A 56,859-nucleotide genomic window follows, 5' to 3' on the forward strand; every position below is an offset into this window, starting at 1 on the left:
GCGGGTGATCTAGACACTCCCTCGACTACCAGAAGCCCTCTTCCGTCTCCAGAGCCGACACGCGACCCCACCCAAACCGTCTGCTAACAGGCTCTTACTGGCGACGAGGGGCGAGCCGTCGGCGAACGTCAGGTTGGCCAGTGCGGCGGGGCCGTGGCAGACGGCGGCGACGACCCCCTCGCCGTCCTTATAGATCGTCCGGGCGAGCTCGGCAGGGACGGCGTATTCAACAGTTCCTCTCCAAGGACGCATCAGTGTGCATGAGAACGATTGAGTGCTCTATCCGGCGGCGCTGGCCAGCCGCACACAATTGCAACGTCACCCGCTAACACACCGGATCTGAGTGATTACTTTAAGTTGACGCCGTGATTGGGGTGTCGCTAATCTTCGAACGTGCGTTCAGCCTCGCGTCCCGTTCCGAACCCGGCCGATGGTCCTGGCCGAGTGTTTGCCGCGCCGTTCGTAGTAACGGGGGCATCGGGTGTTGCGATCCGTGATCGCCTCAAGGGTCTGACCGTCCGCGATGAGATGGTGTTGCGGGTAGTGGGCGCGCATCTGGGGGCGTTGGCCTCAGGTGATTTGAAGGCCCGATGTGCCGACGGCCTGGACCACGACAGCGACCGGTGGGCGATGCGTAAGCGCGGATTAACCACCGCATCGTCGTCGCGGTGGGCCGGGTCGATCACGAAGGCCAGTCATGATCAGTGGGCGCTAGCGCGTCGTAACCAGCTTGCCCATATCCACTCCCTCGAGGCCGGCATCGCTACGCTTTCGCATCGGCTGTGCCTGCCCGTTGGGCAACCCGGATCCAAGCGCGCACCGGGTGGATATCGCTCGGCGGAGGAGTGGCACGCCAAATCCCGCCGCCTGGCCTCGTTGCAGGCTCGGCATGCGGCGGTGGTGGCGGACTGGCAGGCGGGGCGGATCCGCATCGTGCGCGGCGGCAAGCGGCTGGCCAACACCCGTCACTACTTGGAGGAGGCCGGACTGACCAAGGAGCAGTGGCGGGCGAAATGGGAGGCGGCGCGCTGGTTCTTGGCCGCTGACGGGGAGAGCGGGAAGCGGTTCGGGAATGAGACAATCCGCATCACTCCCGACGGGCAGGTCGCCATCAAACTGCCCACACCTCTGGCGGATCTGGCGAACGCCCCTCACGGTAGGTACATCCTGACCGCCCGAGTGACCTTTGCACACCGGGGCACCGAATGGGCCGACCGGATCGCTGCGGATCGGGCAGTGGCCTACCGCATCCATCACGATGCGCACCGCAACCGGTGGTACATCACTGCGTCCTGGCAACGCCCACCGGTCACAACGGTTCCGTTGCAGGCCGCCTTGGCGCACGGTGTGGTCGGGGTGGACACCAACAACGATCACCTCGCCGCCTGGCAATTGGACATCCACGGCAACCCGATCGGCGCGCCCCGCCGGTTCTTCTTCGACCTGTCCGGGTCAGCCGATCACCGCGACGCCCAGATCCGCCACGCGATCACCAGACTGCTGCACTGGGCCAAGGACTGCGACGTCAGGGCGATTGCGATCGAGGACCTGAACTTCGAGCAAGAAAAGACCCGGGAGAAACACGGTCGCCGCAAGCGTTTCCGCAACCTGATCTCCCGGTTCCCCATCGCCCGACTGAAGGCCCGGCTGGTGGCGATGGCCAGCGGCCACGGTGTGGCGATCGTGGCCGTGGACCCGGCCTACACCTCCAAGTGGGGCGCCCAGCACTGGCAGAAACCCATGACCACCCCCAACCGCACGATCTCCCGACACGATGCCGCCGGCATCGCGATCGGACGACGCGCCCTGGGACACCCGATCCGGCGACGGACGACACCGCCCCCTGCTCACCAGAGCGATGGACAGGGGCATCGGACCGTCCAGGCCTCATCGGGTCTCCCAGGGCGTGAGGGACCCTGCCCCCGGTTCCCGGACCACGCACTCGATGCGTGCCCCCGGGCCATGCGGCGAACGCAGGCGACCAGCACGCCCACCACCGTTCGGGGCGCCAGTGAACAGGAACCCACTCCTGCACACTGAAAAGGAACGGTTGTCGGGGAAGTCCCACCGCCAGGAATTCCTCCTCCGCCAGGTCGGATGGGTCGAGACCCGTCCTTCTGCGGCTCGCTGCCGACCACGCTGACGCGGTCCACCTCCTAGCTCCTCGCCACCATGACGGGCCCGTGCATTAGGCGGTGAGCGCCGTTCGAGCTCGATTGCTGCTCCAGAGACGCCTGCGGGGCGTGCTGGCCGCGGTGGCGGCGGGCGCCGGGATCACCGTCCTGCCGCACTACCTGCGCGCGACGGAACTGGCCACCGGTGTCCTGAGGCCGCTGCTGGAGCCGGAGCTGCCCCCGATCAACACGCTGTTCCTCGCCACCCGTGACGGACCCGCGCACCAGGCGGTGAGCGCCGTACGATCCCGGTTGCTGCTCCAAGGACGCCTGTGGTGATCGCGCCCGCGGGCAGTGGCCTTGATCAGGCGGCCCGGCGGGCGCGCCAGACCAGGTAGCCGGCGGTGACCAGCGGGCCGATGACCGCGAGGGTCAGCAGCGGAACGCCCAGCCAGCCGGAAATGGCGGTCCCCGTGCACTGGCCGCCGTGGCGGTGCCCGCTCGGGTCGTCCACGTACACGCACTCCCGGGTCGGGGCGAAGGCGACGAGCGCGGTGGGCGCGGCCAGCCCGCCTGGCCAGACGAGCAGGCCGGCCAGCTTGTCGCGGGCCGACCAGCGCGACGAGCCGACGAGCATCACCGCCCCGATCAGCCAGCCGACCACCGGGAGCAGCACTCCTCCGACGAGGAGCAGGAACACCGTTACCGCCTCATAGCGCCGCATGCCACCAAGGATGGCGGTGCCGGGCGATTCCGACGTGTCAGGACACGCGGTGGGCGCCGGGTGAGGGAATGGCCTCGAGGAAGCGCGGCGCCTCCCAGGAACGGTCGGCGTAGGCGGTGGTCACGGCCTCGCGGACCTGCTCGTCGCGGTCCGTGGGCACCAGGGCGATCACCGAGCCGCCGAAGCCGCCGCCGACCATCCGGGCGCCCCGCGCCCCGGCGCGTACGGCCTCCTCGACCGCCACGTCGGCCTCCGGCCAGGAGATCTCGAACTGGTCGCGCAGCGACAGGTGCGAGGCGGTCAGCAGCGCGCCGACCTCCGCGACGGCACCGGCCCGCAGCAGGCCGACCACGGCCTGGACGCGGTGGTTGTCGGTCACGACGTGCTGGGTACGGCGGCGCAGGACCGGGTCGTCGAGCACCTGGAGCGCGGCGGCGAGGTCCTCGACGTCGCGCAGCGCCGGGACGCCGAGCAGCTCAGCGGCCTTCTCGCAGGCGGCGCGGCGGCTGGCGTACCCGCCGTCGACCAGCTCGTGCTCGGCGCGGGTGTCGATGACCAGGAGCGAGAGGCCGGTCAGGTCGAGCGGCACCTGCGAAGACAGGCCGCTGCGGCAGTCGAGCAGCAGGGCGTGCCCCTCGGTGCACAGCAGGGAGGCCGACTGGTCCATGATCCCGCAGGGCATCCCGACGAAGTCGTTCTCGGCCCGCTGGGCGATGCGGGCCAGCTCCGGCCGGGCCACCTCGATCCCGTACAGGTCGCACAGGGCGAGCCCGACCGCGCATTCGAGCGCGGCGGACGACGACAGGCCGGCCCCCTGCGGCAGGTCGGAGTCGATCAGCACGGACGCGCCGCCCACCTCATGCCCGGCCGCGCGCAGCGCCCAGGCCACCCCGGCGGCGTACGCGGCCCAGCCGGTCACCTCACCGGGACGCGGATCCGAGACGCGTACGGCGTCCGGTGACTGCACGGAACGGAGTTCGAGGACGCCGTCGTCGCGGCGGGCCGCCGTGGCCGTGACGCCCTGGGCGAGGGCGAAGGGCAGGACGAAGCCGTCGTTGTAGTCGGTGTGTTCACCGATGAGGTTGACGCGGCCCGGAGCGCGCCAGACCCCTTCGGGGTCGCGCCCGTAGAACTCGCGGAAGTCCATGATCACCGTGCCTATCGTGGGGGCAGCGATCCTACCGGCAGCCCATCGGGAAACAGGTTTTCGGTCGCCCGTTCGAGAGCGATGCGGATGGCGCCGGTCGCGACCGCCTCGTCGCCCAGAGCGGACACTCTGACCTCGGGCGGAGGCGGGTACAGCGCGGCCAGGCGCTCGCGCAGCCCCCCGGCGATCAGGTCGCCGGCGCGCGACAGCCCGCCGCCCACGACGACGACGGCGGGATCGACGGCGAGGAGCAGCGCCGCCGTGCCGGTCGCCAGGTCGTCGGTGAACCCGTCGACGGCGGCCGTGGCGCGCGCGTCGCCGGACCGGGCAGCCGCGAAGACGGCGGCCAGATCGCCGTTGCCGGGGCAGGCGGCCAGCAGGCGGTCGGGGGCCTCCTCCCAGCGGAGTGCCCGCAGCAGCCCGAGCTCCCCGGCGCCGCCCCGGTGCCCGCGGTGGAGCCGCCCGCCGATGAGGACGCCTGCGGCGACCCGGTTGCCGGCGAGGACGCAGACGGCGTCCTGGACGTCCCGGGCCGCCCCGCGCCAGTGCTCGGCGATGGTGGCGAGGTTCGCGTCGTTCTCGACGACCACCGGCACGGCCTCGACGACCACCGGCACGGCGCCGCGACGGGCGACCAGGGCGTCGGTCACCGGAACGGCGCTGCCATCGGCGATCGGGGCATCGGCCGCAGCGTGACGGACGGCGATCGAGGCGTCGGTCACCGCGTTTCCACCGGCGATCGGGGCTTCGGTCAGGAGCGCGCGCCCGAGGTCGAAGCCGGTCCAGTCGGGCAGCACGGTGCACAGGGTGACCGCGCCGTCGTGGACGACGCCGGGCGTCCCGACGCCGATCGCGCGCAGGCGGCTCGGAACCACCCCGCTGTCTTCGAGGCAGCGGGTGAGGGTGGTCCGGGCCACCGCGAGGCGCTCGGCGCGGCCGAGGTCCGGATCGACCGTGGCGCGGCGGACCTCGCGGACCTCGCCCTCCAGGTCCGCGAGGATCACCAGGATCTTGTGGACGCCGATGTCGATGCCGGCGACGAACCCCTCGTCGGCGCCGAAGCGGAAGCGCCGCGCGGGCCGCCCGGTGCCGCCGGGCTCGGGTGGCAGCTCGCGGACGATGCGGTCGCGGACGAAGTCCTCGACGACGTCCTCGACCGTCGGGCGTGACAGCCCGGTGACCGCGCTGACCTCGGTGAGCGTGCGCGGGCCCTGGGCGTAGAGGGCCGCGAGCACGTCCGTGGAGTTCAGCCGGCGCAGCCGGGACGGATCGCCGCCTCGTCTCACCTGGACCCCCCTTGACATTCGCGCTCCGCAGCATAGATCCTCGCACTTACTAAAGAAAGTTCCTTTAATAAGTTGGAAGGAGACGCATGCCGGTCACCCTGGCCCTCGTCGGAGCGGGCATGCGCGGGTCGGACTACGGCCGCCGCGCGGTCCGTGACGGCCGCGCGCGCGTCGTGGCCGTGGCCGAGCCCGTCGCCGAGCGCCGGGAGCAGGCAGCCGCCGAGCACGGGCTCGGTCCCGACCAGGTCTTCACCGACTGGCGGGAGCTGGCGGCGCTGCCGCGCCAGGCCGACGGGGTCATCGTCGCCACGCGGGACGTCGAGCACGTCGAACCCGCCGTCGCCTTCGCCGAGCGCGGCTACCACCTGCTGCTCGAGAAGCCGATGGCGCCCACCGAGGCCGGGTCGGAGGCGATCGCGGAGGCCGCCGAGCGCGCCGGGGTCATGCTGGCCGTCTGCCACGTCATGCGCTACTCCGCCTACACCCGCGCGCTGAAGGGGCTGATCGACGCGGGCCGGATCGGCACCGTCGTCAGCGTGCAGCACCTCGAGCCGATCGGCTGGTGGCACTTCGCCCACTCGTACGTGCGCGGCAACTGGCGGCGGGAGGACGAGTCCTCCCCGATGCTGCTGGCCAAGTGCTGCCACGACATCGACTGGCTGGCCCACATCATCGGCCGGCCGGCCCGGCGCGTGTCCTCCTTCGGCGGGCTCATCCACTTCCGCCCGGAGAACCGCCCCGAGGGCGCGGCGGACCGGTGCCTCGACTGCGCGGTCGAGGCCTCCTGCCCGTACTCCGCGTCCCGCACCTACCTCGGCTTCGTCGGCGACCCCGACCGCGTGCACTGGCCGCTCAGCGCGCTGACCTTCGACCCGTCGCCCGAGGGGGTCCGCGAGGCCCTGCGGCACGGGCCGTACGGCAGGTGCGTCTACTCCTGCGACAACGACGTCGCCGACCAGCAGGTCGTCACGATCGAGTACGAGGGCGGAGTGACCGCGTCGTTCACCGCGACCGCCTTCACGCCCATGGCGTTCCGCAAGACCCGGATCTTCGGCTCCCGCGGCTCCATCGAGGGCGACGGCGTCCGGCTCACCGTCGAGGACTTCGTCTCCGGGACGAGCGAGGTCATCGAGACCGACGAGGGGGAGGAGGTCTCGCTCGCCGGAGACCACGGCGGGGCGGACCAGGCCCTCACCGACGCGTTCGTCGCCGCGCTGGCCGGCGGTGACCCGTCGCCGCTGCTCTCCGACGCCCGTACGTCCCTCGCGAGCCACCGGCTGGTGTGGGCCGCCGAGCGGGCCCGGCGCACCGGCACCGTCGTCTCCCTCGCCGATGACGGGAGCCCCGCCGGCCCCCGTTCCACCCCCATCGCACCAGCGGAGTCACCATGAAGCACCGTTTCCCGCGTCGCGGCCTCATCGGCGCCGTCCTGGCCCTCGGGCTGTGCGCCTGCGGATCCTCCGGCACCTCCCACGACTCGGCCGGTCGCGGGCCGATCACCTGGGCCAGTTTCAAGGATCCGACCGGCACCCTCCGGAAGATCGTCGACAGCTGGAACTCCTCACACCCCGACACCAAGGTGACCCTGGTCGACCTGCCCGAAGCGGCCGACGCCCAGCGCCAGCAGCTCGTCCAGAACGCCCAGATCAAGTCCACCGCGTACGACGTCGTCACGCTCGACGCCGTCTGGACCGCCGAGTTCGCCGCGAACCGGTGGGTGGACCCGATCACCGGGCTGGACACCGGGGGCTTCCTCGGCCCTTCGCTGCGCACCGGCCAGTACCGCGGGAGGTTGTACGCCGCGCCGTGGCTCACCGGCGCGGGACTGCTCTACTACCGGACGGACCTGCTGAAGAAGGCCGGGATCGCCAAGCCCCCCACGACCTGGCAGGAGCTCACCGACGACTGCGCCAAGGTGCGCAAGACCGCCGACGTCGGCTGCTACGCCGGCCAGTACGACAAGTACGAGGGCCTGACCGTCAACGTCACCGAGGCGATCGGCAGCGCGGGCGGCCACGTCCTGGACGCCTCCGGGAAGCCGGCCCTGAACACCCCCGAGGCCCTCGCCGGGCTGCGATTCCTCACCGACGGGTTCAAGAACGGCCTGATCCCCAAGGCCGCCCTCACCTACCAGGAGGAGAACGGCCGGCGCGCCTTCGAAGCCGGCGAGCTGCTGTTCCACCGCAACTGGGCGTACGTTCACTCCCTCGCGAGCAAGACCGACGGCTCCAGCAAGGTCGCGGGGAAGTTCGACGTCGCGCCGCTGCCCGGGCGCACCGGCCCGGGCGTCTCCACCCTCGGCGGTAACAACGTGGCGATCTCCGCCTTCTCCAAGCACAAGAAGACCGCGCTCGACTTCATCCGGTACGTCACGGGCCAGGAGGTCGAGAAGACCTTCGGGCTCGGCAGCGCGTACCCGATGTCCCGCGCCGCGCTGTACTCCGACCCGGCCATGGTCAAGGCGCAGCCGTACCTGCCCACGCTGGCCACGTCGATCCAGAACGCCCAACCCCGGGCCGAGGCCGTCCGCTACGGCGACGTCACCGCGGCCATCCAGGAAGCGGCCTACGCGGCCCTGCGGGGACAGCAGAGCCCCGAACAGGCACTCTCTGGCCTGCAGACCAAACTCGGACCCCTCACCGCGAACTGAGGCCGCTCAGGGACGGACCCGGCGGCGGCCGGCGCACCGCCGCCAGTCCTCCCGCGGCCAGTCCTCCCGCGGCCAGTCCTCCCGCGGCCAGTCCTCCCGCGGCCAGTCCGCCCGCCGCCCGTCATCCCAGCGTTCCGACCACCGCTCTCACCGCCGCGCGAACGCCCAGGCGTCCGAGACCATCGCCCGCAGATCGCGCTCGGGCTTCCAGCCGAGCCGGTCGGAGATCTTGACGGAGGAGGCGATCAGCACGGCCGGGTCGCCGGGCCGCCGAGGGCTCTCCACCGCCGGGATCTCGTGCCCGGTCACCTCGCGGCACACGTCGATGACCTCGCGGACCGAGTAACCCGAGCCGCTGCCCAGGTTGAAGATCTCGTGCGTTCCCGGCGCGCAGGCGTCGAGGGCCAGCAGGTGGGCCTCGGCGAGGTCGACGATGTGGATGTAGTCGCGGACGCAGGTGCCGTCCGGCGTGGGGTAGTCGGTGCCGAAGACGGAGACCGACTCGCGCTCGCCGAGCGGCACCTTCAACACGTTGGGAATGATGTGGGTCTCGACGGTGTGCCGCTCGCCGTAGCGGCCGTAGGCGCCCGCGACGTTGAAGTAGCGCAGGCTCACCCCGCCGAGGCCGTACATCCGGGCGTACTCCGCGAGCGTCGTGTCGATGGCGAGCTTCGAGGCGCCGTACGGATTGGTCGGACGGGTCGGGTCGGTCTCCAGGATCGGCGTGCGCTCGGGCTCGCCGTAGGTCGCGGCGGTGGAGGAGAACACGATGCGCGGCGTCCCGTGCGTCCGCATCGCGTCCAGCAGGGCCAGCGACTCGCCGAGGTTCTTGTCCCAGTACAGGCCGGGCTTCTCCACGGACTCGCCGACCAGGGACTTGGCCGCGAAGTGCAGCACGCCGTCGAACCCTTCGGAGAGGGTCTCGTGCGCCGCCTCCCGCAGCGTGCCTCGAACCAGCCGCGCGCCGTCCGCGACGGCGTCGGCGTGCCCGGTCGACAGGTCGTCCAGGACGACCACCTCGTGCCCGGCCTCCAGCAGCCTGGCCGAGACCACGCTGCCGATATAGCCGGCGCCCCCCGTGACGAGAAGTTTCATCGGACCTCCAGCGAGAATGAACCTGTACGCTTTCAGCTCTAATCTTTCCGAACAACCCGACTGGACATGGACGACCCACATAGTCTTAGGCGTTTCTCATGAGGGAAACGCTGGTGAGCGCCGCGATCGTCCTCGCGCTCATTCTCGTCGAGGCCCTTTTCGTAGCCTCCGAGATCGCCCTCGTCTCGCTGCGCGACAGCCAGGTCCGCCGGATCGCCGACCAAGGCCGGCGCGGCCAGGCGGTGGCGAGACTCGTCGGCGATCCCAACCGCTTCCTCGCCGTGGTGCAGATCGGCGTCACGCTCACGGCCCTGCTGTCGTCCGCGTACGGCGCGATCACGCTCTCCGAGACCGCCAAGGAGGCCCTGATCCGGCAGGGCATGTCCGACGGGATCGCCGGGTTCATCGGCGTCGTCGGCGTCACCCTGATCATCTCCTACGTCACGCTGGTCATCGGGGAGCTGGCGCCCAAGCGGCTCGGCCTGCAGCGGGCCGAGGGCACCGCGCAGATGGTGGCGCCGTTCCTCGACCGGATGGCGAAGGCGTCGCGGCCGGTGATCTGGCTGCTGTCGAAGTCGACCAACGTCATCGTCCGCGTGCTCGGCGGCGACCCGGACACCTCCCGCGAGGCGATCACCGCCGAGGAGATCCGCGCGCTCGTGGCCGGCACCACCGAGATCGCCCCGGACGAGCGGAACCTCATCGAGGAGGTGTTCGCCGCCGGCGAGCGTCAGCTGCGCGAGGTGCTGGTGCCGCGCACCGAGGTGGAGTTCCTCGACGCGGCGACGCCGCTGGCCAAGGCCGCGCGCACGACCACGGGCAGCCCGCACTCCCGGTACCCCGTCTACCGCGACTCCCACGACGACGTGATCGGGTTCGTGCACGTCCGGGACCTGCTCGATCCGCAACTCTCCGGACGCTCCACGCCGGTGGGCGAGCTGGTCCGGCCGGTCCTGTACCTGCCGGCGAGCAAGCGGGTGCTGGCCGCGCTGTCGGAGATGCGGCGCGAGGGCCACCATCTGGCGATCGTCGTCGACGAGTACGGTGGGACGGCGGGGATCGTCACCCTCGAAGATCTCGTCGAGGAGCTCATCGGCGACATTCGCGACGAGTACGACGTGGAGGACGACCACGCCCGCCGGCTGCACGGCGGAGCGCTCGAGATCGACGGCCTGCTCAACCTCGACGCGTTCGCCGACGAGACCGGCCTGGAGCTGCCCGAGGGGCCGTACGAGACGGTCGCGGGCTATCTCATGGCCGTGCTCGGGCACCTGCCGCAGGTCGGTGAGAACGTCGAGGTGGACGGGCATCGCCTCACCGTCACGGAGGTGGACGGCCGGCGCGTGTCGCGCGTCCGCCTCACCCCGCCGCCCGCCGCCCCGGCGGACGCCGACGAATCCTGAGAGAATCCACCTATGCCCATCGAGCCCAGCACGTCCCCGGCGCGCCCGCGGGTCCTGTCCGGCATCCAGCCGACGGCCGACTCGTTCCACCTCGGCAACTATCTCGGCGCGCTCCGTCAGTGGGTCGCCCTGCAGGACACCCACGATGCGTTCTACTGCATCGTCGACCTGCACGCCATCACGGTGGAGCACGACCCGGAGACGCTGCGGCGGCGCACGCGGGTGGCCGCGGCGCAGCTCTTCGCGATCGGGCTGGACCCCGAGCGCAGCACGATCTTCGTGCAGAGCCAGGTGCCCGAGCACGCGGAGCTGCAGTGGGTGCTGGCCTGCCTCACCGGGTTCGGCGAGGCCAGCCGGATGACGCAGTTCAAGGACAAGTCGGCCAAGCAGGGCGCCGCCGCGGCGTCCGTCGGGCTGTTCACGTACCCGATCCTGCAGGCCGCCGACATCCTGCTCTACCAGGCCGACCAGGTGCCGGTGGGGGAGGACCAGCGGCAGCATCTCGAGCTGACCCGGACCCTCGCGCAGCGGTTCAACCACCGCTTCGGCGAGACCTTCGTCGCCCCCGAGGCGTACATCCCGAAGGCCACCGCGAAGATCACCGACCTGCAGGAGCCGACGGCGAAGATGAGCAAGTCCTCGTCCTCGCCGCAGGGCATCGTCGACCTGCTGGACGAGCCGGGCCCGCTGCGCAAGAAGATCATGCGGGCGGTCACCGACACCGGCACGGAGATCAAGGCCGACGAGGTGAACAAGCCCGGCGTCACCAACCTCCTGCGGATCCACTCCGCGCTGTCCGGCACCTCCATCGAGGACCTCGAGCGCCACTTCGAAGGCCAGGGGTACGGCGCGCTGAAGAAGGAACTCGCCCAGATCGTCCTCGACACGTTCGAGCCGATCCGGGAGCGCACCGGCAAGCTGCTGGCCGACGAGGCGCAGCTCGACCGGATGCTCGCCGTCGGCGCCGACCGCGCCCGCGAGGTGGCCCAGGCGACGATGGAGACCGTGCGCGACCGGGTGGGGTTCCTGGGCCGTGCCTGACGCCGAGGAACGCACGATCGGAGTGGCCGTCGCCATCCCCGAGCCGTACGGTCCGGAGCTGCAGCGCCGCCGCGCGTCGTTCGGCGACCCGCTGGCCGCGTCCATCCCCACTCACATCACGCTGGTGCCGCCGACGCGGGTGCCGGCCGCGGAGCTCGATGACATCGGGCGGCACCTGCGCGCTGCGGCCGAGGGCGAGCACCTCTTCGACATCCACCTGCGGGGCACCGGCACCTTCCGGCCCGTGTCCCCGGTGGTGTTCGTGGCGCTCGCGGAGGGCATCGCCGACTGCGAACGCCTCGAGCGCAAGGTCCGCCGCGGCCCGCTCGCCGTCGAGCGCGCCTTCCCGTACCACCCGCACGTGACCGTCGCCCACCATCTCGCCGACGACGTGCTGGACCGGGCGTTCAAGGAGCTGGCCTACTACGAGGCCAGGTTCCCGGTGTGCGCCTTCTCGCTGTACGAGCACGGGGCGGACGGCGTGTGGCGGCCCCGGCGGCAGTTCCCGTTCGGCGGCCGTACGGACGCCATATGAACGTTCACCCTCGGTGAATCTTCTCCCGTTACGCGGGTAGTGCCCCACCATGGCGCCGCTGATCGGTGGGATGCATCGAGGGGTCACATCGGTACAGGAGCGCGGCAAGGCGTTCCTGCGCGGGTTGCGGGCCCGCTGGAAGTGGTTCGACCATCTGGGCCGGGCGTACGAGCGGTATCAGGGCTGCCGTGGCAACCGGCTGGCCGCCGCCCTCACCTTTTACGGGTTCCTGTCGTTCTTCCCGCTGGTCGCGCTGGCCTTCGCCGTCATGGGGTACGTCGTCGCGGTCAGCCCCGGAGCGCGCGAGTACGTCACCAAGGCGATCTACGAAATCCTGCCCGGCATCGCCGACCGGCTGCCCGTGCATCAGATCGCCGACGCCAAGGCGGGCGCGAGCGTGTTCGCGCTGATCGGCCTGTCCTGGAGCGGCCTGGGCTGGATCGGCGTCTGGCGTGAGTTCCTGCGCACGATGTGGACGGGCAGCCCGGAGGACGACATCAACCCCGTCCGCAAGAAGCTCGCGGACCTGGGCGTTCTGCTCGTTCTGGGCCTGACCCTGCTCGCCTCCGTCGCGCTCTCCGGGCTGGCGACCTCGGCGACCCACGCCGCCCTCCACTGGTCGGGGCTGAATCGGGTGGCCGGGGCCGGCACGCTCCTCCGGCTGGTCGCGATCGGCGTCGCCATCGCCGCGAACACCTTCGTCTTCCTCGTCCTGTTCGAACGCCTGTCGGGCACCCGAGCACCCTGGCGGCAGCTCCTGCGCGGCTGTCTCTTCGGCGCCGTGGGCTTCGAGGCGCTGAAACTGATCGGCACCTACCTCGTCGGGCACGTCATGCGGAACCCGCTGTACGCGTCGTTCGCCGTGATCGTCGGCCTGCTGATCTGGATCAACGTCGTGTCGCGGTTCATCCTGTTCACCGCGGCATGGACGGCGACGCGCCGGGTGGTGATGAAGGCGGACGAGCCGGAGACCGCCGAGGGCGTGCCCGGTGGGTCTTGTTCGTAGCGAGCGGCGTCCAGAGGGTGCCCTGGAGCCTGACGGCGCGTTGATCGGCTGGGCGCACGGCCCCGCGGATCAACGCGCCGTCTCGTCGTCCCGGGTGTCGGCGTCGGGCGAGTCGTCGTCCACCGCCCGCGACGGCGCGGTGTCCGGACCCTCCGAAGGCTCGAACGGCCCCCGCGGCCGTACGCCCTCCTCCGCGCCGTCGCCGGCCACGGCCCGTACCGCCGACGCGCCGTCCCAGGCGGTCCGCTCGGCGTCCGCGGCCTCGTGGTCCGCGTCGAGTACCGTCCGCTCGGCCTCGCCGGCGGCCGGGTCCTCCTCGCGTTCGGCGTCCCCGGGGCTGCCCTCTTCGTCACGTACGGCGCGCTCGCCGTCCGCGGGCTGCACCGGGTTCGGAGCCGTCTGCCGGGCGGCCGGGCTCTCTCCGTCGGAGGACGGCGGGGTGCCCGCGACCTTGACGTCGCCCGGGTGCGGAACCCCGGGGTCGGTTTCGGCGTCCCCATCGGTGTCCGGTGCGTCCGAGGCCGTCTCCGGACTGAAGGTGCGGACATGGCCGCCGGAGGGCAGCGGCGGCGGTGCCCCCGCACTGACGAGCGCCGCGCGCCGGCGACGGCGCACGCCGATCGTCAGGCCGATGACGATCGCCAGGAGGGCGGTGCCGCCACCCCCGGCGAGACCGAACTTCCGCCAGTCGGGGCCGTCGGCGGGGGAGACGCGGACGATATGCGGTCTCTTCGCCGCGGCCGGGAGGGTCTTCTTCGGCTGCGGCGGCGGGATCGGATCCACGAGCGTCCCGACGGAGCCGGCCTTCGCGCGCTCGTCGAAGCCCCAGTCCAGCAGGGATCGCGCGTCACCCCAGAAGTCGGACTGGGCGTGTATCAGCGAGATGATGATCGTGTGGCCGTTGCGAGTGGCCGCGCCGACGAAGCTGCCCAGCGCGTGGCTGGTCCAGCCGTTCTTGCCGCCGATCATGCCCTTGTAGCGGTTGCCGACGAGCAGGTGGTCGTGCGTGCCGATCTGGTAGCCGCCGGTCTTCCTGCCCTTCTCCCGCTCCTTCTTGTCGGGGGGAGCCGGCCAGTCGTAGAGCGTCGCGCCGACGTATTTGCGGAAGTCGGGCAGGGTCAGGCCCTGCTTCATGATCAGTGCGAGGTCGTACGCGGAGCTGTGCTGCTGCGCGACCGTGAGCGGCGGGTCGTCGTCGAGGCCGCTGGGGGTCCGGGCGACGGTGTCCAGCGCCTGGATCCGGTGGGCCTCGGCGTTCATCTGGTCGATGGACGGCTTCAGGCCGCCGTTCGCCTCGGCCAGCGCCATGGCCGCATCGTTCCCGGACTGCATGAGCAGCCCGTGGAACAGGTCGCTCACGGTGTAGGTCCACTTGGTGTCCATGCCGACCGCCGAACCGGACGCGTTGACGGCGGTCTGCGACGGCTTCATCTTCTTGGCCGGGTCCAGGCGCGGGATCAGCGTGATCGCGGTCAGCGTCTTCAGCGCACTGGCGGGCCGGTAGTGGCCGTGCGGGTCCTTCGCCGCCAGGATCCGTCCCGTCTCCAGGTCCGCGATGACGTACGCCGAGGCCTGGATGTGCGGCGGGGCGGACACTCCGGAGGACCGGTCCCAGAGGTAGCCGTGACCGCTCAACCCGGGGCCGCCGACGACCGTGTCGGCCTGGGCCGGCGTGGCGTACAGCGGCGCGATACCCACGCAAAGGGTGAGGATGGCGATCAACGTTCTTCGCATGGCGGCCCAACGGTAGACGACGGGTACGTGCACCGACACAGGGGGTGTACCCCCAATAATGACGGCCGATGAAGCCGTCTCGGTTCGCCTCCGTTTTTATGATCGGCCTTGCCGCATTCATGATCGTCGAGTGGCCGACGCTTGCCGAGAACTTGGGCGGCCCGGCCCGGTCCATCGCGTTTCACGTCATCCGCGCCTTCCGACCTGCGTGAACATCGTCCCGGGGCTCGTGCTCGGGACCATCGGCCGGCGTGATGGGCGGCCGGTCGCGGTGTGAAGTAAGCCACCATGTAACCGAACGGCGATCGGTCGTACGATCGCACAAGGGCGAGGTGGAGCCGCGCAGCCTGTCCCGCTGAGAGTGTTCCGGCAGGTCGGCGGCCGAATGGGAAGGTGATGACGGCATGCGTTCCGAGTCGGGGCTGCCGATCGAACCCGTCTATGGACCCGAGGCGCTGGAGGGGTTCGACTCCGCGGCGCAACTGGGCGAGCCGGGCGCGTTCCCCTTCACCCGCGGGGTGTACCCGACGATGTACACCCAGCGGCCGTGGACGATGCGGCAGTACGCCGGGTTCGGTACCGCCGCGGAGTCGAACCAGCGCTACCACCAGCTGATCGAGGCGGGCACCGCGGGCCTGTCGGTGGCCTTCGACCTGCCCACGCAGATGGGCTACGACTCCGACGCGGAGATCGCCCGCAGCGAGGTCGGCAAGGTCGGCGTCGCGATCGACTCGATCGAGGACATGCGCGTGCTGTTCGACGGCATCCCGCTCGGCGAGGTGTCGACGTCCATGACGATCAACGCGCCCGCGGCCGTGCTCCTGCTGCTCTACCAGCTCGTGGCCGAGGAGCAGGGGGTCCCCGCCGACCGGCTCACCGGCACGATCCAGAACGACATCCTCAAGGAGTACATCGCGCGGGGCACCTACATCTTCCCGCCGAAGCCGAGCCTGCGCCTGGTCGCCGACACGTTCCGGTACTGCAAGGACGAGATTCCCAAGTGGAACACGATCTCGATCTCCGGCTACCACATGGCCGAGGCCGGGGCGACGCCCGTGCAGGAGATCGCGTTCACGCTCGCCAACGCCAAGGAGTACGTCCGGGCGGCCGTCGAGTCGGGGCTGGACGTCGACGCGTTCGCGCCGCGCCTGTCGTTCTTCTTCGTGGCCCGCACCACGCTGCTGGAGGAGGTCGCGAAGTTCCGCGCGGCCCGCCGGATCTGGGCGCACATCATGCGGGAGGAGTTCGGGGCCAAGAACCCCAAGTCCCAGATGCTGCGGTTCCACACCCAGACCGCGGGCGTCCAGCTCACCGCCCAGCAGCCGGAGGTCAACCTCGTCCGCGTCGCGATCCAGGCGCTCGGCGCGGTCCTCGGCGGCACGCAGTCGCTGCACACCAACTCCTACGACGAGGCGATCGCGCTGCCCACGGAGAAGGCCGCCCGCCTCGCCCTGCGCACCCAGCAGGTGATCGCGCACGAGTCCGACCTGACGCGGACCGTCGACCCGTTCGCCGGGTCGTACGCCGTCGAGTCGATGACCGATGAGATCGAGGAGGCCGCCCGCGCGCTCATCGACCAGGTCGAGGAGCTGGGCGGGGCGGTGAACGCCATCGAGAAGAGCTTCCAGAAGGCCGAGATCGAGCGGTCGGCGTACCGCACTGCGCTGGAGATCGACGGTGGCGAGCGCGTCGTGGTCGGCGTGAACCGCTTCCGGACCGACGGCGAGGAGCCGTACGAGCCGCTGCGCGTGGACCCGACCATCGGGGAGGCCCAGGCCGAGCGGCTGGCCCGGCTGCGCGCCGAACGCGACAACGACGAGGTCCGACGGCGCCTCGACGACCTGCGCCACCTCGCGGAGAAGGAGGGCGCGCAGGCCGCGTCCGGCGACGTCTCCGCCGGCGACGGCAACCTGCTGTACCCGCTGAAGGAGGCGCTGCGGGTCCGCGCCACCGTCGGGGAGGTCTGCGACGCGCTGCGCGACGTGTGGGGGACGTACGTCCCCGCCGACGCGTACTGAGTTCCCCGCCGACGCCTAGGAGCGTCCCCATCGGCGCCCGCCGCGAGCCCCGCTGACGGGCGATGATCCCCCGGGAGCGACGAATGCCTGAGATGAACCACGAGTGGCGGGCGAACATCGACGCCTACGAGCAGACGGCCCGTTCGATGACCGCCTTGGGCGATGAGCTCGACACCACGGACTGGGAACGCGCGACCGAGTGCCCCGGCTGGTCGGTCAAGGACCAGTACGCCCATATCCTGGGGGTAGAGCGCTGGCTGCTCGGGGAGGCTCCGGACGACGAGCCGCGGACGGTGGCCAACACCGCCCTCGACGTGGAGCTCTGCCGCTCCTGGCCGCCGGAGAAGACCCTCGGCGAGCTGCGCGGTGTGATCGACCGGCGGGTGGTGGCGCTGCGCTCCGGTGCCGTCGACCTGACGCAGATGGTGACCACGCCGTTCGGCGCGACGATGACGTACGGCGACTTCATGCGGTTCCGGGCGCTCGACGTGTGGATGCACGAGCAGGACGTCCGCCGCGCCGCCGGGCGGCGTGGCAACCTCGACGGTCCCGCCGCCGAGGCGGTCGCCCGAATCCTCGCCGGCTCCCTGCCGGCCACCGTCGCCAAGCGGGCGGGGGCCGCGCCGGGCCAGATCGTGGTGTTCGAGATGCCCGCGCGTCGCTGGTGCGTCGAGGTCGGCGCGGACGGCCGGGCCCGCTTCGCCGAGGAGTCGCCCGAGCCGACCGTGCGGCTCCGCATGGAGTGGGAGACGTTCGTGCGGCTCGGCGGCGGCCGGGTGGACCCGTCCGAGGCCGACGTACGGGTCATCGGCGACCGGGATCTCGGCGGCCGAGTGCTTGCCGGAATGTCCGTGATGCCCTAGGGGCAGATGAGGCTGATGATCAAGATGGTCATTAGTGAGGATTGCTCATAGCCGGAACGGATGGCGGTGGCCGCTCGGTGGGTGCCCCAGAAGAGTCAATCGCGCATCGCGGGGCAAAGGCGTCCCGAGCCGGCATCCCGCTGGCGGGCATGATGGTCACCGGATCGAGGCGATTTCGGTGGTCACTCGAGGCGGCCGACGTGCTGGCCGAATTACGCCACACGGACGGCATTAACCTGCAAGGATTGAGGGACGACGGAGGTTGGCCGTGGCCATCGAGTTCAACGCCTCTCGGGGTGCGACTTTGGGCGTCGAGTGGGAGCTTCAGCTCATCGACGACCAGACCCGGTGCCTTCGTCAGGATGCCGGACAGGTGCTGGGGGCGCTGCCCGGGCTCAGTGAGGCCGAGCGCAATCCCAAGATCCGCCATGAGCTCATGGAGTCGACCGTGGAGATCGTCACCGACGTGTGCCACACGGTCTCCGAGGCACGCGCCGACCTCGCCGCCACGATCGCCGAGCTGCGCTCCGTCGCTGAGCCGCGCGGCATCGAGCTGGCCTGCACCGGAACGCATCCGATCAGCGACTGGCGCGACGCGGAGATGGCGCCGATCCAGCGCTACGCCGAGCTCGTCGAGCAGTACCAGTGGCTGGCCCGGCGCATCCAGACGTATGGCGTGCACGTCCACGTCGGGATCCGGTCCGTCGACAAGGCCATCCCGATCGTTAATGCCCTGTCCGCCTATCTCCCGCACTTCCTCGCGCTGACCGCGTCGAGCCCCTTCTGGTGCGGCGACGACACGGGACTGGCCTCGAGCCGGGCCGTCGTCTTCGGGGCGCTGCCCACCGCCGGCCCGCCGCACCTGCTGGCGGACTGGGCGGAGTTCGAGGCGTACATGGACACGCTGCTACGCGCCAAGGCGATCAGGAGCATCAAAGAGGTCTGGTGGGACATCCGGCCGCATCCGGATTTCGGCACGATCGAGATCCGGATGTTCGACGGCATTCCGACGCTCCGCGAGGTCGGAATGGCCACGGCGCTGTGCCAGTGCCTCGTCGAACTCTTCGATCACCAGCTCGATCGCGGATACACTTTGCCCAGCCCAGCCGCCTGGGTCGTACGCGACAACAAATGGCGAACGACCCGGTACGGCCTGGACGCCATCGTGATCACCGACGATCACGGGACGACCGCTCCGCTCCGCGACGAGCTCTATGAGCTGGTCCGGGAGCTGGAGCCGATAGCGGACCGACTCGGCTGCGCCGAAGATCTGAAGGTGCTCTCCGACGTCCTCGACCATGGCGCCTCCTATGAGCGGCAGCGCGCCATCGTCGCCGATGGCGGTGGCCTGGAGGACGTCGTTACCGCGGCTCTCACGGAGTTCCGGGAGGACCGGTTCGTCAATCCACGGGAGGTGACACATGCGGGGGCCTGAACTCCCCGGTAATGAGCCATCAGGAGGAGGGCTGAGACCGCAACTCGACTCCTTTCTGGCCGAGCACGAGAGCGATCTCATCGCCTTCCGCCGGGACTTGCACATGCACCCGGAGCTCGGTTTCGCCGAGCACCGTACGACGGCGAGCCTTGCCGAGGCGCTGACCGCGGCGGGGCTGCGGCCCAAGCGGCTCCCCAAGGGCACTGGCCTGATCTGCGACGTCGGCAACGGCGACGGGCCGGTCGTCGGCCTGCGCGCCGACATCGACGCGCTTCCCCTGTCCGACGAGAAGGACGTCCCCTACCGCTCGACGGTGCCCGGCGTCTGCCACGCCTGCGGCCATGACGTGCACACCACGATCCTGCTCGGGGTGGGGCAGTTCTTCGCCCGGCAGGCCGCGGCCGGTCTCGTGCCCGGACGGGTCCGGCTGATCTTCCAGCCGGCCGAGGAGACGCCGGGCGGCGCCCTGGACGTCCTGGCCGCCGGCGGCATCGCCGGAGTCGACCGCATCTTCGCCCTCCATTGCGATCCGCGTCTGGAGGTCGGCCGCCTGGGCCTGCGGGTCGGCCCCATCACCGCGGCCTGCGACAAGGTGAACGTCCGGGTCGCCGGGCCGGGCGGCCACACCGCGCGCCCCCACCTCACCGCCGACCTGGTGTACGCCCTGGCCAAGATCGTCACTGAGCTGCCGGCGGCCCTGTCGCGGCGCGTCGACCCGCGTTCCAGCCTCAGCCTCGTGTGGGGCCGGGTGTCGGCCGGGTCGGTCGCCAACGCCATCCCCGACGACGGCATCGCCCAGGGCACCGTGCGCTGCCTCGACGAGGAGGCGTGGCACTCCGCGCCCGAGTTGATGAAGACCCTGCTCGACTCGGTGGCCAGCGCGTACGACGTGAAGGCCGAGTTGGACTATGTGCGCGGCGTTCCCCCGACGGTCAACGAGAAGACGAGCGTCGACATGTTCCGCACCGCCGTCGGCAGCGTCCTGGGTGAGGACGGCGCCACGGGCACCCCGCAGAGTCTCGGCGGTGAGGACTTCGGCTGGTTCCTCGAGTCGATCCCCGGCGCACTCGCGCGCCTCGGTGTCGCGGCGCCCGGCATGGCCGGTGCGTACGACCTGCATCGCGGCACCTTTGACGTGGACGAGCGGAGCATCGGCATCGGCGTACGGATCATGGTCGCCACGGCACTGACCGCCCTCTGGGAGAGCCGCGCCGACGCCACCGAGCCGATCGGTGAACCCGCCGCGTAACGATCACTTGTCCTGACGCGGGCGGCCACGACCCCCGGCCGCCCCCGTACGTTCCCCTCTGACGGCCTGACCAGTGACGATGCGCTCTCGCCTTGATAACGGACGCGTTGCGACACGGTTGCTTTGGTTCGTTCCGCCCCTGGCTCCGACTATGGTCCGAGAGATTCGTGCCAAGAAGCACATTTCGGTCGGGGTCAAATTGGAGGAACCACCTTGCGCCGTGCAGTGAAGATGACCGCCGTGGTCGCGAGCGCGGTGCTTGCACTGAGCGCCGCCGGCTGCGGTGGCAAGAAGGCCAGCACCGGGGGTGGCGGCGGCGACGGCAAGAAGTCCCTCAAGGTCGGTCTCGCGTACGACGTGGGCGGCCGGGGTGACAAGTCGTTCAACGACGCCGCGTACGCCGGCCTGCAGAAGGTCCAGAGCGACCTGAAGCTCGACGTCAAGGACATCGAGGCCAAAGAGGGCGAGAGCGACAACGACAAGATCCAGCGCCTGCAGCTGCTGGCTCAGTCGGGCTACAACCCCGTGATCGCGGTCGGCTTCGTGTACGCGCCGGCGCTCGCCAAGGTCGCGCCGAAGTTCCCGAACACCAAGTTCGCGATCATCGACGACGACTCGGTCCAGCAGGCGAACGTCGCCGACCTGCTGTTCGCCGAGCAGGAGGGCTCCTACCTCGTCGGCGCGGCGGCGGCCAAGAAGTCCAAGACCGGCAACATCGGCTTCGTCGGCGGCGTCGCGACCCCGCTGATCAAGAAGTTCGAGGCCGGGTACGTCGCGGGCGCCAAGAAGATCAACCCGAACGTCAAGATCCAGATCAAGTACATCTCCCAGCCGCCGGACTTCGGTGGCTTCAAGGACCCTGCCAAGGGCAAGACGATCGCCCAGGGCATGTACGACCAGGGCGCGGACGTGGTCTACGCGGCGGCCGGCCTGTCCGGCACCGGTTCGCTGCAGGCGGCCACCTCCGCGAAGAAGTGGTTCATCGGCGTCGACTCCGACCAGTACCAGACGGCGTCCGCCGACGAGAAGCCGTACGTGCTGACCTCGATGCTCAAGCGCGTGGACACCGCGGTGTTCAACTTCGTCAAGGACGTCGGCGACGGCAAGTTCGCCAAGGGCGACCAGCGGTTCAGCCTCAAGAACGACGGCATCGACTACTCCAAGTCGAACCCGACGGCGCTGGGCGACCTGCCGGCGACCCTCGACGACCTGAAGCAGCAGATCGTCTCCGGAAAGATCACACCGCCCGAGAAGTGACGGCGGTAAGGGCTCGGGCCCGGGTGGACGGCCGCTTCGGTCTCCCTCCCGGGCCCACTGGTGCGGGAGCAGGGCATGTCCACGACTGAGCCGGCGGTCGAGCTGCACGGCATCACGAAGCGCTTCCCCGGCGTCGTGGCGAACCACGACATCGACATCACGGTCGCGGCGGGCACCGTCCACGCGATCGTCGGGGAGAACGGCGCGGGCAAGTCGACCCTGATGAAGATCCTCTACGGCATGCAACGGCCGGACGAGGGGACGATCAAGGTCAACGGCGCGTTGGCGGATCTTCATTCGCCCGCCGACGCCATCGCGCGCGGCATCGGCATGGTGCACCAGCACTTCATGCTCGCCGACAATCTCACCGTCCTGGAGAACGTCGTCCTCGGCGCGGAGAAGCTCCACGGCATCGGTGGCGGCGCGCGCAAGCGGATCAAGGAGATCTCCGACCAGTACGGCCTCGGCGTCGCACCGGATGGCCTGGTCGAGGACCTCGGCGTCGGCGCTCGCCAGCGCGTCGAGATCCTCAAGGTCCTCTACCGAGGCGCGAAGATCCTCATCCTCGACGAGCCGACCGCGGTCCTCGTGCCGCAGGAGGTCGACGAGCTCTTCGCCAACCTCGAAGAGCTCAAGCGCGAGGGCCTGACCGTCATCTTCATCTCGCACAAGCTCGACGAGGTCCTCAAGGTCGCCGACGCGATCACGGTGATCCGCCGGGGCACGACCGTCGCCTCCGCCGATCCCAAGGAGGTCTCCGCCCGGCAGCTGGCCGAGCTCATGGTCGGCAGCGAGCTGCCGGTCCCCGAGCTGCGGGAGTCCACGGTGACCGACGTGCCGGTGCTGACCCTCGATGGCGTCACGGTCCGCAACGCGAGCGGTCGCGCCGTCGTCGACGACGTCTCCCTGACCATCCACGAGGGCGAGATCCTCGGCATCGCCGGCGTCGAGGGCAACGGCCAGGCCGAGCTCGTCGAGGCGATCATGGGCATGCTGCCGGTCGAGTACGGCGTGATCCGGCTCGGTGGTGAGGACCTGGTCGGCCGGTCGACCCGGCACCGCCGGGAGCTGGGCATCGGGTTCATCCCCGAGGACCGGCACCGGCACGGCCTGCTGCTGGAGTCCCCGCTGTGGGAGAACCGCATCCTCGGCCACCAGACCCGGTCGCCCAACGTGAAGGGCCTCCTCATCGACCGCGCCGGCGCCCGCCGGGACACCGAGCGGATCGTCGAGGACTACGACGTGCGGACCCCCGGCATCGACGTCACCGCGGCGTCCCTGTCCGGCGGCAACCAGCAGAAGCTCATCGTCGGCCGGGAGATGTCCGGTGAGCCGAAGCTGCTCATCGCCGCGCACCCGACCCGCGGCGTCGACGTCGGCGCGCAGTCCGCGATCTGGGACCACCTGCGGCACGCCCGCGCCGAGGGCCTGGCGGTGCTGCTCATCTCCGCCGACCTCGACGAGCTGATCGGCATGTCGGACACCCTGCGGGTGATCCTGCGCGGCCGGCTCGTCGGCGAGGCCGACCCGGCCACCATCACCCCGGACGCACTCGGCTCCCTCATGACCGGCGCCGGAGAGGGGAGCGCGGCATGATCTCCAATCTGCTCGCGAAGTCGTACGCGCGGACGGCGGTCGCGGCGCTCATCGCGCTCGTCTTCGCGATCGTCGTGACCTCGATCGTGCTGCAGGCGAGCGGGTTCAACCCGCCGTCGACGTTCCAGGCGATGTTCTCGTTCGGCAAGCAGCCCGACAGCGTCGTCAACACCGTGAACCGCGCGGCGACGTACTACCTGTCCGCGCTCGCGGTGGCGATCGGGTTCCGGATGAACCTGTTCAACATCGGCGTCGACGGCCAGTACCGCCTCGCGGCGATGGTCGCCGCTGCGGCGGGCGGCGCGTGGGCGCTGCCGGCCGGTCTCCACCAGCTCGTGATCATCCTCGTCGCGGCCGTCGTCGGCGGCGCGTGGGCGGCCATCGCCGCGATCCTCAAGGTGACGCGCGGCGTCAGCGAGGTCATCTCGACCATCATGCTGAACTTCATCGGCACTGGGGTGATCGCCTTCCTGCTCAGCCCCGACCGGCTCGCCGTGAAGGTCGCCGGCAGCAACAACATCGGCACCAAGCCCATCGCGTCGTCCGGGCGGGTGCCGGGGATCTCCTACCCGGGCAGCGACCTGAAGATCTACGGCCTGGTCTTCCTGGCGGTGCTGGCCGGCCTCGCCTTCTGGTTCATGATCAACAGGACGCGCTTCGGCTTCGACCTGCGGGCCACCGGCCTGTCCCAGAGCGCCGCGGTCGCCAGCGGCGTCGACGCCAAGCGCATGGTGATCTACGCGATGGTCCTGTCCGGCGCGGTGGCCGGCCTGGTCGGCATGCCGCAGCTGCTCGGCGGGTCGTACTCCTACTCGCTGGACTTCCCGACCGGGATCGGTTTCACCGGCATCGGCATCGCCCTGCTCGGCCGGAACAACCCCGTCGGCATCGCGTTCGCGTCGCTGCTGTGGGCGTTCCTCGACCAGTCGTCGCAGATCCTCGAGTTCAACGACATCCCGAAGGAGATCGTCGCCATCACCCAGGCGGCCGTGCTGCTGTCGGTGGTCGTGGTGTACGAAATCGTCAACCGGGTGGGCCGGCGCATGGATCAGCGGCGCGTCGCCGCGGAGCTCGGCGAGGTGGCAGCGTGAAGGAGATCTCATGATCGACCAGGAGGTCCGTACGCCGACCCCGCGGACCGGCGGGGTGCGCGCGGCGCGCGGCCGGCGGGCGCTGGCCATCGGGCTCGGCGTCTTCGCCGCCCTCATCGCCCTGCGGCTGATCACCGGCGAGACCGACATCACCTCCAGCGGCACCATGAGCGCGACGCTGGCGCTCGCCGTGCCGATCGGGATGGCCGCGATGGGCGGCCTGTGGTCCGAACGCTCCGGCGTGGTCAACATCGGCCTCGAGGGCATGATGGTGTTCGGCACCTGGGGCGCGGCGTTCGGGGCGTACTTCAGCGGCAACCCGTGGCTCGGCCTGCTCGGCGGGATCGTCGCCGGAGCGGTCGGCGGCCTGCTGCACGCGGTCGCGACCGTGACGTTCGGCGTGGACCACATCGTCTCCGGCGTCGCGATCAACATCCTGGCGCCGGGCGTCGCGCGCTACCTGTCGGACCTGCTCTTCACGCACGAGACCGGCGGCGGGGCCACCCAGTCGCCGCCTCTGCCGGACTTCCCCACGTGGAGCGTGCCCGGCGTCGGCGGCCCGCTGGGCGACCTCGAGAAGCACCACTGGTTCCTGATCTCCGACCTCGCGGGCATCGTGCGCGGGCTGCTGACGAACCTGTCGCCGGTCACCCTCATCGCGGTCGCCTTGATCCCGATCTCGTTCTACCTGCTGTGGCGTACGGCGTTCGGCCTGCGGCTGCGGTCCTGCGGGGAGAACCCGCTCGCCGCCGAGTCGCTGGGTGTGAAGGTCTACACGATGAAGTACGCCGCGGTCGTGATCTCCGGGGCGTTCGCCGGGGTGGGCGGGACGTTCCTGGCCATGGTGGCGTCCTCCAACTACCAGGAGGGCCAGGTCAACGGGCGTGGCTTCATCGGCCTCGCCGCCATGATCTTCGGTAACTGGCGGCCGGGCGGCGTCGCGGCGGGTGCGGGCCTGTTCGGGTACACCGACGCGCTGCAGCTGCGCGGCGGCGCCGGCGCGGTGCACGCCATGCTCCTCCTGCTCGGCGTCGGCCTCCTGGTCCTGGCCGGCTGGCACGGCTACCGTCGCCGGATGGTCACGGCGGTCGTCTCGGCGGTCGTGGCGGTCGGCCTGCTCGCGTGGTTCTTCCTGACCAAGGAACTGCCCAAGGAGATCGTCACCTACAGCCCGCACATCACGACGCTGCTGGTGCTGGCCTTCGCGGCGCAGCGGCTGCGCATGCCGGCCGCCGACGGGCTGCGCTACCGTCGCGGAGGGGGGCACTGATGGCCGACATCGACTGGGACGCCCTGCGGGAGGCGGCCCGTGCGGCGATGGCGAAGGCCTACGCGCCGTACTCCAACTTCCCCGTGGGCGCCGCCGGGCTGACCGACGACGGCCGCGTCGTCTCCGGCTGCAACGTGGAGAACGCCTCGTACGGCGTCGGGCTCTGCGCCGAGTGCGGCCTCGTCTCGGACCTGCACGGCACCGGCGGCGGCCGCTTGGTCGCCGTCGCCGTGGTGGGCCGCGACGGCGCCCCGCTCATGCCGTGCGGGCGCTGCCGCCAGCTGCTGTGGGAGCACGGCGGCGCCGGCATGCTGCTGGAGACCGTCCGTGGCATCCGGCCGATGCGCGAGGTGCTGCCCGACGCCTTCGGCCCCGACGATCTGGAGAACCTAGCGTGACCTTCGACGCCGTCGACGTCATCCGTACGAAGCGGGACCGCGGGGAGCTGTCCGACGCGCAGATCGACTGGACGATCGACGCGTACACCAAGGGCGTCATCGCCGACGAGCAGATGTCCTCGCTCGCCATGGCGATCCTGCTCAACGGCATGACCCGGCGCGAGGTCGCCCGCTGGACCGACGCGATGCTCCGCTCCGGCGAGCGGATGGACTGGTCCGGGCTGAGCCGCCCCACGACGGACAAGCACTCCACCGGCGGCGTCGGCGACAAGATCACGCTGCCGCTGGCGCCGACCGTGGCCGCCTGCGGCGCGGCCGTCCCGCAGCTGTCCGGGCGCGGCCTCGGCCACACCGGCGGCACCCTCGACAAGCTCGAGTCGATCCCGGGCTGGCGGGCGTCGCTGTCCAACGAGGAGATGCTGTCGGTCCTCGACCGGGCGGGCGCGGTGGTGTGCGCGGCCGGCTCGGGCCTGGCCCCCGCCGACCGCAAGCTGTACGCGCTGCGCGACGTCACCGGCACGGTCGAGTCGATCCCGCTGATCGCCAGCTCGATCATGTCCAAGAAGATCGCGGAGGGCACGGGCGCGCTCGTGCTGGACGTCAAGGCCGGTTCCGGGGCGTTCATGAAGAGCGTCGACGACGCCCGCGAACTGGCCCGGACGATGGTCGACATCGGCACCGACCACGGGGTGCGGACCGTCGCGCTGCTGACCGCGATGGACACCCCGCTCGGCCGTACGGTCGGCAACGCCCTCGAGGTCGACGAGTCCGTCGAGGTTCTGGCGGGCGGCGGACCGGAGGACGTCGTCGAGCTGACCGTCGCCCTGGCCCGCGAGATGCTGGCCGCGGCGGGCCTGACGGACGCCAAGGACCCGGCGGACGCACTCCGCGACGGCTCGGCGATGGACGCCTGGCGGAGCATGATCAGCGCTCAGGGCGGCGACCCGGACGCCCCGCTCCCGGTCGCGAAGGAGACCCACGAGGTCCTGGCGACGGAGTCCGGCGTGCTGGCCCGGCTCGACGCCTACGGCGTCGGCGTCGCGGCCTGGCGCCTCGGCGCCGGACGGGCCCGCAAGGAGGACCCGGTGGCCCACGCCGCGGGCATCGTCCTGCACGCCAAGCCCGGCGACACCGTACGGGCGGGGCAGCCGCTGATGACCCTCCACGCCGACGACCCGGCCCGCTTCGAGCGCGCGCTGGCCGCCATCGAGGGGACGTTCGAGGTGTCCTCCGCGGCGGTCACCCGCGGGCCGCTACTTATCGACAGGATCGCCTGACTCAGCGGTTGCCGGTGGAAGCGGCGGCGGCGATGAGGACGATGACCAGGATCACGAGCGCCAGGACGATGATGGCCGTGCCGATGGCGCCCATCACGACGCCGGCCGTCGCCTGACCGTCGCCGCCGAGGTACCCGCCGCTCTCACGGATCCGCCGCTTGGCCGAAATGCCCATGAACAGCGCGATCGGCGCCAGCAGGCCGCACAGCACGAGCCCGAGGATGCCGAGGACCATCGAGGTCGTCGCTCCACTGTCATCCTGCGGGGGCGGCGGAGCCGGGTACTGGTACATGACGGCACCATAGAGGAACACCGCCGTGGACCGCGTGTCCAGCATCGGCCGAGTCAGGGGTGGCCGGTTGACCCGCGCCGGACTTCAGGATCTTAAACTTAGCGTGTTCAGTCGAACGCGATACGTTAATGTTCCGGTATGAAGTTGGTCGTGCAGGTGAAGCTGCTTCCCGATGCGGCAGCCGATGCCGCGTTGCGGGAGACGCTTGCGCTGGCCAACCGCGCCGCCAACCACGCCTCACGGCGCGCCTTCGACGCTGGCATCCACGGCAAGACCTCCCTCCAGCGCCTCGTCTACGGCGAATTAAAAGAGATGGGCTTGTCCGCGCAGCCGGCGATCCACGTCGCGCGGAAGGTCGCTGGTGCCTACGCCAGCTTGAAGGCGAATCTGAAGGCCGGGAATTACGGCCCCGAGGGTTCCAAGCGGCGCGCCAAGGTGGAGGTCAGGCCGATCAGGTTCCGCAAGGATTCGGCTCAGCCGTACGACGACCGCTGCCTGTCCTGGCAGCTCGACGCCCGCACCGTCTCCCTATGGACCGTACGGGGCCGCTGTGGCGGCATTTCCTTTGTGTGCTCGCCTGTGCAGGCGAAGATGCTGGCCGAGTACCGCAAGGGCGAGTCCGACCTGGTGTACCGGGGCGGTAACTGGTACCTACACGCCACCTGTGACGTCCCCGAGCCCGCCCTGTGCGCCCCTAAGGGGTTCCTTGGTGTGGACCTGGGCATCGCCAACATCGCCACCACCGACGACGGGACCATGCACGCCGGCAAGCAGCTGAACCAAGTCCGGTACCGCCATCGCCGCCTGCGCAAGCGCCTTCAAAAGAAGGGCACCAAGTCCGCCAAGCGATTGTTGCGCAAGCTTTCTGGCCGTGAATCCCGCTTTGCGGCCGATACCAACCACCGCATCTCCAAGACCATCGTGACCGAGGCGCAACGCACCTCACGCGGCATCGCCCTGGAAGACTTGGGCGGCATCCGCGAGAGGGTACGGCTCCGCAAGCCCCAGCGGGTCACGCTGCACTCGTGGAGCTTCGCCCAGCTCGGCCAGTTCATCGCCTACAAGGCGACCCGTGCCGGGGTTCCGGTGGTGCACGTGGACCCGCGCTACACCTCTCAGGGGTGCTCGGCGTGCGGTCACATCGACAAGAAGAACCGGCCCACTCAGGCCGTGTTCTGCTGCACGTCGTGCGGCTTCGCTGAGCACGCCGACGTGAACGCAGCCCGCAACATCGCCGCACGCGGTGCCGCGGGCTGGGCAGTGAGTCACGCTGCCGACGACGCGGCCTGAACCGTACCCGCCAGGCACGGAACAGAGCTGCAAGCTCGACCCTTCAAGGTCGAGAAGCTGACGCCCAACCAGTTCCTGCGGCCTGACCCTGCGGCTGCCCCTCACGACCGGCTGAACGTCGCCGTACGGGCCCCTCAGCGCCGCGCCGAGGGGCCCGTACGGCGATGGGAGGGGCGTACGGCGGGTAATGTGCGAGGCGTGACGAACCGCCCTGTGCTCGACGACATCCGGCGGGCCCCCAAGGTGCTCCTCCACGATCACCTCGACGGTGGCCTGCGGCCGGAGACCATCGTGGACCTCGCCCGCGAGACGGGCTACGACGCGCTCCCCACGACCGACCCCGGCGCGCTGCGCACATGGTTCGCCGAGGCGTCCGACTCCGGCTCGCTGGAGCGCTACCTGGAGACGTTCGACCACACCGTCGGCGTCATGCAGACCGCCGAGGCCCTCACCCGCGTCGCGTACGAGTGCGCCGAGGACCTCGCCAAGGACGGCATCGTCTACGCCGAGGTCCGCTACGCGCCCGAGCAGCACACCCGCAACGGCCTGACGCTGAACCAGGTCGTCGAGGCGGTGCTGAAGGGGTTCGCCGACGGCGGCCGGGACCACGGCATCCGGGTCGGCACGCTGCTCACCGCGATGCGGCACCAGGCCCGCAGCATGGAGATCGCCGAGCTGGCCGTCCGCTACCGCGACGAGGGCGTGGTCGGCTTCGACATCGCCGGCGCGGAGGCGGGATACCCGCCGACCCGGCACCTCGACGCGTTCGAGTACCTCCAGCGGGAGAACGCCCACTTCACCATCCACGCCGGCGAGGCGTTCGGCCTGCCCTCCATCTGGCAGGCCATCCAGTGGTGTGGCGCCGACCGGCTCGGCCACGGCGTGCGCATCATCGACGACATCGCCGAGCGCGACGCGGAGAGCCCCCGGCTCGGGCGCCTCGCGGCGTACGTCCGGGACAAGCGCATCCCGCTGGAGATGTGCCCCAGCTCCAACGTCCAGACCGGCGCGGCCAAGTCCATCGCCGAGCACCCCATCGGGCTGCTCCGCCGCCTCTACTTCCGGGTGACCGTCAACACCGACAACCGGCTGATGAGCGGCACCACACTGTCAGAGGAGTTCGCCAAGCTCGCCGAGGCGTTCGACTACGGCTGGGACGACCTGCAGTGGTTCACGGTCAACGCCATGAAGTCCGCCTTCATCGGCTTCGACGAGCGCCTCGAACTGATCAACGGTGTCATCAAGCCGGGGTTCGCGCAGCTGAAGTGGCGATCGCACCCGTGACCGCCGCCGTGTTCCCGAAGACTCCAGCGGGCGGCAAGGTGTTCCGGCCGCCGGCCGCGCGTTTCTTCGGCTGGGCCTGGATGGTCTTCGCCGCCGCGAACCTCGTCGACATCATCTGGCGAGGTGACGACGACGCCTCGCTGGTCGCCGCGACCATCATGATCCTCGGCTGCGGCATCGCATACGTCGCCGGGCTCCGGCCTCGCATCGTCGCCGACGACGAGGCCGTCCGCTTCCACAACCTGATCCGCGACGTTCGGGTGCCATGGGGCGCGGTCGAGCGGATCGAGGGCGGCGACGGCGTGTACGTCCACGCCGGCGAGCGCCGGTTCCGGGCGTTCGTCCTGCAGATCTCCCCGCGCAACCGGGCGCGCATGGAGGCCAAGGCCCGCCGCGAGGAGCGGAAACTGCCCGACAGCGTCGCCGAGTACGTCCGGGGACGCACGCAGACCGACTACGCGGTCGAGCAGCTGCGGGAGATGGCCGAGGAGCAGTCCCGCCGTCCGTCGACGGGAGCGACCGAGCCGGTCGTGACCTGGGCATGGCCCGCCGTCGTCGCGGTGGCGGTACCCGCCGCGGCCTTCCTCGTCGCCGCCGTCAGCGCCCTGGTCTGACGCCGGCGACGAGAGACGGCCTCCCGGCCCCGCGACGGGAGGCGGCCTCAGGCGAGAGGTCGCTCAGCGGGTCACCGCCTCCACCGCCGGCGTCCGGATCGCCCGCCGGGCGGCGGTCAGACCGGTTCCAAGGGTCAGCACCGCGGCGATGACGACGACGCCCAGGTACGAGCCGGCGCCCACGTCCGGCAGTGCCCGTCCCGTCCGGGCGATGCTGTAGGGCACGATCGTGAACAGGCCGGCGACCGTCCCGGACGCGACGCCGAGCACCGTGAGGATCACGCCCTCCACCGCGACCGCCTTCAGGACCTGCGGCGGGGTGAGCCCGACGAGCCGCTGCCGGGCGAACTCACCGCGCCGGTACGTCATCGCCGCGACCAGCGTGTTGATCAACATGATCGCCGAGAAGACGACCAGCATGCCGATCACCGTGAAGTTCAACGTCTCGGTGGTCTTCTGGTCGGCCGTGCTGACCACGCCCGACGCGGTGGTCGCGGCGTTCTCGATCCACTGCATGTACAGCGTGCCGGTGGCGATGCCGGTGAACAGGATGACCGGCATCAACGCGCTCGCCAGCTGACCGGACCGGTGGCGGACGTGGTTGACCGTCAGGTAAGCGGGGACACCGGCCTTCTCCAGAGGCCGGGCGAACGCGGCGGTCACCCGGCCGACCAGGGCCGGCCCCAGGAGCGCGAACCCGATGGACGTCCAGATGGACGTCTGACCGGCCGTCTGCATCGCGTCGATGCCCTTGCCGCGCATCGCGGTCGCCGTCGTGACCGCCAGACCGGCGCCCAGGAGGAGGAACGCCACCCCCGCGACCGCCCGCTTGCGGCTCATGCGGCCACCGCCCGACGCGGCGCTCCGCGCGGCCTCCGCCGCCCGCGACCGTACGCTGCCCCGCACGGTGATCACCGCGGCCGCGGTCGCCGCCACGAACGTGACGCCCAGCCCGATGCCCAGCGCGTACGAGCCGAACGCGTATCCGACGCCGTCGGCGACCCGCCCCGTGGACGTCAGCAACGACAGCAGCCCCCGCCCGGCCAGAGCGGCCGGCGGGATGGCCACCAGGCCGGCGACCAGCGCGACGACGGACGTCTCACCGACGATCATGCGGCCGATCTGCATCGGCGTGGCGCCCACGTTCTTCAGCAGCGCCAGCTCCGAGGCCCGTTGCCGCACGACCAACGTGAGGGTTGAGGTGACCGAGAAGGCCACCATGATGAGCCCCCAGCCGCCGACGACGACGGCCATCAGGACGAGCGACTTCCGGCTCGCCGCGGGCACCCCCGCGGCCATGCCGGTGTCCAGCAAGGAGGCGAACGCCATCACCATCGCCGCCCCGAACACCATGGACACGAACGTCGCCAGGAAGCCCCCGGCCCGGTGCCGGAGCGAGCGAAGCGCCAATCCGAACACCTCAGGCTCCCTTCTGCAGAGCGGTCCGCTCGCCCAGACGCGTCATCCGCTCGGCCACGGCCTCGGCCGTCGGCCGGATCAGGTCCCCGGCGAGGCGGCCGTCCGCCAGGAAGAGGACCATGTCCGCAAAGGACGCGGCGACCGGGTCGTGCGTCACCATCACCACGGTCTGTCCCTGTTCGTGCACCGCCCGCATCAGCAGGCCCAGCACCTCACGCGCACTACGCGTGTCCAGCGCACCGGTCGGCTCGTCGGCGAAGATCACCGAAGGATTCGTGACCAGCGCCCGTGCGATCGCGACGCGCTGTTGCTGGCCGCCGGACAACTCGGCCGGGAGGTGCCGCAGGCGCTCCCCGAGTCCCATCGCGGTGAGGATCTCGCGCGCGTTCCGGCCGTCCGACTTCTGACCGGTCAGCCGGAGCGGAAGGGTGACGTTCTGCAGCACATTGAGGGTGGGAAGGAGGTTGAACTGCTGAAAGATGAAGCCGATCCGCCGTCTGCGGAACTTGGTCAGCTCCGTCTCGGTCCCGCCGTTCATCTCGGCACCGTCGACGAACACCTTTCCGGCGGACGGCCGGTCGAGGCCCGCGGCGCACTGCAGCAAGGTGCTCTTACCGGAGCCGGACGGACCCATGACGGCCGTGAAGGTGCCCTTCGGCAGGGTCAGTGATACATCGTCCAGCGCGGTGACACTCGTACCGTCGGTGCCGTAGACCTTCCGTACCGAAACGAGCCGCAGCGCCTCGGGAGCGCCCAGGATGCTTCTGTTCATGAAGACGAAGCTACGGAGAACCCGAGGACCGCTCGATGGGCTTAACAGGCCAAGCGGGGTGTACCTGAGAACACCATCCGCCCCGCCCGGAACCACTACCCGTCTATGGCCTGGCTTGTTCCAGTTCGCGGCACTACGAGCTTTTTCGGCCTCGAGGAGGGGCTGGACGAAGCCCGGCACAGGCGGGTCGCCCCGTGGGCAGACACCTGGGAACGGCGAAACCGCTTCGGGTGGGGTGCGGAGGGCCGGGCGAAGCCCGGCATCGGGGGTTCCAGGGGGTCGTTTCCTGGGCAAGCGCCGGAAACGCGGGGGCCGCTTCGGGTGGGGTGCGGAGGGCCGGGCGAAGCCCGGCATCGGGGGTTCCAGGGGGTCGTCCCCCTGGACAAGCATCACAAAACGGCGAAGCCGCCCCCAGAGGGGGGGCGAGCACGGTTATCCGAGCGGACGACGGGATTCGAACCCGCGACCCTCACCTTGGCAAGGTGATGCTCTACCAACTGAGCCACGTCCGCGTGACTCCATAAGAATACCGGATCAGGGGACTAGACGAGTCCGGCGTCGTGGGCGAGGAGGGCGACCTGGACGCGGTTGTTGAGTTCGAGCTTGGCCAGGAGGCGGGAGACGTGGGCCTTGACGGTGGCGACGCTCATGTAGAGCTCGGAGCTGATCTCGGCGTTCGACTTGCCGTGGCCGATGGCGACGACGACCTCGCGCTCGCGGTCGCTGAGGCGGGCGAGGCGTTCCTCGGCGGGGTTGCGGCGCGTGTGGGCGACGTGGGCGATCAGGCGCCTGGTGACGCTGGGGGAGAGGATCGGTTCGCCGGCGGCGACGCGCCGGATCGCGTTGATGATCTCGCCTGGCGGGGTGTCCTTGAGGAGGAAGCCTGCCGCACCCGCACGTAGCGCCCGCAGGACGTGCTCGTCGGCGTCGAAGGTGGTCAGGATGACGATCTCGGGGGCGCCGCCGCGGGCGCGGAGGGCCTCCGTCGCGGCGAGACCGTCCATGCGAGGCATCCGGATGTCCATGAGGACGACGTCCGGCGCGTGCTCGGCGACGAGCGCGGCGACCTCGGAGCCGTCGCCGGCCTCCGCGACGATCCGCAGATCGTCGGCTCCGGCCAGCATCATCGACAGGCCTGCACGGACCAATGCGTCATCGTCGACGATCAGCACGCGAATGGTCACGGGGACACAGTAATAGGGCTCGGCGCGTGGCGGTGTGACGGATGAATGAGGATCAGGCGTTCGCGCCGGGCGCGCCGGCGCGGGTCGTTTCGGCGCGCCAGGGCAGCCATGCCCGGACGCGGAACTCCCCGTCCGGCGTCGGCCCGTGTTCGAGGCGTCCTCCGGACAGCGTGGCGCGTTCGGCTAGGCCGATCAGCCCCGTACCCGAGCCCGGGATCCCCGACGCGGCGTTGACCAGCGGGTTGCGCACGTCGATCGTGAGGTCGGCGCCCGCCAACCCGTCGACGATCACGCTCACCGTGGCGTCCGGGGCGTGCTTGCGGGCGTTCGTGAGCGCCTCCTGGACGGTGCGGTAGGCGCTGCGTCCGATGCCGGTGGGCACGGCGCCCAGGTCGTGCAGCCGGTTCTCGTACCGCACCGTCATGCCGGCGCGCCGCGACTCGTCGATGAGCGTGGGCAGGTCGGCGATGTTCGGCTGGGGGCGTTCCGGGGTGTCCTCGGCCTCGTCCTCCCGGAGCACGCCGATCACCTCGCGCAGGTCCTGCAGGGCCTGGTGCGCGCTGGCCCGGATCACGCCCGCCGCCTTCGCGATCTCCTCCGGGGGAGCGCCGGGACGGAACTCCAGCGCTCCCGCGTGCACGCTCAGCAGGGAGATGCGGTGGGCGAGCACGTCGTGCATCTCCCGGGCGATGCGCGCGCGCTCCTGATGCCGGGCCTGCTTCACGCGGAGCTGCTGTTCGGACTCGGCCCGCAGGGCGCGATCGCGCAGGGACAGGATGAGCTGCCGTCGCGCGCGGACGAACATTCCCCAGGCGACGATCGCCGAGTTGATGATGACGGTATATGCGGCCCCGCTCCCGACCTCGGCCCAGTAGGACTTCTTCGGGTCGGGGAACGCAGCCGCGTACACCAGACCTGCGGCCAGACTTACCAGCGCGACCAGTGCCACTGTGCGGAAACGCCGGTGCACGGCGACCGTGAACAGGGCGATGCACGCCGCTCCGACGACCGTCGCGGAGACGCCGCTCAGCACGCTCAGGGTGATCCCGAGCTCGACCGGCCGGCGCCGGCGTATCCACAGGGCGAGGCAGCCCAGCACGCCGATGGTCACGTCGAGGAGCCGCGGCGGGTGATCGGGCGGGGGCGATCCCTGGGAGGTGAGGATCAACAGGAGTGCCCCGGACAGCACTGCCAGGACGAAGCAGGCGATGTCCACTGCCCAATCGCGGCCCGACCGCCGGATTCGCTGCGTCGGCTCAGGTGCGAGGAGGAGGGCGGGCAGGAGGGACGGGTGGTCGGGGCGGGACACCGCCATACCGCTCATGGATGTCAACGGTAGGTTCTCGCGGGGCGGACCGGCATCGGCCGAAAGTCGATGCCGGATCGCCCTCGGTCGGCAGCGGCCGGACCGGCGGGTCACAGTCCGAGGACACCCGCCAGGTCGGCGCGGAGCGCCGCCAGCGCGGTGTCGGCCCTCGTACGGGCGCCGGCGACCGAATCGGTCACCGGCTCGACGACCTCGAGGTAGCACTTGAGCTTCGGCTCGGTGCCGGACGGGCGGACGACGACGCGGCCCCCCTCGGACAGCCGGAAGCGCAGCCCGTCCGTCGGCGGCAGGCCGCCCAGCCCGGCGGACAGGTCGTCCACCGCCGTGACCGTACGGCCGCCGAGGCGGTCGGGCGGCGTCGCGCGCAGCCGGGCCATGGCGTCCGCGATGAGAGAAAGGTCCGCGACGCGTACCGACAGCTGGGAGGTCGCGTGCAGGCCGTACCGGCGCGCCTGGTCGTCGAGGAGGTCGATGAGCGTGCGGCCCTCGGCCTTCGCCTCGGCGGCCAGCGCGGCGACGGTGAGCGCCGCGCCGATGCCGTCCTTGTCGCGCACGGGGACGCCGTCGTCGCCGCCGACGCAGTAGCCCAGGGCCTCCTCGTAGCCGTACACGAGGCGGTCGCGGGCGGCGCCCGCCTTCATGATCCACTTGAACCCGGTCAGCGACTCGGCGTAGCGGACGCCGTGCGCCGCCGCGATCTTGCCGAGCAGTGACGACGACACGATTGTCGTGACGACGAGCCGGTCGGCGCCGCCGGTGTGTCGCAGGACGTGCTCGGCCAGCAGCCCGCCGACCTCGTCCCCGGTCAGCAGCCGCCCGCCGACGGCCACGGCGCAGCGGTCGGCGTCCGGGTCGTTCGCGATCACCAGATCGTGGCCCTTGCCCAGCTCGAGGGCGAGGTCCATCGCGCCGGGCTCCTCCGGGTTGGGGAAGGCCACGGTCGGGAAGTCCGGGTCGGGCCGTTCCTGTTCGGCGACGACGTCCGGGGCCGGGAAGCCGCTCCACTCGAACGCGCGGCGCAGCACCTCCCCGCCCACTCCGTGCAGCGGCGTGTACGCGACGGACACGTCCCGTGCGGAGCCCAGCGGCAGCCGCCCCAGCGAGCGGAGGTAGGCGTCGACGATGCCGTCGTCGAGGACCTTCCAGTCGGCTTCGCGCGGCAGCTCGTCGACCCGTCCGACGGCGTCGATCGCGCGGGAGATCTCCGTGTCGAGTGGCGGGATGATCTGGGCGCCGTCGCCCCAGTAGACCTTGTAGCCGTTGTCCTGCGGCGGGTTGTGGCTGGCGGTCACCATGACGCCGGCGTCGGCGCCCAGGTGGCGGACGGCGTACGCGAGGACGGGCGTCGGCAGCGGCCGCGGCATCAGGTGGACGGTGAGGCCGGCTCCGGCGAGCACGGCCGCGGAGTCCTCGGCGAACGCGTCGGACTTGTGCCGCGCGTCGAACCCGATCACCACGGAGCCGCCGTTGCCGGGCCGCTCGAACCGCTCCGCCGCGTCATCCGAGGTCAGGACGGCCGCCAGACCGGCGGCGGCCCGCATCACCGTCACCCGGTTCATCCGGTTGGGGCCCGCGCCGAGCTCGCCGCGCAGACCCGCCGTGCCGAACTCCAGCTTCGCCCCGAACCGCTCGGCCAGCGCCGCCTCGTCGCCCAGCAGCGCCCGCAGCTCTTCACGGGTCTCCGGGTCGGGGTCCTGGGCCAGCCATTCCGCGGCCTGCCGCCGGTAACCGTCGCTCACGTGTCCGTCACTCCGTCTCGGCCGGGGCCGCTCGTACGTCGCCTACAGGGCCCGGAGGGCCTTGCCCAGGAGCGCGCCCATCCGCTCGGCGGCGGCCCGCCCGGCGGCCAGCACCTCGAGGTGGTCCAGCGGCTCGCCGGTCAGCCCGGCGGCGATGTTCGTCACCAGGGAGATGCCCAGCACGTCGGCGCCGCCCTCCCGGGCCGCGATCGTCTCCAGGACCGTGGACATGCCGACCAGGTCCGCGCCGAGCGTGCGCAGCATGCGGATCTCGGCCGGCGTCTCGTACGACGGGCCGGGCAGCGCGGCGTAGACGCCCTCGGCCAGCGACGGGTCGATGTCCTTGACGAGGGACCGCAGGGCCGGTGAGTACGCCTCCGTCATGTCGACGAAGGTCGGCCCGGTGATCGGGTTATGGCCGGTGAGGTTCAGGTGGTCGGAGATCAGCACCGGGTCGCCGACCTTCTGCCACTCCGGGCGGGTGCCGCCTGCGGCGTTGGTGAGCACGACCGTCTTGACCCCGGCGGCCAGCGCGGTGCGGACGCCGTGCACGACCGGCTGCACGCCCCGGCCCTCGTACAGGTGGGTGCGGCCGAGGAAGACCAGCGCGCGCTTGGTCCCGACCTCGACGATGCGGACCGCGCCCGCGTGGCCGGGCACGGCGGGTTCGGCGAAGCCGGGAAGCTCGGTCACGGGGATCTCGTCGGCGGGTGCGCCGAGGGCGTCGGCGGCCGGAACCCAGCCGGACCCCATGACGAGGGCGACGTCGAAGGAGTCGGCGGCGAGGCGTCGTTTCAGGACGTCGGCCGCTGATCGGGCCAGCTCGTAGGCGTCATTGCTCACAAGCGCCCAGATTACCCACGTCGCGTACCGATCGGTCGCCGAGCGACGTGCGCGGACAGGCGCGCAGACCCGGGCGGGCACCCCGGCGCACCTGGTGCCGGAGGCCTTTCAGCCGCCGAGCGCAGACCCGGGCGGGCGCCCCGGAGCACCTGGCGTCGGAGGCCTTTCAGCCGCCGAGCGCAGGCGCAGGCATCTCGGCGTACCTGGTGCCGGAGCTCTTTCAGCCGCCGAGCGACTTGCACGGACGCGTGCGCAGATCCTTGACGTAGTCGTCGGGCGCCCCGGCCTTCTCCGCGGCGTCCGCGAGGATGCCGACATACCGTGCCGACGGGAGGCCGCCCTCGTAGGCGTCGAGAACGTAGAGCCAGGCGAGGACGTCGCCGTCGAGGGTGGCGATCCGCACGCGGATCTTGCGGTAGACGCCGAGGGCCGCCCCCTCCCACTCGTCGAGCGCCTGCTCGTCGGCGTCCGGGACGTCGTACAGCACGACGAAGACGTGCTCATCGCGGTCCTCGGCCACGGTCGCGAGGGCGCCTTCGAAGCCGACGTTCTCTCCGCCGAAGGTCAACCGCCAGCCCTTGAGCCAGCCGGTGGTGCGCAGGGGCGAGTGCGGTGCCCGCTGCGCCATCTGTGCGGGATCCATGTTGGAGGCGTACGCCGCGTACAAGGCCACGGTCGCCCAGCGTACGGGCTGTGGGGACGCGGCGGCGCGTCAACCCCAGGAGTGCGGGAGAATGACCGATATGACACGCGTAGCCATCATCGGAGGCGGCCCCGGCGGCTACGAATCCGCCCTGGTCGCGGCACAACTCGGCGCCGACGTCACGCTGATCGAGCGGGACGGGCCCGGCGGGGCCTGCGTCCTGACGGACTGCGTGCCGTCCAAAACCCTCATCGCGACCTCGACCCGGATGGCGGTCCTGTCGGAGTCGGCGTCGCTCGGCGTGCGGTTCTCCGGTGGCGGCGATGGCGAGGTCGGCGGGCCGGAGGTCGACCTCCCGCTCGTGAACAAGCGGGTCAAGGAGCTGGCCTGGGCGCAGTCCGCCGACATCGAGCAGCGGGTCGGGGACGAGGGCGTGCGGATCATCCGCGGCGAGGCCCGCCTCGTCGACCCGCAGATCATCGCGGTCGGCGACGAGCGGATCCACGCCGACGTCGTGCTCATCGCCACGGGCGCGACGCCGCGCGTGCTGCCCGGCGCGGAGCCCGACGGCGAGCGCATCCTCAACTGGCGTCAGCTGTACGACCTGCCGGAGCTGCCGGAGGACCTGATCGTGGTCGGGTCCGGCGTCACCGGCGCGGAGTTCGCCGGCGCGTACCTCGCACTCGGCTCGCGCGTCACGCTCGTGTCCTCCCGCGACCACGTCCTGCCCAACGAGGACGAGGACGCCGCGCGGGTCCTGGAGGAGGTCTTCCAGCGGCGCGGCATGAACCTTCTGGCCCGCTCCCGGGCGGCGGGGGTGAAGCGCGTCGGCGACACGGTCGAGGTGACGCTCACCGACGGCCGTACGGTCAGCGGCTCCCACTGCCTCATGACGGTCGGCATGGAGCCGAACACGCGGGGCCTCGGCCTGGAAGAGGCCGGCGTACGACTGGACGACTGCGGGTTCGTCCAGGTCGACAAGGTCTCCCGCACCTCCGCGCCGCACGTGTACGCCGCGGGGGACTGCACGGGCGTGCTGATGCTCGCCTCGGTCGCCGCCATGCAGGGCCGCATCGCGATGTGGCACGCCCTCGGCGAGGCCGTCCAGCCGCTCAAGCTCGGCTGGGTGGCGGCCAACATCTTCACCGACCCGGAGGTCGCCACGGTCGGCGTCTCCCAGGCGCAGATCGACTCCGGTGAGGTCCCGGCCCGCATCGTGAAGCTGCCGCTCGCCACCAACCCGCGCGCGAAGATGCAGGGCTTCCTGGACGGTTTCGTGAAGGTGTTCTGCCGGCCGGCGACCGGCATCGTGCTCGGCGGCGTGATCGTCGCGCCCCGGGCCAGCGAGCTGATCCTCGGTCTGTCGATGGCGGTGCAGCAGCACCTGACCGTCGACCAGGTCGCGCACACGTTCGTGGCCTACCCGTCGGTGTCCGGCAGCATCACCGAGGCCGCGCGCCGCCTCATGCAAGAGTCGGCCTACTGAGCGATCCGGCCAGGGTGCGATCGTGTTGTCATAGCGCACGCCCATCTGTGCCGCGCGGAACCATCCGATTCGTGCACCGGCGATGCCATCGCACGGTGGGGTTCGGCCCAATTTTTCGGAACCCGTCGCATTACGCGTAGATAAATTCCTTTTGCTGTCCCTTGGCAGTCGCGTTCCAGCGGCTTATGGTTCAGTGCAATGCCACATCGTACTGGAGGTTCGATGTCATTTGGGCAGCTCAGGACGCATGCGTGCGAGCGATCCGGACTGGTGCGGACCACGGCGAGGGCTGTTCGGCCGGTCTCCAGGGTGCGGATCACCGGCGGTCTGCTGCGGCAGTGGCAGGACCGGAACCGGCGGGCGACGATCCCCCATGTCATCGAGCAACTGCGCGCCGCCGGCAACGTCGACAACCTGAGCCGCCTGCTCGTCGCCGACCCACCGGCCTATCGCGGGCGCTACCCCTTTCTCGACACCGACCTGTACAAGACGCTCGAGGGCCTGGCGTACGAGATCGGAGCAGGCCACGCGGATGAGGGTGCGCGCGCGTTCTTCGACGAGATCGTCGGGCTGTTGCAGCGGGTCCAGGCGGAGGACGGCTATCTGAACTCGTTCTTCCAGGACCCGGCGGCGGCCAAGAAGCCGTGGGAGGACCTGACCTGGGGGCATGAGCTCTACAACCTCGGCCACCTGATCCAGGCGGCCGTCGCCGCGAACCGGCGGATGGGCGACGACCGGCTGCTCGCGGTGGCGATCAGGTTCGCCGATCTGGTCGTGCGCCGGTTCGGCGAGGGCGGCGAGGAGGCCGTCTGCGGCCACCCCGAGGTCGAGATGGCCCTCGTCGAGCTCTACCGGGAGACCGGCGATCGTGACTACCTGACGCAGGCCCGCCTGTTCGTGGACCGGCGCGGGCGCGGGCACCTCGAGCACGGCATCATGCCGCCCGAGTACTTCCAGGACCATCTGCCCTTCCGTGACCTGCCGTCGGTCACCGGGCACGCGGTCCGCATGGCCTATCTGGCCGCCGGGGCGACCGACGTCTACCTGGAGACGGGCGACCGGACCATCCTCGAGGCGCTCGTCCGGCTCTGGGACGACATGGTCACCACCAAGCTCTACCTCTGGTCTTCGTCACCCACGACCTCGCCGTGATCAGCTCGCTGGCGACACGTGTGCTGGTGATGTGCCAGGGCGAGCAGGTGGAGTACGGCACCGCCGAGCAGATCTTCGCCGCGCCCGGGCACGACTACACGCGGATGCTGCTGGACAGCATCCCGCAGATCGACGACGACCTTCCGGCCGATGAGGTGAGCCTGTGAGTGGTGACGTGCTGCTCAGCGCCCGCGACCTGACCAAACGGTTCACCACGCGCGGCCCGTACGGGCGCAGGAGCGAGTTCACCGCCGTGGACGGCGTCGGCTTCGACGTGCGGCTGGGCGAGACCCTCGCCGTGGTCGGCGAGTCCGGCAGCGGCAAGTCCACCACCGCGCGGCTCGTCGCCAAGCTGATGGAGCCGAGCGCGGGCACCCTGCGGTTCGAGGGCGAGGACATCACCCGCGCCACGGGCGCGCGGCTCGCCCACTACCGCGCCAACGTGCAGGTCGTCTTCCAGGACCCGTTCTCCTCGCTCAACCCCCGGCACACCGTCGAGCGCATCCTGCTGGCACCGCTGGACTATCAGGGAATCGCACCGCCGGGCGGCCGCCGCGCGTTCGCGCGGGAGCTGATGGAACGCGTCGGCCTCGACCCCGACCACGCACAGCGGTACCCCGCGCAGTTCTCCGGAGGCCAGGCCCAGCGGATCGGCATCGCCCGCGCGCTCGCCGTGGGCCCGAAACTGGTGATCTGCGACGAGGCGGTCTCCGCGCTGGACGTGTCCGTCCAGGCGCAGGTCATCGAGTTGCTGATGGGCCTGCAACGGGAGAGCGGCTTCAGCTACATCTTCATCGCGCACGACCTGGCCGTGGTCCGGAGAATCGCGCAACAGGTGGCGGTCATGAACAAGGGGAGGATCGTCGAGAAGGGTCCGTGCCGTCAGGTCTTCGAGCACCCCCAGGACGCCTACACACAGGCCCTGCTGGCCGCGATCCCACGGATCGATCCGGAGTGGAGCCGCAGGCGGAAGGGCGCTCGATGAGCGAGACGGTGACGTACACGATCCCGGGCCTTCGCGTGCGCGAGCATGTCGCCGACGTCCCGCTCGACTGGTCCGCCCCCGAGCACGGCACGATCAAGATCTTCTTCCGCGAGCTCGCCGATCCGGTACGCGCGAGCGAGGACCTGCCCTGCCTGGTCTACCTCCAGGGCGGACCCGGGGGAAAGGGCCCGCGTCCGCTCGCCGCGGACGGGTGGCTCGGCCAGGCGTTGAAGACCCATCGCGTGATCCTGGTGGATCAGCGTGGCACCGGCCGCAGCACCAGGATCGACGGCCGGCGGATGAGCTCCTTCGCGACCGCCGAGGAGGGCGCGGACTTCCTCGCGTGCTTCCGGGCCGACTCGATCGTGGCCGACCACGAACACCTGCGGAAGACCGTCTTCGGCGGCAGGCGCTGGTCCACGCTGGGGCAGTCGTACGGCGGCTTCCTCACGATGACGTACCTGTCCACGGCGCCCGAGGGCCTGAGCGCCTGCTACGTCACCGGCGGTCTGCCCGGCCTCGACCCGTCGGCCGCCGAGGTGTACCGGCGCACGTACCCGCGGGTCGAGGCGAAGAACCGGGAGTTCTACCGGCGTTATCCGCAGCACGTCGAGCATGTCGGCCGGATCGCCGACCGCCTGTCCGAGGGCGACGTGCGGCTGCCCGACGGCGATGTGCTGACGGTCCGGCGGTTGCAGTCGCTCGGCATCGACTTCGGCATGAAGCCCGGCTACGAGCGGATGCACTGGCTGCTCGACGAGGCGTTCAACGGGGACGAGCTGTCGGCGGTGTTCCTGCACGGCGTGCTGGCCCGGTCGTCGTACAGCGACAGTCCGCTGTTCGCCGCCTTGCAGGAGAGCATCTACGGGCACGGCGCCGGCGCGACGGGGTGGGCGGCGCAGGCCGAGCGGGCCAGGCACCCGCGGTTCGCGGAGGACGCCAGGCCACTGCTGTTCACCGGGGAGATGATCTACCCCTGGATGTTCCAGGAGATCTCCGAGCTGCGTCCGTTCCACGGCGCGGTCGAACGGCTGGCCGCCCGTGCGGAATGGCCGGAGCTCTACGATCTCGACCGGCTGGCGGCCAACGAGATCCCGGTCGCCGCCGCCGTCTACCACGACGACATGTACGTGGACGCGGGCCTGCAACTGGACACCGCCTCCCGCGTCGGCAACATCCGGGTCTGGGTCACCAACGAGTACGAGCACGACGGCATCGGCAACGACCGGGTCTTCGCGCGCTTGACCGAGATGGTCCGCGAGACAGGAGGAGGAATCATTGATGGGTGAGGGCAGGCCCCCGAAGCTGAAGGAAATCCCCGCGTTCGTCGAGTACATGGACACGGGCTGGGACACCCCCGACCGCACCCCCCAGGTGGTCCCCGGCGCCGCCGAGGCCGCCGCCGCCCACCGGGAGCGTCTCGCCGCCGCCCTCCCCGGCCGGACCATCGTGCTGGCCGCCGGTGAGGCACCCACCCGCAGCAACGACACGACGTACGACTTCCGCCCGAACAGCGACTTCTACTGGGTGACGGGCTGCTCGATCGAGAACGCCGTGGTCGTGCTCCACGGTGCCGACGCCACCCTCTATGTGCCGCCGCCCGCCTATCCGGGCGAGCCGGGTTTCTGGACCGACGCCAGGCACGGCGAACTCTGGGTCGGATCCGCGCCAGGGCCGGAGGACTGGGCGCGGGCCCTGGGCATCGACGTCCGGCCCCTCTCGGAACTCTCCGAGGACGTGACCGTCGATGAGGAGCTCGACCGGACGTTGGCCGAGCTGCGCATGTTCAAGGACCCGTGGGAGGTCGGGCAGTTGCGCGAGGCGGTGGACCGCACCGTCGAGGGCTTCGCCGCGGTCGTCCGCGAGATCCCGGCCGCGGTCGCCGGGCCGGGAGAGCGGTGGCTGCAGGGCACTTTCGACCGGTACGCCCGCGCGTACGGCAACGGCCCCGGCTACGCCTCGATCGTCGGAAGCGGTGCGCACGCGCCCACCCTGCACTGGGTGCGCTGCGACGGCCCGGTGCTCCCGGACGCGCTGGTCCTGCTCGACATGGGCGTCGAGGTCCGCAGTCACTACACCGCCGACGTCACCCGTACGTTCCCCGCCTCCGGCCGGTTCTCCACCGCCCAGCGGCAGGTGCACGACCTGGTCGAGAAGGCCCACCGGGCGGGGATGGCGGCAGTGGCGCCCGGCCGCCGGTTCTCCGACTTCCACCACGCGGCCATGGAAGTGATCGCGCACGGCCTGGCCGACTGGGGACTGCTGCCGGTCTCCGTGGACGAGGCTCTGTCCGACACGGGCCAGCACCACCGCCGCTACCTGGTGTGCGGCATCGGCCACCACCTGGGTCTGGACGTGCACGACTGCGCCCGGGCCAGTGAGGATGCCTACCACGGGGCCGTCATGGCACCCGACATGGTGCTCACCGTCGAACCCGGCCTGTACTTCCACGCCCACGATCGAACGGTGCCGCCGGAGCTGCGGGGGATCGGTGCGCGGATCGAGGACGACCTGCTGGTCGTGTCCGATGGCGCGGAGGTTCTGTCCGGTGCTCTACCCCAGGACTCCGACGGCCTGGAGAAGTGGATGGCGCGTCAAGGCGATTAAGGATTCACCGGCCTGTCGCTCCCCACGTGAGCGACAGGCCGGTCGCGGCCCGCTCGGTGCCGATCTCCATCATGCTGCCAAGGATGGTGGCGTGGTCGTCGACGATGGCGGTGCCGTCGATCAGGTAGGTGATCCGGTCGCTGGTGAAGACCGGGCTGCCCGCCGGCTCCTTCAGGTGCTCCGCGAGAGCGGGATCCAGCAGGCCGGGGCGGATCGCCTCCGAGGCGCGCGCCACGGCGACACCGGCACCCGCGAGGGCGCCGTACAGGGAGACACGGGTGAAGTCCCGGTCGCGGACCTGCTCGGCGTACGGCTGCCGGACCCAGGAGACCTGGTGGATCGCCGGGCGCCCGGCGAACTCCCGGAGCCGCTCGAGCCGGAGCGCGGTCTCGCCGGGACCGCTGCGCAGCCGCGCGGCGACCCGGGCCGGCGCCCGGCGCACGGCCCGGCCGAGCACGACGGTGCGCACCTCGTGCCCCTGCTCCCGCAGATCGTCGGCGAAGCTACGGAGCGAGCCGAGCGCCAGGTGCGGCGGCGCGACGAACGTGCCACGGCCCGGCCGCTGCACGATCAGCCCCTCGTCGCTGAGCCGGCGCAGCGCCTGGCGGAGGGTCATGAGGGTGACTCCGTACGAGGCGCTCAGCTCGCGCTGCGGCGGGAGCGCCTCGCCGGGAGCGTAGTGGCCCGCCTTGATCTTCGCGGCGAGGTCGGCGGCGATGGTGCGGTACCTCGCCTCCTGGCCGGTGTCGCGGGCCATCGGCCTCCCTTTTGACTGGGTCAGGTCTCCTGGTCGAGTGCTCGGCGAATCTTAGCCAGGAAGGCGCCGACGGGGCGCGGGCCGGACCCGTCGAGCACCTGCCGCATCAGCGCCGCGCCGATGACGACGCCGTCGGCGCCGCGCCCGGCCGCCACCGCCTGCTCCGGAGTGGAGATGCCGAAGCCGAGGAGCGCCGGCCGGTCCGTATTCTCCTTGATCCGTCCGGCCAGGGCCGTCGCCGACTCGGCGAGCGCGGCCCGCTCGCCGGTCGTGCCCATCAGCGACACGGCGTAGACGAAACCGCGGCTGCGGCGGCCGATCTCCGCCAACCGGGGTTCCGGGGTCGCCGGGGAGGCGAGCAGGGCCAGGTCCACCCCCGCGGCGGCGGCCACGTCGGTCAGCTCGTCGGCCTCGTCGAGCGGCAGGTCCGGCACGATCAGCCCGGTGATCCCGGCCTGCCGCAGCGCCGCGCAGAACGCCTCCGGTCCGTCCCGCAGGACCAGGTTGTAGTACGTGCTGGCGACCAGGGGCACGGCCGGTTCGCCCAGGCGGGCGACGTCGGCGAGGATCTGGCGCACCGTGGCCCCGCGCGCCAGCGCCGCGTGCGACGCCTCCTGGATGGTGACGCCGTCGAGGGTAGGGTCGGAGAACGGCAGCCCGACCTCGATCGCGTCGGCGCCGGCCTCGGCGAACGCCCGCAGGTGGTCCGTCCAGTCCGGCGTGATCCCTCCGGTCAGGTAGGGCATCAGCAGCGTACGGCCGCCGTCTCGACGGTCCCGCAGGTGCCTTTCGAGTGAGCCGATGGCCATCGTCGGGTTCACTTCATGACCTCCATCAGCGTCGAGATGTCCTTGTCGCCGCGACCGGACAGCGTGAGCAGGACCGTCGCACGGGATGGCAGCTCGCCCTCAGTCGCAGCGCGGATCACCCAGGCGACGGCGTGCGCGGACTCGAGCGCGGGAACGATCCCCTCCGTACGGGCGAGGCGCACCGCCGCGTCGACCACCTCCTCGTCGGTGACCGTGACGTACCGGGCCCGGCCGAGGTCGCGCAGGTGGGCGTGCTCCGGTCCGACCCCCGGGTAGTCCAGCCCGGCGGCGATGGAGTGCGCCTCGGTGATCTGGCCGTCGTCATCCTGCAGGAACAGCGAGCGGAAGCCGTGCAGCACGCCGGTCCGGCCGTTGGTCGCGCCGGAGCCGCCCTCGGCCTCGACGCCGACGAGCCGAGCCGGGCCGTCGGCGAAACCGGCGAAGGTGCCCGCGGCGTTCGACCCTCCGCCGACACAGGCCACGACGTAGTCCGGCGCACCGGCGGGGAGCTCGGCGGCGCACTGCCCACGCGCCTCGTCGCCGATCACCCGCTGGAACTCCCGGACCATCCACGGGTACGGGTGGGGCCCGACGACGGACCCCATGCAGTAGTGGGAGTCCTCGAGCGCCCCGACCCAGTGGCGCATCGCCTCGCTCGTGGCGTCCTTGAGTGTCCGGCTGCCGGTCGTCACCGGGATCACTTCGGCGCCGAGCAGGCGCATCCGGAAGACGTTCAGCGACTGCCGTTCGATGTCGCGTTCGCCCATGAAGACGGTGGCCCGCAGGCCGAGCAGGGCGGCGGCGGTCGCGGTGGCCACCCCGTGCTGCCCGGCGCCGGTCTCGGCGATCAGCCGGGTCCGGCCCATCCGGGCGGCCAGCAGCGCCTGCCCCATGACATTGTTGATCTTGTGTGAGCCGGTGTGGGCCAGGTCCTCGCGTTTGAGCAGGAGGTCGATGCCCAGCTCGGCGGAGAGCCGCCTGGCCCGGGTCAGCGGCGTCGGACGGCCGACGTGCTCGGCCAGCAGCGCCGCGAGGGCCGCGCGGAACGCCGGATCGGCCCACGCCGCGCGGAAGGCCTCCTCGACCTGCCCGCACGCCGCCACCAGCGACTCCGGCACGTACCGTCCGCCGTGGTCGCCGAACCTTCCGCGCGGCCCCGGATCACTCATCGTCGTGGGCCGCGCCACCGCCTCCCGTGGCGCTCGCACTCGCACGTCGGTCACCATGCCCGCCTCCTCATGAGTTATATATCTCTGCTCGAGAGTTCTATAACTCTGGAGTGTGCCACAGGGCGCGGTGGGCGTGCCAGTCTCGATCGGAACGGTGAGGCGAGCGCGGCGTGCGGGCCGCTCGTCGTCGAGTCCGCGTGTTGATGCGGAGCGGTTGCCCACAGCCTGTGGACAACCGCTGTGGACAACCCCTGTGGATGACGCGAAACGGTCCGGAACTCCCCACCTGACCTGGGGTGACCTCGCAGGCCTACTGGGATGCGGCCATCGCGCGGACCTGTCGTTTGGGTGGGCTTGTCAGGCTCGTTCAGTGGCAGGTGAGGACGACGTCCACGCCGCCGTCGGCGGATTGGTGGCGCCCGTGGTCGGTCTTGGCGTCGTAGGCGTCTTCGCGTTCCTGGATGTATGCATCGAGATTCTTCTTGTACTTGGCCTCTTCCTTATCCAGATCGGCTACAGCCGCCTGGCTGCCCTGGCCCGCGCCGGCGAGTGGGTAGTTCGTGAAATGGACCAGAATGTCCTGGGCCAGTTTCTGGTGTCCTTCCTCGTGGGCCAGCAGGGCGTCCTCGAAGTGCTTGATCGATGCCTTGTCGGCGGAGCTCATGTGCGGCCAGTTCGGGACGACCAGTCTGATGCTCGACTTCTTGGGAAGGTAGGTGCTCGTCGCCTTGGCGGTCGCCTTCCAGAAATCTCCGCCAGTGTCCGTGACGGCGGGCTTGGTGAAGGTGTGGATCCACATCACGGAGGCGTGTCCGGCCTCGGCACCAGAATCCAGGAACTTGCCGGCCGCCTTGCAGTTGGCGAACGATTTGGTCTGCCGGGTGATTTTGACCGACGGTACCTGAGTGGTCTGTGCTCTGGCGACGCTGGGCAGTGCCGTGACAGCCGCAGTCACGACAACGAAGGCGCAGGCGGTCGCCGCGCATCTGGTCTGGCTTCTGCTGATCATCGTTTCCCCGTTTACTTCCAGATGTTGCTTCACCCAGGAGCCTGTGCTGAATGGTGGTCCGTCGGTATCCCGAAAAAGAGGGGGTTGACAGGACGGGTCGGTGCTTGGTGAGACTGACGCAACGCGTGCGGGGGCAGCGGACGGGGTGAGGCGAGCAGTGGGCGACGCGATGATCGAGGCGGCGGGGAACGCCGCCACGGTGACGGAGCTGGCGGCCGAGATCTCCTGTCACGTGGGGCTGGTGGTGCCGCACGATGGGTATGCGCTGTTCGGCCTCGACCCGCTCACCGGGACAGTGGCCTTCGCGGCGACCAGGAACACCTACGGCACCGCCACCGGATACCAGCTGGAACTCAACCATGTCGCCGGGCGGGATCCGAACCCCTTCGCGGCCCTGATCCGCAGCCGCCACCCGGTAAGGGAATTCGGGTCCGGGCCGCCGGTGACCGACCAGGACGCATTTCAACGCGAGCTCATGGCGGCCGAGGGAGTGGGCAGCGACCTGAGCATCGCACTGACCCACCGCGGGAAAGCGTGGGGCGGGCTGGCCCTGGTACGCGGAGCCGACATCCGACCGTTCCGCGCCGCCGAGATCGCCCACGCCGCACGGCTGCTCGCCCCGCTGACCGCCGCCCTCAGGCGGTTTGTGACCCGCCAGCCGCTCCGCCCCGTGCGTTCCGATCACTCCGAAGGCGTTCTGGTCATCGACCAAGCCAACTCCGTTATCGCCGCGACTGCGACCGGGCGCTCCTGGCTGCGAAGCTTCGCCCCGGATCACTCCGCTCTCGACCAGGGCCAGCTTCCCGGACACCTGCTCAGCGTCCTGGTCGCGGCAACCCAGCCCCATGTGATCGAGGCGCAAAGCCGAATTCCAACCCCCCAGGGATGGGTGGCCCTGCACGCTCAGCCGCTCGATGGAGGTTTGACCGGTCAGCGAGCCGTCACCATCCGGCCCGCCGCCGGGCGGACGCTGTTATCCGCCGTCTCCGACTGGTACGGCCTCACGCCGCGCGAGCAGGCCATCGCCGCCCACATACTGAGCGGGCACCCGGTCAAGCAGATCGCGCGCCGTCTAGACCTGTCCCACCACACCGTCAGCGACCACCTCGCCGCCATCTACCGCAAGACAGGCGTCACCGGCCGCGACGAACTCGTCACCAGCCTCACCCCTTGAACGATGCCACTACCCCCCCACGCATCGATTCCGTGACCACGCCCGTGGACGGCCCGCGGCGGCCCGCAGCGATCACGAGGCCGAATGGGCCGTTGGAGTATCGAAGATCGGATCAGTGCGGTGGGTGGCCGCGTTCCGGGTCGTCGGGAACGGGCAGGCCGTGCTGGCGCAGCCGCGCCTGCCGGATGTCGGCCGCGTTGATCACGACGACGAAGGTGCTGCTCAGCAACGCGAGGGCGGCGACGGCCAGCCGGATGCCCCACTCGGCGGGGAGCAGCGCGAGCAGCACGCAGATCGGGAACATGAGAACGAGGTGGCGGGCCATCATGCGGCCACGCCACCCCGCGTCGGTCAGATCATGCCGGACCCAGCTCCGATTCTCCGGAGGGAGCCGGAATCCGACGGTGTACAGGGCTCTCCGGAGGAGGGTCGGGTCACCCGGTAGCCGGGTCAGTGGGGGCCTCCATCACCAGTCACCCCCGCCGCCGAAGTCACCGCCCCCATCGAAGCCTCCGAAGTCGCCGCCGCCGATGTCGAAGCCACCGTCACCGCCGTCTCCGCCGCCGCCGAAGCCCCAGTCACCGCCGCTGTCGTTGCCGGCGTCGTACCCGGCAGCGTAACCCGCGTCGTACCCACCGTGCCCGCCGAAGCCACCGCTGAACATCGAACCCAGGGCCGTGCCGATGAGCAGACCACCGAGCATGTCGCCGCCGCCGAAGCCGGAGTAGTATCCGCCGGCGTACGGCGCGTACGCCGGTCCGGCGTCCCAGTACGGGCGACGGTGACCGCCGACCGTGACGAGGCGGGTCTCCGGGTCGAGGCCGGACAGCACCGCCTGCGCGTCGGCGGCACAGGCCGGGACCTCCCGGGGCGCGCCGCCCGGGGGTGCCCACATGACGTCCTGCACCGACGGGCCGTGCTGCGGGTTGAAGAAGCAGGGCGCGCGCCGCTCGGGCACCGGTCGGCCGTCGAGGCGGGCCCGTACCGCGGTCATGTAGTAGCGGCCGTCCTCGAGAGCCTTGGTGACGTTGCGCATGTCCTCCGGCCGGCGCGCCGAGTCGGCGGCCGCCTTGGCCTGGTCGTAGGAGTCCATGGCCCGCTGGTAGTCGTCCCGGGCGGCCGAGTCGAGGCTCGGGTCCATGACGTTGAGGTTGAGCGCGGTGATGTCCTCGCCGAGCCGGGTGACGTCCTCGTAGACGCTGTCCTTGAGCTCGGCCAGCTGCTTGGCCTCCCGCTCCCGGCGCCGCTTGCGGGCGACGAAGATCAGGCCCACGATGCCCGCGACGATGAGCACCAGGACGCCGAGCACGACGAACCCGGCCGTCGCGGAGCCGGACTTCTTGTCCGCGACCGCCTTGTCGAACTGCTTGTTCAGGTTGAGCAGGAGGTCCTTGAGGTTCGAGGAGTCACCCCGCACCTGGGACACCAACGTCTTGATCTTGTCGCTGCCCAGGCCCTCGTGGGATCCCGCGAGGATCCGCTGGCCGGTCGCGTCGAGCAGGATCAGGGTGCCCTTCTTGCCCAGGGCGGTGTCGAGCTGGCGCAGGCCGGCGGTGGTGACCCGGTTCTGCTTCACGACGGCCATCCGGACCGTCGACTTGTCGTCCTTGAGCGCGCTGACCACGCTCTGCTGGTCCGAGCTCGACATCGTCGCACCGGCGTCCTTGGACAGGTAGAACCCCTGGCTCTTCAGGCCATGGACCACGTCCTGGAACCCATCGGCGCTCGCCGGCAGGGCGAACGCGAACAACAACGCGACGACGGCAGCCACCGCGGCGGGAATCGTCGAACGGCGAAACTTCATGGCGGCCTTCATGTGATCAGTGTGAGTGCTATGACTAGCTTGGACGAACCAGCGGTCAGGATGGTTCCGTGCGCGCCGAGAGATCACCGCGCAGCACCCGCTGCACCAGGTCGTCCCTGAGCTGACCGTAACCGGTAGCTGACCACACGCTACCTTCCGGATCCACTTCGTAGTAGGGGACTTCGCCGTCGAAGAGGACGTCGGGGGTGTCGTGGTCCCGCACCGCCTTCGCACAGGCCGCGCAGGCCCGGACGTCGATCCGGTCGCGGCCGCCGACGGCCCGCCACCTGACGGGCACCGGGCCGTCGCCGTGCAGGGGGTTGAAGAAGCACAGCGGGCTGGGCCGCAGGGCCTTTCCCCTCCGGGCGGCCTCGTACGCGTCGCGTCCCATGTCGATGAGCACCAGGGCCCCGGCCAGTCCGGGCACGGTCCGGTCCGTGTCGAGGACCTTTCCGGCCGCCGCGTACGCGTCGAGGGCGCGCTGGAGAAGGTCCGCGTCGCCTGGCGCGTCCTCCAGGGACTCGCCGAGCCGGATGAGCTCGACGGTGGCGTGCTCGCGCAACTCGGCGGCCGACCGTGCGGTGGTCGCCGCGGGCCGGACACCGGACCGCCGTGACGCCGCCGGCCGGAGACCGGACCGCTGGGACGCCGCGGCGTGGATCTCCGCCATCCGGCGGCGTCGCCACAGGAGCAGGGCGGCGACGCCGGTCAGCACGACCGCCCCGCCGCCCACGGCGTACGGGAGGGCTCCGCCGTTCCCACTCCGCGGGGGCGGCTTCGACTCTCCGCCGTGGTGGTCCAGGGCGTCGGCCTGCTTCCGGTAGGCGGTATGCGCCTGACCGGTGGCCATGAGCTGGACACAGCGGATCAGCTTGTCCGTCAGCGACGCGCTGTCCATGGTGCGATCGAGGGAGACGGCGCCGGCGGCCTCGATGGCGTCGCGGTCGACGCCGTACTCGTACCCGCGGATCCGGTCCGGCGACTCCGCGTCCAGCGTGAGATAGACGCCGTCCCGGCCGAGCCGGTGGTGCACGTCGTCGGCGAGATGATCGGAGTCCGGCCACGTGCCGCCCGGCACCAGCGGGACGATCACCGCGAACACCGGCATCGGCGCCCGCCTGATCGCGTCGACGAGCCGTTCGGGGTGCGGGACCGCCGAGGCCAGCGACGGGTCGACGTAGACCGGCGACCGCCGTAGCGCCGCCGCGATCCGGCCCGCCTCACTCATCGAGGATCCTCCCCAGCAGGTCGCCGAACTGGCCGTACCCGGTCTCCGCCCAGACCGTCGCGCGCTCGTAGTAGGGGCGCCCGTCGTCCAGCAGCACGTCCGGGACCTCCCGGTCGCGTACGGCCTTGGCGCATCGCGGGCAGACCCGCACGTCGCGCCTCGTACGGGTGCCGGGGGCCCGCCACGTGACCGCGATCGCGCCCTCGCCGTGCCGCGGATCGAAATAGCAGAGCGGTGCGGCGTCCTGCGGCGTCCGGCCGAGGTGAACGAGCACGAGCACGCCCGCCAGGTCGGCGAGCGACACGGCCCGGTCGAGCGCCTTACCGGCCGCGGTGTAGGCGTCCAGCGCGCGGCCGAGCTCGGACGGGTCGCCCTGGGCGTCGTCGAGCAGCTCGCCCAGCGCGATCAGGTCCTGCTCGGCGCGGGCCCGCAGGTCGTCCTCGTCCGCGCGCCGCGCCGTACCGAACACCCGGTGCGGCAGGGCGAGCCTGTCGTGCGCGGCGCGCGCCCGCCGGCGGCGCAGCAGCCACAACAGCGCCCCGCCGCCCGCCAGCACCGCCGCCGTGACCGCGACGGGCACGCCGACGGGCGTCCCGCCGTCGTGCCGGACACGGTGCGGAGCGGGCGACTTCGTTCGCGTCGGAGGGCCCGGCGGAAAGGCGTCATTGTGAGCCTTGTCGTACGCCTCGGTGCCCTTGCCGGTCGCGATCAGTTCGACGCAGCGATCGAGCCGGTCGGCGAGCGAGGACTTGTCGTACCGCCGATCGAGGGACATCGCCCACCCGGCGTCATGCGCCGACCGCCGCTGCTCCTCGGTCCCGCCCCACATCACGACGTCGAACACGTCGCCGAAGTCGGTGTCGAGCGTGACGTACGCGCCGTCCCGGCCCAGGTGCGACCGGACGACGGTGGTGACCTGCTCCGAGCTCTGCCAGGTCCCACCGGCGACGAGCGGCACCAGGACCACGTAGATCGGGATCGGGGATCGCCGGATCCGTTTCACCAGCCGCTCCCGGCGCGCCGCCGGCAGCGCCCCCTCGTACGCCGGATCGACGTACACGGGGGAGCGCCGGAGCGCCGCGGCGATCGCGGCTCCGTCACTCGACACCGAGATACTCCAGAACGTCTTCGGGAAGGTTCGCGTGCCGGCCCCGGATCTTCTCCCACAGGCCGGGTGCCTGGTAGTAGGGGCGTTTCTCGCCGTCGATGATCAGCATGAGGGGCTGGCGTTCCTCCTTCGCGGCCTGCGGGCAGGCCGCGCACAGCGGCCGCCTGCGCTCCGGCAGCCCGGGCAGCCGGACCCGGGCCGTCTCGGGCGCCGGGCCGTGCAACGGGTCGACCATGCACCGCGGGTCCGGCGTCGCCGTGTCCGCCCGCAGCGCGTCCTGCCCGTCGAGCGCCAGCACGACCACCCCGAACAGGCTGCCGGGGTCGCTCCTCTCGTCGTACAGGAGCCGGGCCGCGTCGTAGTCGGCGGTCGCCCGGCCACGGCCGTGGTTGCCGTCCGCGTGACCGAGGGCCTCGGCCAGCCGAGTGAGCTCCGCGGCGGCCTTCCTCCGCAGCCTCCGCTGTTTGAAGGTGCGGGAGTCGCCGCGAACCCCCCGGCGCACCCCGACGAAGACGAGCCGCGAGATCAGCCACAGCGGCCACAGCACGACGGCCGACACGATCAGTACGGGGAAGAAGACCTTGGCGAACTCGCCGGCCAGCTTGGCGGCGGACGGCTTCTGGTCCCGGCTGTTCGGCTCCGGCGTACGGGGCGTCGGCGGCGTGGACGGCGCGGCCGACGGAGCGCGGGTGAACGCGTCGATGACGTTGTGCAGGCGCCCGGGCAGCGACGTGCCACCGCTCGCGATGCCGAAGTCGAGCGACGTCTTCCGTGGGACCTGGTAGGACGTCCAGTCCAGATCGCCGTTCTGGTCGGCGACCAGGTAGACGCCGGGCCGGCCCAGCCGTCGCTGCAGCAGGTAGGTGAAGTAGTCGGCCTCGCCACCCGACTCGTCCTCGCGCAGCAGCGGCACGCCGACCAGGTAGATCGGGATGCCGGCCGCGCCGATCTGCTTCCCGAGGGCCGCCCGGTCGCGGGCGTCCAGCAGGTAGGAGACGTCCGGGTCGACGAAGACGGGCGACCGCCGCAACGCGGCGGCGATCCGGTCCAGGCGGTCGGCGTCGGCCGCCGACGCCGCCCCGGCCGACGCGACGGACGCCAGGAGCGACAGGGCGAGCAGCCCCGCGGCGACCGACCGGCTCACGAGCGCACGCATGCACCACAGGGGAAGGCGCAGCAGGCGAGCGGCGATCACGGACGCGACGGACGCGAGGAGCGATAGGGCGAGCAGCCCCACCGCGAGCGACCGACTGGCGCGCGTGCACCGTCGGCGAAGGCGCAGCAGGCGAGTGGCGATCACCCGGCGTGCCGACGGGCGTGCGAGCGATGGCCCGCGTGCCGGCGACGGCGGGTGCGCGGGTGGGCGTGGGCGCGGAGAGAAGCGGCGCATCAGCGGGCTCTCTTTCCACGGTTGTGCCGGCTCCGGGGTCGCTTGCCGCCGACCTGTTCGGCGCGAGGCCGTTTTCTCCCGGACCGCCACGCGATCCAGGCCACGGCGAGGGCCGCCACGCCCAGCCCCGAAAGCGCTCCGGCCTGCTGGGCCTCGTCGATCGTGTCGGACGCCTCCCGGTACGGCTTCGGCTCCCAACCGGACTTGCCCTTGGCGTGCGCCTCGTCGTAACGCTGCTGGGCCCGCCCGGACCGGATGTTGTCCACGAAACGCCGGATGGCACGCACGGGACCGGCGTTGTACGGCTCGGAGTAGATGATCTCGTCGGCCGCCGGTCCGATGGGCAGGTTGGTACCGAACTGCTGGGCGTCCACGCCGATACCGTTCGACGGCATGACGACGTACACGCCGGGCCGCTGCAGCTTGTCGTGGAGCAGGGCGATCAGGGCCGTCGGGCTCTTGACCGGATCTTCATCCGACTGCGTCTCGGCGACCACGGCGAGGTAGGTCGGAACCGGCATCCCACGCACCGCCGCCCGGATCTTCCCGGCGTCTTCCGGGGACACGTCGCGCGGCACATGGTCGCTGATGAAGACGGGATCGTGAGCGAGTTGCGCGGCGATGTAGTCGGCCTTGGTGACCACGGCCGGGGCCGGCGTCGTTTGCGGAGCTTGCACCGGGACCGCCGGAGTGAAGGGCCCCAACCCGGCACCAAGCGCCACAGCGGTCACGGCTGGGACAAAACGCACTGGCCACACGGCCAGGAGCCTACCGGCGAGTGTTCGCGAGGATCATTCGCCCCGTCAGTGACCGCGCACGCTCGGTCATGCCGACCCCCGGACCTCGCCGGCGGTGACCTCGCCGCGGATCGGATCCCCGTTCCGTGCGGTCTCCCAGAGCAGCCGCAGGAAGAAGGCCGGGTCATCGGGAAGCGGCGGGTGACTCTGACGCTTCCTGTCGTAGCGGATGACGAAGATTCGGAACCGCACGTGGCGCTCGTCGGGAGCGAGGGCGAGCACGCGAGCGCCGTACAGGTCGGTCAGCATCAAGATCTCTCCGGGGACGCCATGTCGAGGGGGTCCGTGATCACATCCATCCCCGAAGGGACAGGACCTAGCTCGGGAGTGGCGGCTGCGAGGTGTCGAAGCGTCTCCGGGCCTCGTGGATCTCGGGCAGATGGCCCTCTGCCCACGTGATGAGGTCGGTCGCGCCTTTCAACAGCATCCGCCCTAGATCGGTCAGCTCGTACTCCACCCGCGGCGGGACGACCGGATAGATGGTCCGGGTGACCAGCCCGTTGCGCTCCAGCCCGCGCAGCGTCACGGTGAGCATCCGCTGACTGATGCCGTCGACCGAGCGCTTGAGCTCGTTGAACCGGCGACGATGACCTACCGCTCGACCGGCATCCATGTGGAAGGCGGCGACTTCGTCCTCGACGGCGAACTCACCCTCAAGGACGTGACCCAGAGCGTGCCCCTCACCCTCCAGGTGCACGGCTTCGGCCCCGACTACTTCCTGCCCGACCCGCAATCCGGCGCGCGGGCCGGCTTCACCGCCACCGGCGAGGTCAGCCGCCTGGCCTTCG

At 70.9% G+C, this 56,859-nt stretch carries 54 protein-coding genes and 1 tRNA gene (1 of these 55 only partly in view); 29 read left to right on the forward strand and 26 right to left on the reverse strand.

Annotated elements, in window-relative coordinates; genetic code table 11:
* Positions 1-444: 444 nt before the first annotated feature.
* Positions 445-2,040 carry an IS200/IS605 family accessory protein TnpB-related protein gene (locus tag AB0I04_RS32180; RefSeq protein ID WP_360892899.1) on the forward strand — a complete coding sequence of 532 codons (1,596 nt, stop codon included), beginning with the start codon at positions 445-447 and terminating at the stop codon, positions 2,038-2,040.
* Between the two features lie 155 nt (positions 2,041-2,195).
* Positions 2,196-2,453 (forward strand): LysR substrate-binding domain-containing protein, encoded by a 258-nt coding sequence (locus AB0I04_RS32185; RefSeq protein WP_360892902.1) that lies wholly within the window; start codon positions 2,196-2,198, stop codon positions 2,451-2,453.
* A gap of 25 nt (positions 2,454-2,478) precedes the next feature.
* Here the strand turns inward: AB0I04_RS32185 and AB0I04_RS32190 are convergent, their stop codons facing one another.
* Genes AB0I04_RS32190 through AB0I04_RS32200 form a run of 3 tightly spaced genes read right to left on the reverse strand, consistent with a single transcriptional unit; the run spans position 2,479 to position 5,271 of the window.
* Complete coding sequence (locus AB0I04_RS32190) at positions 2,479-2,838, reverse strand: hypothetical protein (protein ID WP_360892904.1); 360 nt, start codon at positions 2,836-2,838, stop codon at positions 2,479-2,481.
* Between the two features lie 37 nt (positions 2,839-2,875).
* Entirely contained in the window at positions 2,876-3,985 is a 1,110-nt protein-coding gene (gene galK / locus AB0I04_RS32195; protein WP_360893217.1) for a galactokinase, read from the reverse strand.
* A gap of 11 nt (positions 3,986-3,996) precedes the next feature.
* Positions 3,997-5,271 carry an ROK family protein gene (locus AB0I04_RS32200; RefSeq protein WP_360892907.1) on the reverse strand — a complete coding sequence of 425 codons (1,275 nt, stop codon included), beginning with the start codon at positions 5,269-5,271 and terminating at the stop codon, positions 3,997-3,999.
* Positions 5,272-5,357: 86 nt separating this feature from the next.
* Between AB0I04_RS32200 and AB0I04_RS32205 the strand changes: the two genes are divergently transcribed.
* On the forward strand, positions 5,358-6,662 hold the full coding sequence (locus AB0I04_RS32205) for a Gfo/Idh/MocA family oxidoreductase (protein ID WP_360892910.1): 1,305 nt from the start codon (positions 5,358-5,360) through the stop codon (positions 6,660-6,662).
* On the forward strand, positions 6,659-7,921 hold the full coding sequence (locus tag AB0I04_RS32210; RefSeq protein WP_360892913.1) for an ABC transporter substrate-binding protein: 1,263 nt from the start codon (positions 6,659-6,661) through the stop codon (positions 7,919-7,921). The genes AB0I04_RS32205 and AB0I04_RS32210 overlap by 4 nt, the downstream gene beginning before the upstream one ends.
* Positions 7,922-8,068: 147 nt before the next feature.
* Here AB0I04_RS32210 and galE read toward each other — a convergent pair whose 3' ends face one another.
* Positions 8,069-9,016: a UDP-glucose 4-epimerase GalE gene (galE, locus tag AB0I04_RS32215; protein ID WP_360892916.1), complete on the reverse strand. Its 948-nt coding sequence runs from the start codon at positions 9,014-9,016 to the stop codon at positions 8,069-8,071.
* A gap of 98 nt (positions 9,017-9,114) precedes the next feature.
* Between galE and AB0I04_RS32220 the strand changes: the two genes are divergently transcribed.
* The 4 genes from AB0I04_RS32220 to AB0I04_RS32235 are packed head-to-tail and all read left to right on the forward strand — an operon-like array spanning position 9,115 to position 13,001.
* Positions 9,115-10,419, forward strand: a complete 1,305-nt coding sequence (locus AB0I04_RS32220; protein ID WP_360892918.1) for a hemolysin family protein — start codon at positions 9,115-9,117, stop codon at positions 10,417-10,419.
* Between the two features lie 12 nt (positions 10,420-10,431).
* Positions 10,432-11,460, forward strand: a complete 1,029-nt coding sequence (trpS, locus tag AB0I04_RS32225; RefSeq protein WP_360892921.1) for a tryptophan--tRNA ligase — start codon at positions 10,432-10,434, stop codon at positions 11,458-11,460.
* Positions 11,453-11,995 (forward strand): 2'-5' RNA ligase family protein, encoded by a 543-nt coding sequence (locus tag AB0I04_RS32230; protein ID WP_360892924.1) that lies wholly within the window; start codon positions 11,453-11,455, stop codon positions 11,993-11,995. Before trpS ends, AB0I04_RS32230 begins: the two co-directional genes overlap by 8 nt.
* A 49-nt stretch (positions 11,996-12,044) precedes the next feature.
* Positions 12,045-13,001, forward strand: a complete 957-nt coding sequence (locus tag AB0I04_RS32235) for a YhjD/YihY/BrkB family envelope integrity protein (protein ID WP_360892927.1) — start codon at positions 12,045-12,047, stop codon at positions 12,999-13,001.
* A gap of 69 nt (positions 13,002-13,070) precedes the next feature.
* Here the strand turns inward: AB0I04_RS32235 and AB0I04_RS32240 are convergent, their stop codons facing one another.
* Positions 13,071-14,735 carry a hypothetical protein gene (locus tag AB0I04_RS32240; protein WP_360892930.1) on the reverse strand — a complete coding sequence of 555 codons (1,665 nt, stop codon included), beginning with the start codon at positions 14,733-14,735 and terminating at the stop codon, positions 13,071-13,073.
* A gap of 404 nt (positions 14,736-15,139) precedes the next feature.
* Between AB0I04_RS32240 and AB0I04_RS32245 the strand changes: the two genes are divergently transcribed.
* The 10 genes from AB0I04_RS32245 (at position 15,140) to AB0I04_RS32290 (ending at position 27,189) form a co-directional block, all read left to right on the forward strand.
* Positions 15,140-16,753: a methylmalonyl-CoA mutase family protein gene (locus tag AB0I04_RS32245; RefSeq protein WP_360892932.1), complete on the forward strand. Its 1,614-nt coding sequence runs from the start codon at positions 15,140-15,142 to the stop codon at positions 16,751-16,753.
* An 83-nt stretch (positions 16,754-16,836) separates the two neighbouring features.
* A complete protein-coding gene (locus AB0I04_RS32250; RefSeq protein WP_360892934.1) occupies positions 16,837-17,616 on the forward strand; it encodes a maleylpyruvate isomerase family mycothiol-dependent enzyme in 780 nt (259 codons plus the stop codon).
* Positions 17,617-17,884: 268 nt separating this feature from the next.
* Positions 17,885-19,051 carry a glutamate--cysteine ligase gene (locus tag AB0I04_RS32255; RefSeq protein ID WP_360892937.1) on the forward strand — a complete coding sequence of 389 codons (1,167 nt, stop codon included), beginning with the start codon at positions 17,885-17,887 and terminating at the stop codon, positions 19,049-19,051.
* Positions 19,038-20,300 (forward strand): amidohydrolase, encoded by a 1,263-nt coding sequence (locus tag AB0I04_RS32260; protein ID WP_360892940.1) that lies wholly within the window; start codon positions 19,038-19,040, stop codon positions 20,298-20,300. Before AB0I04_RS32255 ends, AB0I04_RS32260 begins: the two co-directional genes overlap by 14 nt.
* A gap of 213 nt (positions 20,301-20,513) precedes the next feature.
* Positions 20,514-21,557 (forward strand): BMP family ABC transporter substrate-binding protein, encoded by a 1,044-nt coding sequence (locus tag AB0I04_RS32265; RefSeq protein WP_360892943.1) that lies wholly within the window; start codon positions 20,514-20,516, stop codon positions 21,555-21,557.
* Between the two features lie 75 nt (positions 21,558-21,632).
* Positions 21,633-23,153: an ABC transporter ATP-binding protein gene (locus AB0I04_RS32270; RefSeq protein WP_360892946.1), complete on the forward strand. Its 1,521-nt coding sequence runs from the start codon at positions 21,633-21,635 to the stop codon at positions 23,151-23,153.
* Complete coding sequence (locus AB0I04_RS32275) at positions 23,150-24,244, forward strand: ABC transporter permease (RefSeq protein ID WP_360892949.1); 1,095 nt, start codon at positions 23,150-23,152, stop codon at positions 24,242-24,244. The genes AB0I04_RS32270 and AB0I04_RS32275 overlap by 4 nt, the downstream gene beginning before the upstream one ends.
* Before the next feature lie 10 nt (positions 24,245-24,254).
* On the forward strand, positions 24,255-25,514 hold the full coding sequence (locus AB0I04_RS32280; protein ID WP_360892951.1) for an ABC transporter permease: 1,260 nt from the start codon (positions 24,255-24,257) through the stop codon (positions 25,512-25,514).
* Positions 25,514-25,912: a cytidine deaminase gene (locus AB0I04_RS32285; RefSeq protein WP_360892954.1), complete on the forward strand. Its 399-nt coding sequence runs from the start codon at positions 25,514-25,516 to the stop codon at positions 25,910-25,912. Before AB0I04_RS32280 ends, AB0I04_RS32285 begins: the two co-directional genes overlap by 1 nt.
* Positions 25,909-27,189 carry a thymidine phosphorylase gene (locus AB0I04_RS32290; RefSeq protein ID WP_360892957.1) on the forward strand — a complete coding sequence of 427 codons (1,281 nt, stop codon included), beginning with the start codon at positions 25,909-25,911 and terminating at the stop codon, positions 27,187-27,189. The genes AB0I04_RS32285 and AB0I04_RS32290 overlap by 4 nt, the downstream gene beginning before the upstream one ends.
* A 1-nt stretch (position 27,190) precedes the next feature.
* On the opposite strand, the gene AB0I04_RS32295 is transcribed toward AB0I04_RS32290, so the two are convergent.
* On the reverse strand, positions 27,191-27,481 hold the full coding sequence (locus AB0I04_RS32295) for a DUF4190 domain-containing protein (protein WP_360892960.1): 291 nt from the start codon (positions 27,479-27,481) through the stop codon (positions 27,191-27,193).
* A 138-nt stretch (positions 27,482-27,619) separates the two neighbouring features.
* Here AB0I04_RS32295 and AB0I04_RS32300 point away from each other — a divergent pair, with 138 nt between their 5' ends.
* The 3 genes from AB0I04_RS32300 to AB0I04_RS32310 all read left to right on the forward strand — a co-directional run bounded on the left by AB0I04_RS32300 (position 27,620) and on the right by AB0I04_RS32310 (position 30,669).
* Positions 27,620-28,771, forward strand: a complete 1,152-nt coding sequence (locus AB0I04_RS32300) for a transposase (protein ID WP_360892963.1) — start codon at positions 27,620-27,622, stop codon at positions 28,769-28,771.
* A 198-nt stretch (positions 28,772-28,969) separates the two neighbouring features.
* Complete coding sequence (locus tag AB0I04_RS32305) at positions 28,970-30,055, forward strand: adenosine deaminase (RefSeq protein ID WP_360892966.1); 1,086 nt, start codon at positions 28,970-28,972, stop codon at positions 30,053-30,055.
* The gene (locus tag AB0I04_RS32310) at positions 30,037-30,669 is read left to right on the forward strand and encodes a hypothetical protein (protein ID WP_360892969.1); all 633 of its coding nucleotides are present in this window, start codon (positions 30,037-30,039) and stop codon (positions 30,667-30,669) included. Before AB0I04_RS32305 ends, AB0I04_RS32310 begins: the two co-directional genes overlap by 19 nt.
* Positions 30,670-30,732: 63 nt before the next feature.
* On the opposite strand, the gene AB0I04_RS32315 is transcribed toward AB0I04_RS32310, so the two are convergent.
* The 8 genes from AB0I04_RS32315 to AB0I04_RS32350 all read right to left on the reverse strand — a co-directional run bounded on the left by AB0I04_RS32315 (position 30,733) and on the right by AB0I04_RS32350 (position 38,626).
* Positions 30,733-32,088, reverse strand: a complete 1,356-nt coding sequence (locus tag AB0I04_RS32315; protein WP_360892972.1) for an FtsX-like permease family protein — start codon at positions 32,086-32,088, stop codon at positions 30,733-30,735.
* Position 32,089: 1 nt separating this feature from the next.
* Complete coding sequence (locus AB0I04_RS32320; RefSeq protein WP_360892975.1) at positions 32,090-32,860, reverse strand: ABC transporter ATP-binding protein; 771 nt, start codon at positions 32,858-32,860, stop codon at positions 32,090-32,092.
* A 439-nt stretch (positions 32,861-33,299) separates the two neighbouring features.
* Positions 33,300-33,372: transfer RNA gene (locus AB0I04_RS32325), tRNA-Gly, on the reverse strand.
* Between the two features lie 30 nt (positions 33,373-33,402).
* Entirely contained in the window at positions 33,403-34,044 is a 642-nt protein-coding gene (locus AB0I04_RS32330) for a response regulator transcription factor (RefSeq protein WP_360892978.1), read from the reverse strand.
* A gap of 52 nt (positions 34,045-34,096) precedes the next feature.
* A complete protein-coding gene (locus tag AB0I04_RS32335) occupies positions 34,097-35,368 on the reverse strand; it encodes a histidine kinase (RefSeq protein ID WP_360892981.1) in 1,272 nt (423 codons plus the stop codon).
* Positions 35,369-35,460: 92 nt separating this feature from the next.
* Positions 35,461-37,110 carry a phospho-sugar mutase gene (locus AB0I04_RS32340; protein ID WP_360892984.1) on the reverse strand — a complete coding sequence of 550 codons (1,650 nt, stop codon included), beginning with the start codon at positions 37,108-37,110 and terminating at the stop codon, positions 35,461-35,463.
* A 42-nt stretch (positions 37,111-37,152) separates the two neighbouring features.
* Complete coding sequence (locus tag AB0I04_RS32345) at positions 37,153-37,953, reverse strand: purine-nucleoside phosphorylase (RefSeq protein WP_360892987.1); 801 nt, start codon at positions 37,951-37,953, stop codon at positions 37,153-37,155.
* A 220-nt stretch (positions 37,954-38,173) separates the two neighbouring features.
* Positions 38,174-38,626, reverse strand: coding sequence for a gamma-glutamylcyclotransferase (locus AB0I04_RS32350; protein ID WP_360892989.1), 453 nt, complete (start codon positions 38,624-38,626; stop codon positions 38,174-38,176).
* A gap of 70 nt (positions 38,627-38,696) precedes the next feature.
* Between AB0I04_RS32350 and AB0I04_RS32355 the strand changes: the two genes are divergently transcribed.
* The 6 genes from AB0I04_RS32355 to AB0I04_RS32380 all read left to right on the forward strand — a co-directional run bounded on the left by AB0I04_RS32355 (position 38,697) and on the right by AB0I04_RS32380 (position 44,826).
* Positions 38,697-40,082 (forward strand): NAD(P)H-quinone dehydrogenase, encoded by a 1,386-nt coding sequence (locus AB0I04_RS32355; protein WP_360892992.1) that lies wholly within the window; start codon positions 38,697-38,699, stop codon positions 40,080-40,082.
* Between the two features lie 309 nt (positions 40,083-40,391).
* Positions 40,392-41,234, forward strand: a complete 843-nt coding sequence (locus AB0I04_RS32360; protein WP_360892995.1) for a beta-L-arabinofuranosidase domain-containing protein — start codon at positions 40,392-40,394, stop codon at positions 41,232-41,234.
* Positions 41,231-41,401: a hypothetical protein gene (locus AB0I04_RS32365; protein ID WP_360892998.1), complete on the forward strand. Its 171-nt coding sequence runs from the start codon at positions 41,231-41,233 to the stop codon at positions 41,399-41,401. Before AB0I04_RS32360 ends, AB0I04_RS32365 begins: the two co-directional genes overlap by 4 nt.
* Positions 41,398-42,219 (forward strand): ATP-binding cassette domain-containing protein, encoded by an 822-nt coding sequence (locus AB0I04_RS32370; RefSeq protein ID WP_360893001.1) that lies wholly within the window; start codon positions 41,398-41,400, stop codon positions 42,217-42,219. The genes AB0I04_RS32365 and AB0I04_RS32370 overlap by 4 nt, the downstream gene beginning before the upstream one ends.
* The gene (locus AB0I04_RS32375) at positions 42,216-43,508 is read left to right on the forward strand and encodes an alpha/beta fold hydrolase (RefSeq protein ID WP_360893004.1); all 1,293 of its coding nucleotides are present in this window, start codon (positions 42,216-42,218) and stop codon (positions 43,506-43,508) included. Before AB0I04_RS32370 ends, AB0I04_RS32375 begins: the two co-directional genes overlap by 4 nt.
* Positions 43,501-44,826 carry an aminopeptidase P family protein gene (locus AB0I04_RS32380; RefSeq protein ID WP_360893007.1) on the forward strand — a complete coding sequence of 442 codons (1,326 nt, stop codon included), beginning with the start codon at positions 43,501-43,503 and terminating at the stop codon, positions 44,824-44,826. Before AB0I04_RS32375 ends, AB0I04_RS32380 begins: the two co-directional genes overlap by 8 nt.
* 4 nt (positions 44,827-44,830) lie before the next feature.
* Here AB0I04_RS32380 and AB0I04_RS32385 read toward each other — a convergent pair whose 3' ends face one another.
* The 4 genes from AB0I04_RS32385 to AB0I04_RS32400 form a co-directional block, all read right to left on the reverse strand.
* Positions 44,831-45,583 (reverse strand): GntR family transcriptional regulator, encoded by a 753-nt coding sequence (locus AB0I04_RS32385; RefSeq protein WP_360893010.1) that lies wholly within the window; start codon positions 45,581-45,583, stop codon positions 44,831-44,833.
* Positions 45,584-45,603: 20 nt separating this feature from the next.
* Positions 45,604-46,404, reverse strand: coding sequence for a tryptophan synthase subunit alpha (gene trpA, locus AB0I04_RS32390; RefSeq protein ID WP_360893013.1), 801 nt, complete (start codon positions 46,402-46,404; stop codon positions 45,604-45,606).
* On the reverse strand, positions 46,401-47,561 hold the full coding sequence (gene trpB, locus AB0I04_RS32395; protein ID WP_360893220.1) for a tryptophan synthase subunit beta: 1,161 nt from the start codon (positions 47,559-47,561) through the stop codon (positions 46,401-46,403). Before trpB ends, trpA begins: the two co-directional genes overlap by 4 nt.
* 367 nt (positions 47,562-47,928) lie before the next feature.
* On the reverse strand, positions 47,929-48,603 hold the full coding sequence (locus tag AB0I04_RS32400; RefSeq protein ID WP_360893016.1) for a DUF922 domain-containing protein: 675 nt from the start codon (positions 48,601-48,603) through the stop codon (positions 47,929-47,931).
* Between the two features lie 124 nt (positions 48,604-48,727).
* Between AB0I04_RS32400 and AB0I04_RS32405 the strand changes: the two genes are divergently transcribed.
* Positions 48,728-49,744 (forward strand): LuxR C-terminal-related transcriptional regulator, encoded by a 1,017-nt coding sequence (locus AB0I04_RS32405; RefSeq protein ID WP_360893019.1) that lies wholly within the window; start codon positions 48,728-48,730, stop codon positions 49,742-49,744.
* Between the two features lie 112 nt (positions 49,745-49,856).
* On the opposite strand, the gene AB0I04_RS32410 is transcribed toward AB0I04_RS32405, so the two are convergent.
* From AB0I04_RS32410 to AB0I04_RS32445, 8 genes are all read right to left on the reverse strand, one after another.
* Complete coding sequence (locus AB0I04_RS32410) at positions 49,857-50,198, reverse strand: DUF5313 family protein (RefSeq protein ID WP_360893223.1); 342 nt, start codon at positions 50,196-50,198, stop codon at positions 49,857-49,859.
* Between the two features lie 12 nt (positions 50,199-50,210).
* On the reverse strand, positions 50,211-51,548 hold the full coding sequence (locus AB0I04_RS32415; RefSeq protein ID WP_360893021.1) for a hypothetical protein: 1,338 nt from the start codon (positions 51,546-51,548) through the stop codon (positions 50,211-50,213).
* Positions 51,549-51,603: 55 nt separating this feature from the next.
* Positions 51,604-52,776 (reverse strand): hypothetical protein, encoded by a 1,173-nt coding sequence (locus AB0I04_RS32420; RefSeq protein WP_360893024.1) that lies wholly within the window; start codon positions 52,774-52,776, stop codon positions 51,604-51,606.
* Complete coding sequence (locus tag AB0I04_RS32425) at positions 52,769-53,884, reverse strand: hypothetical protein (RefSeq protein WP_360893027.1); 1,116 nt, start codon at positions 53,882-53,884, stop codon at positions 52,769-52,771. Before AB0I04_RS32425 ends, AB0I04_RS32420 begins: the two co-directional genes overlap by 8 nt.
* Entirely contained in the window at positions 53,874-55,040 is a 1,167-nt protein-coding gene (locus AB0I04_RS32430) for a hypothetical protein (RefSeq protein WP_360893030.1), read from the reverse strand. Before AB0I04_RS32430 ends, AB0I04_RS32425 begins: the two co-directional genes overlap by 11 nt.
* 233 nt (positions 55,041-55,273) lie before the next feature.
* A complete protein-coding gene (locus AB0I04_RS32435) occupies positions 55,274-55,951 on the reverse strand; it encodes a hypothetical protein (protein WP_360893033.1) in 678 nt (225 codons plus the stop codon).
* A 147-nt stretch (positions 55,952-56,098) separates the two neighbouring features.
* On the reverse strand, positions 56,099-56,323 hold the full coding sequence (locus tag AB0I04_RS32440) for a hypothetical protein (RefSeq protein WP_360893036.1): 225 nt from the start codon (positions 56,321-56,323) through the stop codon (positions 56,099-56,101).
* Positions 56,324-56,387: 64 nt separating this feature from the next.
* Complete coding sequence (locus AB0I04_RS32445) at positions 56,388-56,606, reverse strand: helix-turn-helix domain-containing protein (RefSeq protein ID WP_360893039.1); 219 nt, start codon at positions 56,604-56,606, stop codon at positions 56,388-56,390.
* A gap of 51 nt (positions 56,607-56,657) precedes the next feature.
* Here AB0I04_RS32445 and AB0I04_RS32450 point away from each other — a divergent pair, with 51 nt between their 5' ends.
* Positions 56,658-56,859, forward strand: partial view of a YceI family protein gene (locus tag AB0I04_RS32450; RefSeq protein WP_360893042.1) — the 5' portion only. It continues 95 nt past the right edge of the window; only the first 202 of its 297 coding nucleotides appear in the window; the start codon lies at positions 56,658-56,660; its stop codon lies beyond the right edge, outside the window.

The sequence above is a fragment of the Actinoallomurus sp. NPDC050550 genome, from assembly GCF_040655075.1.
Lineage (GTDB): Bacteria > Actinomycetota > Actinomycetes > Streptosporangiales > Streptosporangiaceae > Actinoallomurus.

What these genes read in the sequence shown, in the direction of transcription:
- AB0I04_RS32220 (WP_360892918.1), top strand. Translation starts at nt 9,115, where the DNA reads ATGAGGGAAACGCTGGTGAGCGCCGCGATCGTCCTCGCGCTCATTCTC.
- AB0I04_RS32385 (WP_360893010.1), bottom strand. Translation starts at nt 45,583, where the DNA reads ATGGCCCGCGACACCGGCCAGGAGGCGAGGTACCGCACCATCGCCGCC.
- AB0I04_RS32335 (WP_360892981.1), bottom strand. Translation starts at nt 35,368, where the DNA reads ATGAGCGGTATGGCGGTGTCCCGCCCCGACCACCCGTCCCTCCTGCCC.
- AB0I04_RS32205 (WP_360892910.1), top strand. Translation starts at nt 5,358, where the DNA reads ATGCCGGTCACCCTGGCCCTCGTCGGAGCGGGCATGCGCGGGTCGGAC.
- AB0I04_RS32235 (WP_360892927.1), top strand. Translation starts at nt 12,045, where the DNA reads ATGGCGCCGCTGATCGGTGGGATGCATCGAGGGGTCACATCGGTACAG.
- AB0I04_RS32285 (WP_360892954.1), top strand. Translation starts at nt 25,514, where the DNA reads ATGGCCGACATCGACTGGGACGCCCTGCGGGAGGCGGCCCGTGCGGCG.
- AB0I04_RS32355 (WP_360892992.1), top strand. Translation starts at nt 38,697, where the DNA reads ATGACACGCGTAGCCATCATCGGAGGCGGCCCCGGCGGCTACGAATCC.
- AB0I04_RS32420 (WP_360893024.1), bottom strand. Translation starts at nt 52,776, where the DNA reads ATGAGTGAGGCGGGCCGGATCGCGGCGGCGCTACGGCGGTCGCCGGTC.
- trpS (WP_360892921.1), top strand. Translation starts at nt 10,432, where the DNA reads ATGCCCATCGAGCCCAGCACGTCCCCGGCGCGCCCGCGGGTCCTGTCC.
- AB0I04_RS32270 (WP_360892946.1), top strand. Translation starts at nt 21,633, where the DNA reads ATGTCCACGACTGAGCCGGCGGTCGAGCTGCACGGCATCACGAAGCGC.
- AB0I04_RS32240 (WP_360892930.1), bottom strand. Translation starts at nt 14,735, where the DNA reads ATGCGAAGAACGTTGATCGCCATCCTCACCCTTTGCGTGGGTATCGCG.
- AB0I04_RS32300 (WP_360892963.1), top strand. Translation starts at nt 27,620, where the DNA reads ATGAAGTTGGTCGTGCAGGTGAAGCTGCTTCCCGATGCGGCAGCCGAT.
- AB0I04_RS32245 (WP_360892932.1), top strand. Translation starts at nt 15,140, where the DNA reads ATGCGTTCCGAGTCGGGGCTGCCGATCGAACCCGTCTATGGACCCGAG.
- AB0I04_RS32430 (WP_360893030.1), bottom strand. Translation starts at nt 55,040, where the DNA reads ATGCGTGCGCTCGTGAGCCGGTCGGTCGCCGCGGGGCTGCTCGCCCTG.
- AB0I04_RS32320 (WP_360892975.1), bottom strand. Translation starts at nt 32,860, where the DNA reads ATGAACAGAAGCATCCTGGGCGCTCCCGAGGCGCTGCGGCTCGTTTCG.
- AB0I04_RS32260 (WP_360892940.1), top strand. Translation starts at nt 19,038, where the DNA reads ATGCGGGGGCCTGAACTCCCCGGTAATGAGCCATCAGGAGGAGGGCTG.
- AB0I04_RS32280 (WP_360892951.1), top strand. Translation starts at nt 24,255, where the DNA reads ATGATCGACCAGGAGGTCCGTACGCCGACCCCGCGGACCGGCGGGGTG.
- galE (WP_360892916.1), bottom strand. Translation starts at nt 9,016, where the DNA reads ATGAAACTTCTCGTCACGGGGGGCGCCGGCTATATCGGCAGCGTGGTC.
- galK (WP_360893217.1), bottom strand. Translation starts at nt 3,985, where the DNA reads ATGGACTTCCGCGAGTTCTACGGGCGCGACCCCGAAGGGGTCTGGCGC.
- AB0I04_RS32380 (WP_360893007.1), top strand. Translation starts at nt 43,501, where the DNA reads ATGGGTGAGGGCAGGCCCCCGAAGCTGAAGGAAATCCCCGCGTTCGTC.
- AB0I04_RS32250 (WP_360892934.1), top strand. Translation starts at nt 16,837, where the DNA reads ATGCCTGAGATGAACCACGAGTGGCGGGCGAACATCGACGCCTACGAG.
- AB0I04_RS32415 (WP_360893021.1), bottom strand. Translation starts at nt 51,548, where the DNA reads ATGAAGTTTCGCCGTTCGACGATTCCCGCCGCGGTGGCTGCCGTCGTC.
- trpB (WP_360893220.1), bottom strand. Translation starts at nt 47,561, where the DNA reads ATGAGTGATCCGGGGCCGCGCGGAAGGTTCGGCGACCACGGCGGACGG.
- AB0I04_RS32445 (WP_360893039.1), bottom strand. Translation starts at nt 56,606, where the DNA reads ATGCTCACCGTGACGCTGCGCGGGCTGGAGCGCAACGGGCTGGTCACC.
- AB0I04_RS32375 (WP_360893004.1), top strand. Translation starts at nt 42,216, where the DNA reads ATGAGCGAGACGGTGACGTACACGATCCCGGGCCTTCGCGTGCGCGAG.
- AB0I04_RS32210 (WP_360892913.1), top strand. Translation starts at nt 6,659, where the DNA reads ATGAAGCACCGTTTCCCGCGTCGCGGCCTCATCGGCGCCGTCCTGGCC.
- AB0I04_RS32295 (WP_360892960.1), bottom strand. Translation starts at nt 27,481, where the DNA reads ATGTACCAGTACCCGGCTCCGCCGCCCCCGCAGGATGACAGTGGAGCG.
- AB0I04_RS32275 (WP_360892949.1), top strand. Translation starts at nt 23,150, where the DNA reads ATGATCTCCAATCTGCTCGCGAAGTCGTACGCGCGGACGGCGGTCGCG.
- AB0I04_RS32190 (WP_360892904.1), bottom strand. Translation starts at nt 2,838, where the DNA reads ATGCGGCGCTATGAGGCGGTAACGGTGTTCCTGCTCCTCGTCGGAGGA.